The sequence below is a fragment of the Microbacterium gilvum genome, from assembly GCF_039543865.1.
Taxonomy (GTDB): Bacteria; Actinomycetota; Actinomycetes; order Actinomycetales; family Microbacteriaceae; genus Microbacterium; species Microbacterium gilvum.
This window is the reverse complement of the sequence record NZ_BAABKO010000004.1, coordinates 338,995-396,225: the sequence shown is the minus strand read 5'-3', so window position 1 is coordinate 396,225 and position 57,231 is coordinate 338,995. Positions and strand designations below refer to the sequence as shown.

Below are 57,231 nucleotides of genomic sequence, written 5' to 3'. Positions count from 1 at the left end.
AAGAACCTCAGCGAGAAGCAGCTGGCCATCCTCGAGGTCATCCAGCGGTCCATCCAGGTGAACGGCTACCCGCCGAGCATGCGCGAGATCGGAGACGCCGTCGGCCTGAAGTCGCTCTCGAGCGTGACTCACCAGCTCGGTCAGCTGGAGCTCAGCGGCTACCTGCGGCGCGACCCGGGGAAGACCCGCGCCATGGAGGTGCTCATCGACCTTCCCGGCTCCGCCGCGGAGAACCCCGCCGACTCCGCCCCCTCCGTCGGCGACGCCGCTCTCGTACCGCTCGTCGGCCGCATCGCCGCAGGCGTGCCGATCACGGCCGAGCAGCATGTGGAGGAGATCTTCCCGCTGCCCCGCCAGCTCGTCGGCAAGGGCGACCTGTTCATGCTCAAGGTCACGGGCGAGTCGATGATCGACGCGGCCATCTGCGACGGCGACTGGGTCGTCGTGCGATCGCAGGGGACGGCCGACAACGGCGACATCGTCGCGGCCATGGTGGACGGCGAGGCGACCGTGAAGACCTTCCGCCAGCGCGACGGGCACACCTGGCTGCTGCCGCGCAACTCCGCGTTCGAGCCCATCCTCGGCGACGAGGCCGTCGTGCTCGGCAAGGTCGTCGCCATCCTGCGCGCGGTCTGATCCCGCGGTCCCGCATCCCGCCCGCCCGGCGGCCGCGGCGCCGGATAGCGTGGACGGCATGACGCAGACGCTCCCCTACGGCTCCTGGCCCTCGCCCCTCGCCGCGTCGGACATCGCGGTGTCGGCGCCCCGCCTGTCGGGCGCGCGCTTCGCCGACGACGACATCTGGTGGGCGGAGGGCGTGCCCTCCGAGCGCGGACGCACGGCCGTGCGCCGCGCATCGGACGGCGGGATGGTGCTCCCCTCCCCGTGGAGCGCACGGTCGCGCGTGCACGAGTACGGCGGCGGCGCATGGCTGCCCGGTCCGGACGGGACGCTCCTGTTCGTCGAGCAGTCGGATCAGCGCGTGTACTCCCTCGCGGCCGGCGGCCTGCCCGTCGCGCTCACCCCCGCGGACGAGCACGCGGCGTACGGCGACCTCGTGCTCGCCACGGGGCGGCTGTGGGCCGTCCGCGAGCGCCAGGACGGGCGGCGGGTGACGCGCGACATCGTGACGGTGCCGCTCGACGGCTCAGCGGCGCGGAGGCCCGACCGGATCGTCAGCGTCGTCGCCGGGAGCGACTTCCTCGCCTTCCCCTCCCCGCGCGCCGGCCGCCTCGCCTGGATCGCGTGGGACCATCCCGACATGCCGTGGGACGCCGCGGAGCTGCGCATCGGCGACCTCGGCGCCGACGGCCGGATCTCGCAGTGGCGAACGCTCGCGGGAGGGCGCGTCGACGGCACGGAGGTCTCCGCGCTCCAGCCGGAGTGGATCTCCGACGACACGCTCCTGTTCTCCGCCGACCCGCCCATCCGCCCCGGCGGCGCCGCCCGCTGGAACCTGCACCGCGCCCGTCTGGATGCGCGGGGCGACGAGGTCGCCGTCGTCCGCACGGTCGACGCCGACACGGGCGGACCGCTCTGGAACCTCGGGACGCGCTGGTACTCCCCGCTGGCCGACGGACGCATCCTCGCCGTCGAGACGGACGGGCGCGACCGACTCGTCCTCATCGACGGCGGAACGGTGACCGACCTGGACACCGTGCTGGGAGAGATGCACGTCGAGGACGTCCGCGGCACCCGCGCCCTGCTGACGGGCGCGGGTCCGCGCACACCCGGCGGGATCTGGCTGCTCGATCTCGCCCTCGGGACCCTGACGGCGCTGCGGGGCGGAGTGTCCTCCCTCGACCCGGAGTGGCTGCCTGAGGCCAGGGCGGTCGCCTTCGACGGCCCGTCCGGCGAGGTGCACGCCTTCCACTATCCGCCCACGAGCCCCGTCGCCGAGGGCCGGGACGGCGAGCTGCCGCCCTGTCTCGTACTCGTCCACGGCGGGCCGACCGCCCACGTGGCGGGATCGCTCTCCCTTGCCATCACGTACTTCACGAGCCGCGGCATCGCCGTCCTCGACGTGAACTACGGCGGCTCCACGGGCTACGGGCGCGCCTACCGTGAGCGGCTCCGCGGCGAATGGGGCGTCGTCGACGTCGCCGACGTCGCCGCCGCGGCGCGCGGGCTCGCGGCGGAGGGGCTCGCGGACGCCGCGCGGCTCGCCGTCCGCGGCGGGTCGGCGGGGGGCTGGACCGTCCTGTGCGCCCTCGCCGGAACCGACGTGTTCGCGGCCGGCATCAGCCGCTATGGCGTCGCCGACCTGCGCCTGCTCGTGGCGGAGACCCACGATTTCGAGGCCAGGTACATCGACGGCCTCGTCGGCCCGCTGCCGGGCGCCGAGCAGCTCTACGTCGACCGGTCGCCGCTGTCGCACCCCGAGCGGCTGCGCACGCCGCTGCTCATCCTCCAGGGCGCCGACGACCCCGTGGTCCCGCCGTCGCAGTCCGAGGCGCTCCGCGACGCGCTCTCCGAGGGCGGTGTGCCGCACGCGTACCTGCTCTTCCCCGGGGAGTCCCACGGGTTCCGCGGCGCGGACGCGATCGTGCGCGCGTTCGAGGCGGAGGCGGCCTTCCTCGGCGCCGTGCTGGGATTCGACACGCCGGGGGTGCCTCCGCTGCCCCTCTCGGGGATGTCGGAGCCTCCGGCTATCGTCTGACCAGATGGAACTGACCGGCCTCGTCCTCGCCGCGGTCGGCGCCTCCGATCTGGGGCGCCGGCTCGTCGCACCGCGCGCGGCGCGCGCGGTGTCCGTGGCCGCCGTCCTCCTCCTCTGCGCGCTCGCGGGAGCGGCGCTCGGCGCGGATCCGGCCTCATCGGCCGTGCTGGCGGTCGTCCCCGCCGCGTGCGCCATCGGATGGCTCGGCACGGTGCGTCCGGACCGCGCACCGCTCGGCTTCGCGCCCGTCGTGGTGCTCGCCGCCGTCGCGGCCGCCGGTCTCGCCTTCCCTCCGGGCACCGTGCCCGCCTCCATCGGATCCGCGGGCACGCCGGTCGGGCTCGTCGTCCTCGTCGCAGGCGGGGCGCTCTTCCTCCTCGAGTCGGCCAACCTCGTCGTGCGCGCGGCGCTCCGCAGCGAGGACGTCCCCGCCGACGACGAGCCCTCTCCGCCGCGGCGCCTGTTCGCCCGTTCCGACCGCGCTGCCGTGGACGCCCCAGACCCGCGCACGACGCACACCCTGCGCGGCGGGCGCATCATCGGGCCGCTCGAGCGCATCGTGCTGGCGGGGCTCGTGCTCGCGCAGGCCTACCCCGTCGTGGCGGCCCTCATCGCCGCCAAGGGGATCGTCCGCTTCCCGGAGATCTCCCGGGACCGCGATCGGGGCACGCAGGCGGAGTACTTCCTCGTCGGCAGCATGGTCAGCTGGGTGCAGGCCCTCGCCGTCGCGGCGCTGGTATGGCTCGGCGCCCGTTGAGGGGTCAGACCGCGTAGGGCGCGAGGTCCGCGGCGAGCCGCGGCGACACCCGCACGTGCACGCGCGTGCCGCCCTCCTCATGATCCTGCGAGAGGAAGATCCCCGTCTCATGGATGGCCGACAGCAGATCGCCGCGTCCGTACGGCACGAGGGCGCGCACCTCGACGGCGGGAAGCGGCAGCGCCGCCTCCACCACGGCGCGGAGCTCGGCGATCCCCTCCCCCGTGCGGGAGGAGACGAACACCGCGTCCGGCTCGAGACCGCGCAGCACGAGGCGCGCGTCGTCGTCGATGAGATCGGACTTGTTGAAGACCACGATCTCCCGGATGTCGCGGGCCCCGACATCCGCCATGACGTCGCGGACCGTCGCCAGCTGCCCGGCGGGATCGGGATGGTGGCCGTCGACGACGTGCACGATGACATCGGCGTCGGCGACCTCCTCGAGCGTCGATCGGAACGCCTCGACGAGCTGATGCGGGAGGTTGCGGACGAAGCCGACGGTGTCGGCGAGCGTGAAGACGCGGCCATCGGCGGTCTCGGTGCGGCGCACGGTCGCATCGAGCGTCGCGAACAGCGCGTTCTCGACGAGCACGCCCGCGCTCGTCAGCCGGTTGAGCAGCGACGACTTGCCTGCGTTGGTGTAGCCCGCGATGGCGACCGACGGCACCGTGTTGCGCTTGCGCTCTGAGCGCTTGGCGTCGCGCGCGGGGGCGAACTCCCGGATCTGCTTGCGCAGCTGCGCCATCCGCGTGCGGATGCGACGGCGGTCGAGCTCGATCTTCGTCTCTCCGGGTCCGCGCGAGCCCATGCCCGCGCCCCCCGCGCCGACCTGGCCGCCCGCCTGGCGGCTCATCGACTCGCCCCATCCGCGCAGGCGCGGCAGCAGGTACTCGAGCTGCGCGAGCTCGACCTGCGCCTTGCCCTCGCGCGTCTTGGCATGCTGGGCGAAGATGTCGAGGATCACGGCCGTGCGGTCGATGACCTTGACCTTGATGACGTCCTCCAGCGCGCGGCGCTGGCTGGGGGCCAGCTCGGTGTCGGCGATCACGGTGTCGGCGCCCACGGCCGCGACGATGTCCTTGAGCTCGTCGGCCTTGCCGCGCCCGATATACGTCGCGGGGTCGGGGTGCGGCCTGCGCTGCAGCACGCCGTCGAGGACCGTCGAGCCCGCGGTCTCCGCCAGCGCGGACAGCTCGCGGAGCGAGTTCTCGGCGTCGGCGAGCGACCCCTGCGCGTACACGCCAACGAGCACGACGTTCTCGAGGCGCAGCTGGCGGTACTCGACCTCCGTGACGTCCTCGAGCTCCGTCGAGAGCCCCGCGACGCGGCGCAGCGCGTGCCGGGCCTCGAGATCCCACTGCTCGCCGTCGGTCGTCGACCCGTCGGCCGTCGACTCCGCCTGGAGCGCCTGCGCGGCTCCGAAGATGCGGACGCCCGAGCGCGACTCCGCGCGGGAGAGCACGCGATCGACCGGGTCCGTCTGCGGATCGGCCTGCACGTCGGACGGGGTCGTGTCGGTCAAAGGGTGCCTCTCGTCGGGTGCGCCAGCGGTGCGCGGGCGTCCAGCCCTCCAGGATACCCCGTCGGGCGTGTCGCCGGGGCGGCGCGGACCCGCCGTCGAGGCTTCGCCCCGAGCCCGCTCCTCGGGTAATCTCGTTCCCCATGGGGGATCACTACTTCAGTGCGAATCCCTCCGCTCCCGAGCAGCTCCGTCGCATCCGCGTGTCCCTGGCAGGTCGCGACGTCGAGGTCACCACGGCGGGCGGGGTGTTCAGCCCGGGTCATGTCGACGCGGGCACCGCGGTGCTGCTCGCGCACGCCCCGACTCCCCCGCCGGGAGGGGACTTCCTCGACCTCGGATGCGGATGGGGGCCGCTCTCCCTCGCGCTCGCGATGCAGTCTCCACACGCACGGATCTGGGCCGTCGACGTGAACGAGCGGGCGCTCGACCTCGTCCGTCGCAACGCCGAGGAGCTCGGGCTGGACAACGTCGTCGCGGCACGGCCGCACGAGGTGCCCGACGACGTGGCCTTCCGGACGCTCTGGTCGAACCCGCCCATCCGCGTCGGGAAGGCCGTGCTCCACGAGCTCATGGAGACGTGGCTCCCCCGCCTCGCTCCCCGCAGCGACGCCTACCTCGTCGTGCAGCGGAACCTCGGGTCGGACTCGCTGCACCGGTGGCTCGAGAGCACCCTGGAGCCGGACTTCAGCGTGCACCGCCACGCGACGTCGAAGGGCTTCCGCCTCCTGAAGGTGCGACGGCACGGATCGCCTCCGACGGGGCCCGTCCCGACCGCCTAGGACGTTCGGGCGGCAGGGCGGCGCGCGCCGCGGCGACGACGGCTTCGCGGATGGCGACGAGGGCCGGCGAGCGCAGGTTCCACTGCTGCCAGTGGAGCGGCACGCGGAGGCGGGGCTCCCCGAGCAGCATCAGAAGGCCCGTGTCCAGAGCGGGCTTCGCCTGCAGCGGAGGCAGCATCCCCCATCCGAGCCCGAGGCGGACGGCCGCCGCATAGTCCTCCGATGCCGGCACGTAGTGCCGCGGCGGGAGCGCCGGGTCGGCTCCCTGCTCGCGCAGCCACGCGGACTGGATGTCGTCCGCCCGATCGAAGTCGATCGCGGGCGCCTGCTCGAGGGAGCGCGCGGTGACGCCGTCCGGCATCCACCGCGCGACGAAGGCGGGAGTCGCTACGGCGTCGTAGAACGTGTCGCCGAGCGGCGTCACCGTGCAGCCCGCGATCGGCTCGCTCTGCGACGTCACGGCGGCCATGACCGTCCCCGCCTCGAGGAGGGCCGCCGTGCGGTCCTCGTCCTCCCGGTGCAGCTCGAAGGTCACGTCGTGCGTGCGGCTGACGGGCTCGAGCGCCGGCAGGAGCCACGTCGCGAGCGAGTCGGCGTTCACCGCGATGGGAACGCTGAGCCGACCGGGGCCGTCGAGGCCCAGGGCGATCGCCGCGTCGTGCGCGAGCAGACCGTACTGCCGGGCCATCCGGACGACCACGGCGCCCGACTCCGTCGCCCGCGCAGGCTTCGAGCGGACGATGAGCACGCGCCCGAGCTGTCCCTCGAGCGTGCGGAGGCGCTGGCTCACCGCCGACGGCGTGATGCGCAGCGCCCGCGCGGCGCCGTCGAGGCTGCCTGCGTCGACGATGGCGGCGACGGTCTCCGCGAGTTCCGGAGCGATCTTCATTAGCTCAGCTTACGCAGGATGAGAATCAGAAGATCTGCTTTCCGCAATCGAGATGACCGGCGTAGCGTCGCCTGCTGTGATCACCGCTCTCCTCGCCGGCCTCGGACTCTGCCTCTCGCTCATCATCGCCCCCGGCGCGCAGAACGTCTTCCTCCTCAAGATGGGCATCCGGCGCGAGCACGCGATCGCCCTCGCGGTGACGTGCTTCGCGAGCGACATCCTGCTCATCGGCGCAGGCGTGGCGGGGTTCGGCGTGGTCGTCGAGCACCTGCCGTGGCTCTTCCAGGCTGTCAAGTGGGCGGGAGTCGTCTTCCTCGCCGGCTACGCGCTGTCCGCGGGATGGCGCGCCATCCGGCCGGGTGGATCCGCGATCGAGGTCGCGGCGGATGCGCCGGCACCCGCTGCGACGGAGACGCCGAGGGGCGGCGGCACCGCGACGGCCGTGATCGCGCGCCCCGTCACGACGACGCGGACGCTCCTGCCGGCCATCCTGTCCTGCCTCGCGATCACGTGGCTCAATCCGCACACCTACCTCGACACCGTGCTGCTCCTGGGGTCGATCTCCGCGAGCTACGGCGATGCGCGCTGGATGTTCGGACTCGGCGCGGTGCTCGGCAGTGCGCTGTGGTTCGCCTTCCTCACGGCACTCGCGCGCGTCGCGGCGCGCTGGCTGCGCTCGCCCCGCTCGTGGCGGATCCTCGACGGCTCCATCGCCGTCGTCATGCTCGCCCTCGCGGCGAGCCTGGCGCTCGCCTGACGTCAGGCGAGCGCGACAGACCCCGAGAAGACGAGGGCCGCCGGCCCGGAGAGTGCGACGTGCTCGCCCTCCTCGGTGGGGAGCATGCGCACGCCGAGCGTGCCTCCCGGGACCTCGACGCGCCAGACGTCGGGCGCGCCCGCTCCGGCCCAGTCGCGCACGGCGAGAGCGGCCGCCGCGGTGCCCGTGCCGCACGAGAGCGTCTCGCCCACCCCGCGTTCGAAGACGCGCATGCGCAGCCGTCCGATCCCGTCGTGGACGCCCTGGGGGACGACGAACTCGATGTTCGCGCCGTGAGGCGGCACGGGGTCGATGAGGGGCTGCACCGTGAGATCGAGCCCGTCGAGCTCCTCCTCCGACGCGAGGGCGACGACGACGTGGGGGTTTCCCACGTCGATGCCGAGGCCGGGTCGGGCGACGGGAAGCCCCTTCGCCCGGACGAGCGGGTCGCCCGGCTCCGCGCGCCAGCGGCCGAGATCGACCTGGAAGCCGTTCTCGCTGCGGACGATGTCCTTGACCCCGGCTCGCGTGCCGATCGGCAGGGTGGTCCCAGACGGCAGGTCGGCGAGGCCGGTCTCCAGCAGGTAGCGCGCGAACACGCGCGTGCCGTTGCCGCACATCTCGGCGCGGGAGCCGTCGGCGTTGCGGTAGTCCATGAACCACTCGGCTCCGGGCTCCTCGGCGAGAGCCGCCGCGCCCTCCGGGAGGTGGGCCGAGCGGACGACGCGCAGCAGCCCGTCGGCGCCGATGCCGAACCGCCTGTCGCAGAGCGCCGCGACCTGCTCGTCCGCGAGGTCGAGCTCTCCGTCGGGGTCGGCGACGATGACGAAGTCGTTGCCCGTGCCGTGCCCCTTGGTGAACTGGATCTCCGCCATGGCCCCAGTCTACGGGCGCCGTCCCGGGGCCGCTCCGTCGCCCAGAGCCGGCCGGACAGTCAGAGCAGGCCGGACAGTCACAGCAGGCCGGACAGATCGGGAGCCTGCGCGTCCAGCCACGTGACTCCGTCGTAGCGGCGGAACCACGAGACCTGCCGGCGGGCGTACCGGCGCGTCAGCGCCTGCGTCTCGGCCACGGCCTCGTCCCGTGACTTCTCGCCGGAGAGCTGCGCGAGGGCCTGCGCGTATCCGATCGCGCGGCTCGCCGTGACGCCGCGTTCGAGGCCGCGCTCGCGCAGCGCCGCCGTCTCGTCGAGCATTCCGTCGGCCCACATCCGCTCGACGCGCGCGTCGAGGCGCGCGACGAGCGCGGCGCGGTCGAGGGCGAGGCCGATGACCGTCGCCGGGCGCCAGCGCGCTGGCGCCTCGGGCAGGGCAGCCCCGTGGGTCGGCGCTCCCTGCTCCAGCACCTCGAGAGCGCGCACCAGCCGTCGCGCGTTGCGCGGGTCGACGCGCGCCGCCGCCTCGGGGTCCGCGCGGCGCAGCCTGTCGTGGAGGACGCCGGGTCCGAGGGCGTCGAGCTCGGCCTCGAGCCGCGCACGCAACGCGGGATCGCGCGGCGGGAAGCGGAAGTCGAACAGCACGCTCGAGACGTAGAGGCCCGAGCCGCCGACGAGCACGGCGTCGCGTCCGCTCGCGAGAACGGCTTCGATCGCCGCGCGCGCCTCGCTCTGGTAGCGCGCGACCGCGGCCTCCTCCGTCACGTCGAGGACGTCGAGGAGGTGGTGAGGGACGCCGCGGCGCTCGGCGATGCCGAGCTTCGCCGTCCCGATGTCCATGCCGCGGTAGAGCTGCATGGCGTCGGCATTGACGATCTCCGCCCCTCCGACCGCGTCCGCGATCGCGAGCGACAGGTCGCTCTTGCCCGTCCCTGTGGCGCCGACGACGGCCCACAGGCGCGGCGGGCGCTCCGCGGTCACACGCCGACGCGGATGGTCGGAAGACCCAGTCGCACCGCTCCGGGAGCAGAGCCCGGAGCCGGGACCGCACACGACTCCGCCTGCGAGCGGTCCCACGCGTCGCCGGCGCGCGTGCGGCGGATCCGCAGCGGAGCACCGTCGGCGCTGTCGGCCAGGAGGTGGAAGGGCGCGGCGTGCGTCACCTCCACCGTCACGACGTCGCCCGGGCGCGGCCGCGCGGAGCCGGCGGGGAGCTCGAAGTGCACGAGGCGGTTGTCCTCCGCGCGCCCCGTCAGCCGGTGCGTCTCGGCGTCCTTCTTCCCTTCGCCGGTCGAAACGAGCACCTCGAGCGACCTCCCCAGCTGCTTCCGGTTCTCCCCGAGCGAGATGCGCTCCTGGAGGGCGATGAGCCGGTTGTACCGCTCCTGCACGACCTCCTTCGGCACCTGGTCGGGCATGGTGGCCGCCGGCGTCCCCTCCCGGATGGAGTACTGGAACGTGAAGGCGTTCGCGAAGCGCGCCTGCTCGACGACGCGCAGGGTGTCCTCGAAGTCGGCGTCGGTCTCTCCGGGGAAGCCGACGATGATGTCGGTCGAGATGGCCGCGTCGGGCATGCGCTCTCGCACGCGGTCGAGGATGCCGAGGAACCTCGCGCTGCGGTAGGAGCGTCGCATGCGCTTGAGGACGTCGTCGCTGCCCGACTGCAGCGGCATGTGCAGCTGCGGCATGACGGCCGGGGTCTCCGCCATGGCGGCGATGACGTCGTCGGTGAAGGCGGCGGGGTGCGGGCTCGTGAAGCGGATGCGCTCGAGCCCGTCGATCTCGCCTGCCGCGCGGAGCAGCTTGCCGAAGGCCTCGCGGTCGCCGAACTCGACGCCGTAGGTGTTGACGTTCTGCCCCAGCAGGGTGACCTCGATCGCACCGTCCTCGACGAGGAGACGGATCTCGCTGAGGATGTCTCCGGGCCGGCGGTCCTTCTCCTTGCCGCGGAGGCTCGGGACGATGCAGAACGTGCAGGTGTTGTTGCACCCGACGGAGATCGACACCCACCCCGAGTACGTCGAGTCGCGCTTCGTGGGGAGCGTCGAGGGGAAGACCTCGAGCGCTTCGAGGATCTCGAGCTCCGCCTCGCCGTTGTGGCGCGACCGCTCGAGCAGTTCGGGGAGGGAGCCCATGTTGTGCGTGCCGAACACGACGTCGACCCAGGGCGCCTTGTCGAGGACGGCCTGCTGGTCCATCTGCGCGAGGCATCCGCCCACGGCGATCTGCATGCCGTCGTGGACGTCCTTGCGCGACTTCAGGTGCCCGAGGGTGCCGTAGAGCTTGCCCGACGCGTTCTCGCGCACGGCGCACGTGTTGATGACGACGAGGTCTGCGTCCTCCCCCGGTGCCGCCTTGACGTACCCGGCGCTCTCGAGCGACCCCGACAGCCGCTCCGAGTCGTGCACGTTCATCTGGCACCCGAAGGTGCGGACCTCGTACGAGCGGGCGCGGCCGTCGGCGTCGAAGGCGGCGTCGGAGGGCGCGATGAGGGTCGGGGCACTGGATGGCGTAGTCATGACCCCGTCATTCTACGTTCCGGCCGCGCGCTCGCATCGGGCATCCGCTCAGCGGAACCGGACGCCGCCGCCCCCGCGGCGCGCCTCGTCGAGGGCGGTGCGCGCCGCCGTCATCGCAAGCCCGCCGCCGAAGCCTCGGCGGGCCAGCTGACCGACGAGACGGCGCACGGCGGTGTCGTCGTCGAAGCGCACGAGGGAGGATGCCTTGCCGCGCGCGAACTCGAGCGCACGCTCTCTGTCGTCGTCGGGGAGTCCGTCGAGGGCGGCGTCGACCGTCTCGCGCGCGATCCCGCGAGTCGCGAGGGCCTGCGCGATCGCCCGGCGCCCCTGGTTCTTCCTCGAGACGCCGATGTGCACGAGCTGCTCCGCGAGGGCCGCGTCGTCGAGAGCGCCGATCCGGCTGAGGCGTCGGACGATGTCCTCCACCGCATCCTCGGGGACGCCCTCCCTCCGCAGACGGGATCGGGCCTCGCTCTCCGAGAGCGATCGGGAGCGGAGCGCCTTCACGAGGCGCTCCTCGGCCGCCGCGGCGATGTCCGTCGGGATGTCGCCGTCGTCGTCGAGCGGATCCGCCGAATCGTCTCCGCCCTCCGGCAGCTCGACGAACCGCACGCCGTCGCGGACGGTCGTCGTCACGGTCGGCGCCGGGGCGAGGCGGCGCTCGCCGGACCCGAGATCGCGCCAGGTCGTGTGCCAGCCCTCGCCGTCGGGCGCCGGCGACGCCCCGCCGCCACCGGCGCCGTCGTCCGAGACGGAGCGGTCGGCCGCGGAGTCCCCGACGCGCGCGGTGTCCCGGTCGTGCACGGCCGGTGTGCGCCGCGTCGGGTGGACCGCCTGGCTCCCGCCGAACAGCGGGATGACGGGAGCCAGGCCCTCTCCGTGATCGTCGCTCATCGAGCGGCGCCGATCACGCCGATCGGCGGACCGGCTCGACGGCCGGTGCGCCCTCCGCCTGCGCAGCGGGACGCGGGCCGATACCGAGCTTGTCCTTGATCTTGCTCTCGATCTCGAGCGCGACATCCGCATTCTGGATGAGGAAGTTGCGGGCGTTCTCCTTGCCCTGACCGAGCTGATCGCCGTCGTACGTGTACCACGACCCCGACTTCTTCACGATGCCGTGCTCGACGCCGAAGTCGATGAGGCTGCCCTCGCGCGAGATGCCGACGCCGTAGAGGATGTCGAACTCCGCCTGCTTGAACGGCGGCGCCATCTTGTTCTTGACGACCTTGACCCTGGTGCGGTTGCCGACGGCCTCCGCGCCGTCCTTGAGCGTCTCGATGCGCCGGATGTCGAGACGGACGGAGGCATAGAACTTCAGCGCCTTGCCGCCTGCGGTGGTCTCAGGCGAGCCGAAGAACACGCCGATCTTCTCGCGCAGCTGGTTGATGAAGATGGCCGTCGTCTTCGTCTGGTTGAGCCCGCCGGTGATCTTACGGAGCGCCTGCGACATGAGGCGCGCCTGCAGGCCGACATGAGAGTCGCCCATCTCCCCCTCGATCTCGGCGCGGGGCACGAGCGCGGCGACGGAGTCGATGACGACGAGGTCGATCGCCCCGGAGCGGATGAGCATGTCGGCGATCTCGAGCGCCTGCTCGCCGGTGTCGGGCTGCGAGACGAGGAGCTGGTCGATGTCGACGCCCAGCTTCTGCGCGTAGTCGGGGTCGAGCGCGTGCTCCGCATCGATGAACGCCGCGATGCCGCCCGCGCGCTGCGTGTTCGCGATCGCGTGGAGGGTGAGCGTCGTCTTTCCCGAGGACTCCGGCCCGTAGATCTCGACGATACGGCCTCGGGGGATGCCGCCGACGCCGAGCGCGACGTCGAGGGCGATCGAGCCCGTCGGGATCACCTCCACGGGTGCCCGCTCATCGCTGCCCAGTCGCATGACCGAGCCCTTGCCGAACTGCTTGTCGATCTGCGCGAGGGCCGACTCCAGGGCCTTCTCGCGGTCTGCTGCTGCGGGCATGTGCCGCTCCTTCTCCACTCGTGTTCCGCCGCCTGTAGGCTGCCGCGCACCAGGGGGTGCTGCGGCAAGGCGCGTGGCTCATCCGCCGCATCCCACGCTAGGAGGGACCACCGACATCGTCGGAGGCGAATCCATCCCGGGGAGAGACGAGGCCGGAGAACCGCGTTGTGGACGAGACTACGCGCGTATCGAACGGACTTTCGACGACACGCCGTCAGGAGATCCGGGAGGATCGAACGTCAGCGCCGCGGAGCGAGGGTGCCGACGCCGTATCGCCGCTCGGCAGGCACATCCATCTCGGCGCACAGCGACGCCCAGATCTCGCCCGGGGCGATCCCCGCGTCCAGCGCCTCGCGCGCCGTCCTCCCGATTCCGGGGAGCACGAGGTCCGAGACGAGAGATGATGCGCTGCCGCCGAACTCGGCGTCGACGGCGCGCAGGAACTCGCTGCGGCGCATCCGGTTCAGCGGAGCGACAGCTCGGGCTCGACCTCGGCGATGAGCTCGTCGGGGACGACGTCGGGGAAGGCGGAGGGGACCTCGATGCCCTCGAGCACGGCGATCCGATCGCCCACCGTGCGGTAGATCGTGGAGATGGGAACGTCGAGCGCGTCGGCGACCGAGGCGAGGATCTCGCTCGACGCCTCTTTCTGCCCGCGCTCGACCTCGCTGAGGTACCCGAGCGCCACACTCGCCTTGCTCGCGACCTGACGGAGGGTCTGGCCCTTCTGCTGACGGAAGCTGCGCAGAACGTCGCCGATCTCTTGACGAACCAGGATCATGATCTCCCCTCCCCACTCCGAGTCGATTGCCGGGTGCACCAGAGTACAACACCGGTGAGACCAATCTAATCCCGACAGCCTGGGGGTGGACGCGGAAACACCCCTGGAATCACCCGATCGCGGTCAGGCGAGCTCGGCGACGGCGAGATCGAGCGCCGCGAGCACCGCCTGCGCGCGGATCGCCGTGCGATCGCCGTCGAAGACATGGGAGGCGACGGCGACCCGCTCGGGCGTCGAGACGGCCACATGCACCGTTCCCACGGGCTGGCCGTCGGGCGAAGCCGGACCGGCGATGCCCGTCGTCGAGATCCCGACGAGCGCTTCCTCGTCCCCCAGGGCGAGCACTCGGCGGATCCCCGAAGCCATCTGCCGCGCGACGTCGGGATGCACGGCGCCGTGCTCCTCGAGCAGCGCCGCGTCGACCGCGAGCACGGTCCGCTTGACGGCGGTGTCGTACGCCACGACCCCGCCCCGCATCCACTGCGACGACCCGGGGATCTCGACGATCGCGGAGGCCAGCAGACCGCCCGTGAGCGACTCCGCCGTGCCGATCGACCATCGGCGGGCGGCGAGCCGGCGGAGCAGCTCCTGCGCCACGGCGGAGGTGACGGTGCCGCCGGGCGCGCTTTCCTGCTCGGTCACGCCTTCTCGCTCCGTGCACCGCGCACCTGCGCGATCACGTAGTCGACGCCGCTCGCCACCGTCAGGACGAGGACGATCCACATGAGCACGGCCGTGACGGCCTCGAAGACCGGCACTCCCACGAGCAGCCAGACCGGCAGGAGCGCCCAGGAGAGGGCCACGCCCTGGAACGCCGTCTTGATCTTGCCCATCCAGGCGGCGGCCACGACATGCTGCTTCGCCACCGCGAAGCGGTGCACCGTGATCCCCCACTCGCGGACGAGGATGACGACGACCATCCACCACGCCATCTCGCCGAGCACGGCGAGGCCGACGAACGCGGCGCCCGTCAGCAGCTTGTCGGCGATGGGATCCCACAGCTTGCCGAAGTCGCTCACGATGTCGAACCGCCGGGCGAGGTACCCGTCGACCCAGTCGGTCGAGATCGCCACGACGAAGAGCACCGCGGCGGTCCACCTCAGGGGGAGCGACTGATCCCCCAGATGCCCCGCCACGAGCAGGAGGACGAGGAAGAGGATCGCGAGCGGGATGCGCGCGACCGTGATCGCGTTGGGGAGCTGCCGGGGGATGCCCATGGTGCCAGTCTGTCAGCCGGCCGTCAGTAGCGCGGCTCGTCGCGCCCGGTGAGACTCCAGGCGTCTTCGGACTCCGACTCGTCGATCTCCTCGCGACCGGCGAACTGCGCCTCGATGGGGTCGTCGGCGTAGCGGTCGTCCGCCGACGGGTCGTCGATCCGGGGAGCCGGCGCCTCGTCGTCCGCGTCCGGCGCCGTGGGTGCGGAGCCGGCCGGCGGCTCGTCGCCGCGCAGCTTCGCGAGGACCCCGGGCAGCTGCTCGGGCGTCACGAGCACGTCGCGCGCCTTGGAGCCCTCCGAGGGACCGACGATCTCACGCGACTCGAGCAGGTCCATGAGACGCCCCGCCTTGGCGAAGCCCACGCGCAGCTTCCGCTGCAGCATCGAGGTCGACCCGAACTGGCTCGTCACGATGAGCTCCGCCGCGGCGAGGAGGAGTTCGAGGTCGTCGCCGATGTCCTCGTCGACCTCCTTCTTCTTCGGCTCCATCGCGTCGGCCACATCCGACCGGTACTCGGGACGAGCCTGCCCCGTGACGTGCGCGACGACCTTCTCGATCTCGTCCTCGGTGACCCACGCGCCCTGCACGCGCAGCGGCTTCGACGAGCCCATCGGGGAGAACAGCGCGTCGCCCTGCCCGATCAGCTTGTCGGCGCCGCCCTCGTCGAGGATGACGCGGCTGTCGGTGACGCTCGTCACCGCGAAGGCGAGCCGCGACGGCACGTTGGCCTTGATGAGACCCGTCACGACGTTGACGGACGGACGCTGCGTCGCGAGCACGAGGTGGATGCCGGCGGCGCGCGCGAGCTGCGTGATGCGCACGATCGAGTCCTCGACGTCGCGAGGGGCGACCATCATGAGGTCGGCGAGCTCGTCGACCACGACGAGCAGGTACGGGTACGGCTTGAGCACCCGCTCGCTGCCCGCGGGGAGGTCGACCTCGCCGCGCGCGAGCGCGGCATTGAAGTCGTCGACGTGACGGAACCCGAACGACGCCAGGTCGTCGTACCGCATGTCCATCTCCTTCACGACCCACTGCAGCGCTTCCGCCGCCTTCTTCGGGCTCGTGATGATGGGGGTGATGAGGTGCGGAACGCCCGCGTAGTTCGTCAGCTCCACGCGCTTCGGGTCGACGAGCACCATGCGCACCTCGCTGGGCTTCGCGCGCATGAGGATGCTCGTGATCATCGAGTTGATGAAGCTCGACTTCCCCGAACCGGTCGAGCCCGCGACGAGGAGGTGCGGCATCTTGGCGAGGTTCGCCACGACGAACCCTCCGCCGACGTCCTTGCCGACGCCCACCGTGAGCGGATGGGCCGACTTCTGCGCCGCGGCGGAGCGCAGGACGTCGCCGAGCGCGACCGTCTCGCGGTCGGTGTTCGGGATCTCGATGCCGATGGCGCTCTTGCCGGGGATGGGCGCCAGGATGCGCACGTCGTTCGACGCGACGGCGTACGAGATGTTGCTCTGCAGCTGCGTGATGCGCTCGACGCGCACGCCGGGCGCGAGCTCGATCTCGTACTGCGTGACCGTCGGACCGCGCGAGAACCCGGTCACCTTCGCGTCGACCTTGAACTCGGCGAGGACGCGCGTCAGCTGATCGACGATGCGGTCGTTCGCCTCGCTGCGTGCGACCGACGGCGGTCCGGATGACAGAGCGGCGGGCGACGGCAGCACGTACGGGATCGCCGGCGGCTGAGGGCCGCGACCGCCCGGGCCCTCCGTGCCGAAGCCCGTGAAGCCGGGCAGCTCGTCCTCGGCGTCGTCGAGGTCGTCGCCGTCGCCCACGAGGCCGGTGCGCGCCTCGTCCGCGCGGAGGCCGGCGACCACCGCGTCGCTCAGCACCTCGGTGACCGCGTCGTGGGCCGCCGGCTGCTCGGCCGTGACGATCACCTGCTCGTAGCCGCGGTCGCCCTGCTCGGTGAGGAGCTCGGTGAGGTCCTGCGGCTCCGACACGACGTCGGGATCCTCTTCGCGGCCGGACTTGTTGCGCCGCCACCACGGCAGCGACCCTGCGTCCTCGTCGCCCTCGGCGTCGCCGAGCACCTCGGTCGGGGCGGTCTCCCCCTTCGCCGCCTTGCGCTCGGCCTTCTGCTCCGGCGTCAGGCGCTCGGCGTCGAACATCCAGACGTAGAGGTCGCCGAGACGCTGGACGATGCGGTTCGGGGGCGTCTTCGTGATGATGAGCACGCTCAGCACGGCGAGCAGCGACAGGACGATGTACGCGCCGACCTCGGTGATGAGGAACGCCATCGCCTCCGCGATGAGCCAGCCGAAGAGGCCGCCCGCCTCGCTCAGCGCCGGCATCCCCTGGACGGGCTTCGGGCGTCCTCCCGCGACGTGGAGGAAGCCCGCGATCGTGACGACGAGCATCCCGAACCCGATGCCCAGGCGGCCGTTGTCGTTGACCGACGACGGATGGCGGAACAGCCAGCCCGCGAGGATGAGCAGGAGGACGGGGAACACGAACGCCGTGCGCCCGATCAGCCCGCCGAAGGTGAACGCGCTGATGTTCGCCGCGACGTCGTCGCCGATGAGGAACCACTCGACGACGGCCCCGGCCACGGCGAGGAGCACGAGCAGCAGCGGGAAGCCGTCGCGACGCTGGTCCTTCTCGAGGGCCTCCGGTCCGAACGCGCGGAACAGTCCGCCGACGGCTCGCGCCAGGCCGTTCCAGGCGCGCACGGGGAGCGCATCGCGATCGGCCTCGTCGGCGTAGCGCTTCGGGGCGGGGTCCGCCGCCTTCTTGCGCGAGCGCGGAGACACCGCGGCCTCCTCCTTGGAGGTCGCGCGGCTGCTCCGGGATCCCGGAGTCTTGGGCGCAGCGGACGTACGTGGCATTGCTCCACGGTACGTCGCCCCGCCGACATCCGCCGGGAACGACCCGGGGCCGAGGCGGATTCACCGCCCCGGCCCCGGTCACGATCCGGTCTCGAGCCGACTCGTGCGCGTCACGCCTCGATGACGAGGGGGACGATCATCGGGCGGCGGCGGAGCGACTGGTTCACCCAGCGGCCGATCGTCCGGCGCACCGTCTGCGACAGTGCATGGTTGTCGCGCACGCCCTTCTGGGCCGCCTCCTCGAGCGCCGCGACGATCTTCGGCTTGACCTTGTCGAAGACGCGGTCGTCCTCCGCGATGCCGCGCGCATGGATCTCGGGGCCCGTGATGATCTTGCCCGTCTGCGAGTCCACCACGATGATGACCGAGACGAAGCCCTCCTCGCCCAGCGTGCGGCGGTCCTTGAGGTCGGCGTCGGTGATGGCGCCCACGCTCGACCCGTCGACGTACACGAAGCCGAGGTCGAGCTGGCCGGCCACGCGCGCGACGCCGTCCTTGAGATCGACGATCGTCCCGTTCGAGCCGATGATGGTGCGCTCGGCGGGGATGCCGGTGTCCTGCGCGAGCTTGGCGCTCGCCATCAGGTGACGGTATTCGCCGTGGACCGGGAGCACGTTGCGCGGCTTGAGGATGTTGTAGCAGTAGAGCAGCTCGCCCGCCGCGGCGTGACCCGAGACGTGCACCTTGGCGTTGGCCTTGTGCACGACGTTGGCGCCGAGCTTGGTGAGGCCGTCGATGACGCGGTACACAGCGTTCTCGTTGCCGGGGATGAGACTCGAGGCGAGGATGACCGTGTCGCCGGGACCCGGCTCGATCTCGTGGTCGAGGTTGGCCATCCGGCTCAGGACGGCCATCGGCTCGCCCTGCGACCCCGTCGACATGTAGACGATCTTGCTGTCCGGGATGTCGCGCGCCTTCTTGTAGTCGACGAGCACGCCGTCCGGCACGTTGAGGTAGCCGAGGTCGGCGGCGATCGTCATGTTGCGCACCATCGAGCGTCCGAGGAGCGCCACGCGGCGGCCGTTGGCGGCGGCGGCGTCGAGCACCTGCTGCACGCGGTGCACGTGGCTCGAGAAGCTCGCCACGATGACGCGGCCCGTCGTCTTCGAGATCACCTGGTCGAGGACGGGGCCGATCTGCCGCTCCTGCGGCGTGAAGCCGGGGACGTCGGCGTTCGTCGAGTCGGGGAGGAACAGGTCGATGCCCTCCTCGCCCAGACGGGCGAAGGCCCGCAGGTCGGTGAGGCGGCCGTCGAGGGGCAGCTGGTCCATCTTGAAGTCGCCCGTGTGCAGCACGAGGCCGGCCCCCGTCCGCACGGCGACGGCGAGCGCATCGGGGATGGAGTGGTTGACCGCGACGAACTCCATCTCGAACGCGCCGGTCTCCCATATCTCCCCCTCCTGCACGACGTGCGAGACGGGCGTGATGCGGTGCTCCTTGAGCTTCGCCGCGACGAGCGCCAGCGTGAGCGCCGAGCCGAAGAGCGGGATGTCGGGCCGCAGCCTGAGGAGGTACGGCACGGCGCCGATGTGGTCCTCGTGGCCGTGCGTGAGCACGAGGCCCGCGATGTCGTCGAGTCGGCCCTTGAGCGGCTCCATGTCGGGGAGGATGAGGTCGACGCCCGGCTGGTGCTCCTCGGGGAAGAGCACGCCGCAGTCGACGATGAGGATCTCGCCGTCGTACTCGTACGTCGTCATGTTGCGCCCGACCTCGCCGAGTCCGCCCAGGGGCGTGACACGCAGGGTTCCTGGTGCGAGGTCGGCAGGTTCGGAGACCGGTGTGGACATGGTCCGCCTTCCGGGATGCCCCACGGCATCCGGTTCGTCGTATTCGGTGTTGTCGCGACGACCGGTGCCGCCGCGGAAGCGTCAGCGCGTCGTGCCGGCGATCTTCGGCAGCGCTCCGCCCGCTGCCGCGTTGCGGTCGGGGCGGAAGTTGGAGAAGTCGACGCCGTCGACGTCCTTCACGAGGGCGAGCTCGTCCTCGATGATCGCGGCCTCCCATTCCTCCGGCCCCACGAGGGGCAGGCGGACGCGGGGGCTGGAGATGCGGCCGAGGCCGTGCAGCACGTACTTGGCCGCGACGGTGCCGGGCACATGCGTCATGACGGCGCGCACGAGCGGCTCGAGCTTCCTGTGCTGCGCGGTCGCGGCGGCCAGGTCGCCGCGGTTGACGGCGTCCACGATCGTCCGGTACGGACCGGAGACGATGTTGGCCGTCACGCCGATGAGCCCCGTGGCGCCGATCGCGAGCGAGGGCAGCACGTTGGCGTCGTCGCCGGAGAAGTACAGCAGATCGGTCTGGTTGAGCACGCGGCTCACCTCGCTCAGGTCGCCCTTGGCGTCCTTCACGGCCAGGATGTTCGGGTGCTTGGCGAGCCGCAGGATCGTCTCGTACTTGAGCGGGATGCCCGTGCGGCCCGGGATGTCGTACATGATCACCGGCAGGTCGGTCGAGTCGGCGATGAGCCGGAAGTGCGTGAGCACGCCCGCCTGCGTCGGCTTGTTGTAGTACGGCGTGACGATCATGATGCCGTCGGCGCCGGCCTTCTCGCTCTTCTGGTAGAGGTCGATGGCGTGGGCGGTCTCGTTCGACCCGCCGCCCGTGATGATCTTCGCGCGACCTGCGGCGACGTCCTTGCCGACCTCGACGAGGCGGAGCTTCTCGGGGTCTGTGAGCGTCGACGTCTCGCCCGTCGTGCCGGTCACGACGATGCCGTCCGCACCCTGCTGGATGCACGCGTCGATGTGCTTCTCGACGCCGGGCCAGTCGACCTCGCCGTCGGCCGTCATCGGGGTGACGAGCGCGACGAGAACCTGTCCGAACGGGTTGCCCTGGTGCGTCATGGCATCAAGGTTATCGTCTCGCGGCGACGCTCCTCCGCAGGGCGGCCGTCAGAGAGCGCGACGGTACACGAGGAAGCGGTACCTGGTGCCCGTGCGGCTCTCCAGCCATCCGCTCCGGTCGGCGGGCTCGGAGCGCACGACCTCCCACGTCTCGTCCACATCCGGCGCGTACGCGTCGCCCTCGACATCGACGTCGACCTCGGTGACCCAGAGCTCGTCGGCGATGTCCATCGCCTGCGCGTAGATCTCGGCGCCGCCGATGATCCACACCTCGTCGTCGATCCGCTCGGCGGCGCGCACGGCGTCGTCGAGGGAGTGGACGACCTCGGCGCCGTCGGCCTGGAACGCGGCGTCCCGCGTGACGACGATGTTGGGGCGTTCGGGCAGCGGCCGGAAGCGCTCGGGGAACGACAGCCACGTCTTCCGGCCCATCACGACGGGCAGCCCCGTGGTGGCGCGCCGGAAGTAGGCCATGTCCTCGGGGAGCTGCCACAGCATGCCGCCGTCGGCGCCGATGGCCCCCGTCCGCGACTGCGCCCAGATCGAGCGGATGGTCACGGCTCAGACCGCCACGGCGGCGCGGATGGCCGGATGATGGCGGTAGTCCTCCACGACGAAGTCGTCGTACTCGTAGTCGAAGAGGCTCTCGGGCGTGCGGGCGAAGCGGAGCGCGGGGTACGGGTACGGGTCGCGCGCGAGCTGCTCCGCGACCTGCTCGCGGTGGTTGTCGTAGATGTGGCAGTCGCCTCCCGTCCAGACGAAGTCGCCGGGCTCGAGGCCCGTCTGCTGCGCGACCATGAGGGTGAGCAGGGCGTAGGAGGCGATGTTGAACGGCACCCCGAGGAAGAGGTCGGCGCTGCGCTGGTAGAGCTGGCAGCTGAGCCGCCCGTCGGCGACGTAGAACTGGAAGAGGGCGTGGCACGGCGGGAGCGCCATGTCGTCGACCTCCGCCGGGTTCCACGCCGTGACGATGTGGCGGCGGCTGTCGGGGTTGGCCTTCAGCTGCGCGACGACCTTCGCGATCTGGTCGATGCTCTCGCCCGTGGGCGTCGGCCACGAGCGCCACTGCACGCCGTACACGGGGCCGAGCTCGCCGTCGTCGTCGGCCCACTCGTCCCAGATCGAGACGCCGTGCTCCTGCAGCCAGCGCACGTTCGACGATCCGCGCAGGAACCACAGCAGCTCGTACGCGACCGACTTGAAGTGCACGCGCTTCGTCGTGATGAGAGGGAACCCCGCGCTCAGGTCGTACCGGAGCTGACGGCCGAAGACGCTCGTCGTGCCCGTCCCCGTGCGGTCGTCCTTGTGCGTGCCGTTCGCGAGCACGTCGCGCAGGAGATCTTCGTAGGGGGTCGGGATGGCGCCGCTCATGCCCACAAGGCTAGCTCGGATGGCGGGCGCAGGCTCGGGCCGTGGGCGTCGGCCATCCGACGTCCGCTCAGGCCGCCCGCTCGCGGCCGATGAGGCCGGCGCGCTGCAGGAGGAGGTAGATCTGGCAGCCGAGGCAGAACCCGAACGCGGCGTTGAGGAAGGCCGCCACGAAGGCCGCGGCCGCCGCGATTGGCAGCGCCCAGGGCACCCCCGCGAGGTGCAGCACGAGGCCGATGCCCGTGACGAGAAGGCCGACGCCCTGCGCGAAACGGGGAGGGCGCGGGTCCTCGAGCTCCGTCGGAGGTGCGAGACGGGGGCGGACGACGGTGCGGAACAGCGCACCCCACGGCGCCGTCCGCGGTGAGAGGACGCTCCAGAGGAACAGCAGCGCGACGACGAGCACCGCGACGAATCCCGCATCGGCCGCGCGCTCGGCGACGGACGCGCGCGTGAGCGCGGAAAGGTCTCCCGACGTGAACTGCGCGTTCGCGAGCGGCTGATACGCGAACCACCCGAACGACGCGCTCACGGTGCCCGTCGCGTTGCCGATGAAGGCGAGGAACGTCGCGACGAGCAGGAGCGCGCTCGTGATGGCGGCGGCGAAGCGCGGTCCGCGCGGATCGATCCCTGCGGTGGCGTCAGACATGCGTGATCCCTTCCAGGGCGTCGAGCTCGTGCGCGACGGTATGGCGAGCGGGGGCGCCCGCGATGCGGGCGCGGGGCACGCCGTGCGCGTCGAGCACGAGCGTCGTGGGGGTCTGGAGCACCCGGAACCGCTGGGCGATGTCGGGCCGGTGCGTGAGGTCCACGTCGACGTGGACGACGCCCTCCCGCTCCCGGGCGACCTCGGAGAGGAGACGGCGCACGCCCGGGCAGCGCGCGCACAGCTCCGTGCTGAACTGCACGAGCGTCGCGCGTTCGCCGAACGCGTCACCGGGGAGTGCCAGCGCCGACGGCTCGACGGCGCCCGCGTGCACGGCGCGGGCGCGGCCATCCCGTCGGCGCAGCACGATGCCCGCGATCGTCGCGGCGACGACGATCGCGGCGATGACGAGGAGGGCGGCGGTCGGGGACATCGCCTCCACGGTATTCGGGCGCGGAGCCCCGGGGGCCGAGGTGGCGGAATATGACACGTCGGGCGCGTGCGCAAGCCGTTCCCCGGCGCGGGCTGCGCGGATAGGCTGGCCGCGACCATCCGCCCCCGATCCGGAGGACCGACATGACCGTCACGAGCGAAGCCAGCACCGCGTGGAGCGGAACCCTCTTCGAGGGATCGGGGACCGTCTCGTTCTCCTCGGGGATCGGTGCGTTCCCCGTGAACTGGAAGGCCCGCAGCGAGGGCTCGGACAGCACCACGACCCCGGAGGAGCTGATCGCAGCCGCGCATTCGTCGTGCTTCAGCATGGCGCTCTCGAACGCGCTGGCCGAGAACGGCACCCCGCCCGAGCGCATCGACACGACCGCGTCGGTGACCTTCAAGCCCGGCACGGGCATCACGGGCAGCCACCTCAACGTCGACGCGGTCGTTCCCGGGCTCGACGCGGAGCGCTTCCAGGAGATCGCGGAGGGGGCCAAGGCGGGCTGTCCCGTGTCCCAGGCCCTCGCGGGCATCGAGATCTCCCTCGAAGCCACGCTCTCCTGACCGCGATGACCGCCGAGCCGCTCGCCCGGGTCGTCGTCGCGGGGTCGTCCGGGCTCATCGGCCGCGCTCTCGTCGACGCGCTCCGGGCGGACGGCACGGCCGTCACGCGGCTCGTGCGCCGTGCGCCCACCGCACCCGACGAGGTCAGATGGCTCGACGCGCCGAGCCTCGACCCGGCGGTGCTCGACGGCGCGGACGCCGTCGTCAACCTCTGCGGCGCGAGCGTCGGGCGCCTGCCGTGGACGGCGGGCTACCGCCGCGAGCTCGTCGCGTCGCGGTTGACGCCCACGCGCGTGCTCGCGCGCGCGGTGTCGCACCTCGACCGGCCGCCTCTCCTCGTGTCGGCGAGCGCGTCGGGCTACTACGGCTCCGCGCCGGGTCGCCCCCTCGACGAGGGATCCGCGCCGGGTGACGGGTTCCTCGCACGGCTCTGCGTCGACTGGGAGGAGGCGGCGCGCGAGGCCGGCGACCGAGTCGCCCTCCTCCGCACGGCGCCGCTCGTCCATCCCGCCGCCCTCCTCAAGCCGCTCGTCCCCCTCGCGAGGGCCGGCCTCGCTGGTCCACTGGGGTCGGGTCGCCAGATCTGGGCGTGGATCTCGCTCGAGGACGAGGTGCGCGCCATCCGGCACGTGCTCGCCCACCGTCTCACCGGCCCCGTGAACCTCGCCGGCCCCTCCGCCGCCAGCGCATCCGAGCTCGTCGGCGCGCTCGCGCGGCGCCTCGGGCGGCCGTTCCTCGTACCGGCTCCGGCATGGGCGCTGCGCACGCTGCTCGGGCGCGACTTCGCCGAGGCGATGCTGCTCGCCGATGCCGACGTCGCACCGAGCGCCCTGCGGGCGAGCGGGTTCTCGTTCGTGCAGGACACCGTCGAGGCCGCGATCGCCGCGGCGGTGCCCGCGCGCTGAGCCGGGTTCAGGCAGGCGGCCGGCTCAGGCGGCCTCTGCGCGTTCGCGGCGGATGGCCTCGCGCACGGCGGAGCGGGCGCGCTTCGTGTCGCCCGCTGCCGAGTAGGCCAGGCTGAGGCGGTACCACGCGCGCCAGTCGGCCTCGTCCGCCTCGACCTGCGCGCGGTACACGGGGAAGAGCGCGTCGCCGTCGGCGCGCGTCGGGCGACCGCTCGGCGACGTCTCGACGGCCTCGGTCGGCAGGCCCCCTTCGCTCTCGAGCCGGCGCGCGAGACGCTCGGCGCGCCATCCGAACCACAGCTCGCGACCGAGGGCCCAGAGCGCGATGAGCGGGAGGACGATCATGGCGGCGCCCATGACGACGAGCACGGGCTCGCCCTCGTCGAGGCCCGCGACGAGCGCGGCCACGGCGCGCTGGCCGACGACGAGGATGTAGAGGAGGAGGAGCGCGGCCATCACGGCCACGCCCACGCGGAGCCTCACGCGCCCGTCGCCCGCGCCGCCTGGCCGCCGGGTGTCGAGCCGTCGTCGACAGGCGCCGCCGCGGAGGTGCGGGGCACGCCGATGCCGATGTCGATGAAGCTCTCGAGACCCACGACGACGCCCGTCGCAGCGAGCGCGGCCGGCACCGCGATGCGGATGCCCGGCGCGTACGCCGCCGCCGGCTCGACCGTGTCGTGCACGACCGTGAGCGACTCTCCAGGGCCCGAGAGGACGACCTCCTGGCGCGCGACGACGCCGGGGCGCCGGAGCGAGTGGACGGGAACGCTCGCGACCTGCTGCCCTCGCGCCCGCTGGTCCGCGAAAGGCGCCTCGACGGGCGTGCGGCGGGAGGCGGCGATGAGCTCGGCGGTGCGGACGGCCGTTCCGCTCGGCGAGTCGATCTTCGTGTCGCGGTGCGCCTCGACGATCTCCGCGAACGGGAAGAAGGGCGCCGCCGCCGCGGCGAGCGCGGTGCCGAGCACGGAGCCGAGCGAGAAGTTCGGGATGAAGACCGCGGCCGTCCCCGCCTCAGCGACGACGGGGCGGATGAGCGCGATGCGCTCCGCCGACCATCCGCTCGTGCCGACGAGGACGTTGAGCCCGCGCGCGGCGGCCGCCCGCACGACGTCGATGCTCGCCGCCGGAGTCGAGGCGTCGATGACGAGGTCGGCGCCGTCGAGCTCGGACAGGTCGCTGCGCGAGCCGAGCACGGCCGCGACCTCGAAGCCGTCCATTCCGTCGACGACCTCGCGGATGATGCCTCCGAGCTTGCCTGTGCCGCCGACGAGGGCCACGCGTGTCGTCATGATCCCATCCTAGGCCGGGCCGGGAATCGGACCGGAGGGGCGCATGCCATCCCCTGCGGCGGACACGCCGGCACCCGCCCCAGCCATCCGAATGCCGGGACCGGGACGAGGACGGCCCCGACGGGACGGCCCCAGCAGACCCGCCGCTGGACCCGCGATTCGGGCCGGCGGTTCGGATGCCGCTCCCTGCGCTCAATACGCCTCCACCGGCCCCAGCCATCCGAATGCAGGCACAGGGACGGGACGGGACGGGGACGAGCAGGGGACGCGAGGGCATCCTCCCGTCCACAGGCACGCGACACGCGGCGTCGGCTCCCCGATCCGCCCACGCCCTCCCCCGCCGGGCGAGCCGCCGGCGACGCTGACGGGATGCAGCCCTCCGAGATCGCCGCCCGCGTCGCCGACAGCGGCGGCGTCGTCCGAACCCGGCAGCTCCGGTCGGTCGGCGCCACTCGCCGAGATCTGCGACGCGCACGCGATGCCGAGGCCGTCCGCTCCATCCGGCCCGGTGTGTTCGCGACACCCGACGTCGATGCGCAGGTCCTGACGGCCGCAGAGCACGGCGGGATGCTGTGCTGCGCCTCCGTCCTCGAGAAGCTCGGCGTATGGACACTCGACTCCTCCGTCGTGCACGTCGCGCTCGGCGCGCACGGGCGGCAGCGTGCGCACCCCGCATGCGCATGCGTCGCGCATTGGGATGACGGTCCCTCCGGATACGGACTGGTCGACATCGTGCGCGCGCTCGTGCAGCTCGCACGCTGCCAGGGCGACGAAGCGTTCTTCGCGGCGTTCGAATCCGCCTGGGCGCTGCGGCTCCTCACGCGCCGACAGCGCGCATCGGTGCGCGCGCAGCTGGACGCCCGCCAACGGCGACTGGTCGACCTCGCGCGAGGCGATGCGGGCAGCGGCCTCGAATCGATCCTGCGCCTCAGACTCCTCCGCCTCGGGATCGCCGTGCGAAGCCAGGTCGTGATCGACGGCGTCGGGCGCGTCGACTTCGTCCTCGGCAGCGGCATCATCCTCGAAGTGGATGGCCGCGGAAACCACGACGGTGCGGTCATGCGGCACAAGGATCTCGTGCGCGACGCGAATGCCGCCGCCCGCGGCTACATCACGCTGCGCTTCGACTACGCCCTCGTGCTCTACGACTGGCCGCTCGTGGAGGCCGCCATCCTCGGTGCGCGAGCATCCCTCCGTCGCGCCCGCGGATAGCGGCCGGTCGCGTCCGGCACGAGCGGCGAGAGCACCCGGGGCCGGGAATCGGACCGGCGGGGCGGATGTCATCCCCTGCGCCCGACACGCCGGCACCAGCCCCAGCCATCCGAATGCCGGGACAGGGGCGCACCGCGCGGGACGGCCGCCGCGGCTCAGACCGGAGGGGTCTCCGGGAGGCCGGTGCGGAGCTCGAACGGCAGGTGCGCGAGATCGTTGTGCGAAATGAGGTTCCAGGGCCGGCCCTGCTTCTGCGCGATGATCGTGAGCCCGCAGTTCGCCTGGTTGAGGGTCATCCACCGCCAGTCGGGGGCGCCGAGCACCTCGCGCACGAACCACGCGATGACGAAGTTGTGCGTGATGATGAGCTCGTGCACGTCGCCGTTCTTGCGGACGAGGAACTCCGTCATGGCGTCGGCCATCTGCGCGCGGCCCGCCTCGATCTCCTCCTCCGTGATGGCGCCGAAGAACGGCTCGAACACGGCCGGCGTCTCGTCGGTCATCCCCGTCGGCACGCAGTCGAACAGGAGAGCGTGCGGCTGGGGGTCCACGGCGGGCATCCGGCCGGCGACGATGCGCGCCGTCTCGGCCGCACGTGCGAGGGGCGAGTGCCACACGGCATCGAAGGGCACGCCGGAGAGCCGGTCGGCGAGCAGCGACGCCTGACGCTCGCCGCGCGGCGAGAGCGGACCATCCTCGAGCCCGTGCTCGGCATGCTGGTGCTCGCCGTGGCGGACGAGGTAGATGTAGTGCGTCATCCGACCCCCTCTTCGACCGCACCCGTGGCCCGCGTGGCGCGGGCGTCTTCCACCCTATGTCACCCCTCCGGGCTGCCCGCCGCCCGTTACGCCGAACGCGGAATCCGGCTCAGTCGACGGCCCGCGCGAGGTCGGCTCGGTGCGCGCGCCCGAGCCGCACGCCGACGCCCCGCACGAGCTCGTCGACGTGCGACGCCGTGAACGCGTTCACGATCGGCGCGACGACGCCGTGCTGCGCCAGCAGCCACGCGACGGCGACGGCGGCGTGCGGAAGCTCCAGCTCCCCCGCGACGACGTCGAGCGCCTTGAGCGCCCTCGCCCCGCGCCGGTTCATGAGCTTCGACAGCTGCTCGGCGCGCACGGAGTGCCCGATGCCGAGCCGGCTACGGTGCATCCCCGACAGGAATCCGTGCTCGAGGGCGTGCGACGGCGTCACGGCGAGTCCCTGCGCGCCCGCGACGAACCGCATGTCCCCCTCGTACTCGCCGCGGCGCATGAGGTTGTAGGGGACGTCGACCGCCTCGATGCGCGGGTATCCGGCCGAGCTCAGGATGCGCGCCTCGACGAGCTGCTCGGGGGTGAGCCCGTAGGCTCCGATCGCGCGGACCTTGCCCTTCTCGACGAGCCACTCGGCCGTCGCGAGCGCGTCTTCGAGCGAGGCGAGCGGGAAGCTCGACGCATCCAGGTAGAGCAGATCGATGCGATCGCTCGCGAGACGCTCCAGCGACGCCTCGACGGCCCGGACGAGGTTGACCGATCCGAGCCCGGGGTTGTCGGGATGGGCACCGACGCGCACGGCGAACACGATGTCGTCGCGGACGCCGCGAGACGCCGCCCACTGGCCGAGGATGAACTCGCTCCGGCCGGCGCCGAACCGGTCGGAGGTGTGGAGCGCGTTGCCGCCGAGCTCCGCGTAGCGGTCGAGCACGGCGAACGCGGCGGCCCGGTCGATGTTCCACCCGAACTCGGCACCGCCGAGCATGAGCGGGAAGACCGCGAGCTCGGAGCCCCCGACCGCGGTGCGCACTCCGGCCCCGACCCCCGGCCCCTGCGTCGGCAGCGGCGCGGACGGGTGGGCCGCGACCGTCTGGATCGCCTGGGTGGCGACGTCGAGGTGGGCGCGCGCGTCGACGGGGCCGTGCGCCCCGACCCGCTCATGCGGCGACCCAGGTTCCATGTCGCTCCTCGTGGGGTGCGACGGACCCGCCCATCCCCTCCCCCCATTGAACCGGATGGCCGCGTCCGACCCGGTCGGCACGCCATAACGCTTTCATCACACCGGATGCGCGGAGGGCCGGTCGCGCATGCGCGACCGGCCCTCCGTGCGGACGGGATCAGACCTCGGCGGGAGCCTCCGCGGGCGCCTCGGCGGAGTCCGACTCCTCGTCGACGATCTCGAGCGACAGCTTGCCGCGGTCGTCGACCTTCGAGATGCGCACGAGGATCTTCTGACCCACGCTGACGACGTCCTCGATCGCCTCGACGCGCTTGCCGCCGTTGAGCTTGCGCAGCTCGGTGACGTGCAGCAGCCCGTCCTTGCCGGGCAGCAGCGAGACGAAAACGCCGAACTTCGCGATGTTGACGGCCGTTCCGAGGAACGTGTCGCCGATCTCGGGGTTCGTCGGGTTCGCGATCGCGTTCACCTGGGCGCGGGCGGCCTCGGCCGACGGGCCGTCGGTCGCGCCGATGTAGACGGTGCCGTCCTCCTCGATGGAGATCTGCGCGCCGGTCTCATCCTGGATCGCGTTGATCGTCTTGCCCTTGGGGCCGATGAGCTCGCCGATCTTGTCGACCGGGATCTGCACGCTGATGACGCGCGGGGCCGTGGGGGCCATCTCGTCGGGGCCGTCGATGGCGGCGTTCAGCACCTCGAGGATGCGCAGACGCGCGTCCTTCGCCTGCGTGAGCGCGCCCGCGAGCACCTCCGAGGGGATGCCGTCGAGCTTCGTGTCCAGCTGGATGGCCGTGACGAACTCGCTCGTTCCGGCGACCTTGAAGTCCATGTCGCCGAGGGCGTCCTCGGCGCCGAGGATGTCGGTCAGAGCGGCGTAGCGCGTCTGGCCGTCGACCTCGTCGGACACCAGGCCCATCGCGATGCCCGCGACGGCGGCGCGAAGCGGAACGCCCGCGTTGAGGAGCGACAGGGTCGAGGCGCACACCGAGCCCATCGACGTCGAGCCGTTGGAGCCGAGGGCCTCGGACACCTGGCGGATCGCGTAGGGGAACTCCTCGCGGCTCGGGAGCACGGGCGCGAGCGCGCGCTCGGCCAGGAAGCCGTGCCCGATCTCGCGGCGCTTCGGGCTGCCCACGCGGCCGGTCTCGCCGGTCGAGTAGGGCGGGAAGTTGTAGTGGTGCATGTAGCGCTTGCTCGTCGTGGGAGACAGCGAGTCGATCTGCTGCTCCATCTTGAGCATGTTGAGCGTCGTGACGCCCATGATCTGCGTCTCGCCGCGCTGGAAGATCGCCGAGCCGTGGACGCGCGGGATGACCTGCACCTCGGCGTCGAGCGGACGGATGTCGGCGAGGCCGCGGCCGTCCATGCGGACGCCCTCCGTGAGGATGCGGCCGCGCACGATCTTCTTCGTGACGGACTTGTACGCCGCGCCGAACTCGAGCGGTGCCGCGACGGGGAGCTCGCCCGCCTCGACCTTCTCGACGAGGGCGGCCTTGACGCGGGCCTTGACCTCGTCGTCGGCCGACTGGCGCTCCTGCTTGTCGGCGATCAGGTAGACCTTCTCGAGGTCGGCCTGGGCCTGGGCGGCGACGAAGTCGTACGTCTCCTGGCTGTACGCCGGGAAGACGGGGAACTCCAGCGGGGCCTTCGACGACTTCGCGGCCATCTCGGCCTGCGCCGCGACGAGCTGCTTGATGAAGGGCTTGGAGGCCTCGAGGCCCTGCGCGACGATCTCCTCACTCGGCTTCGTGGCGCCCGACTTGATGAGGTTCCAGCTCGCCTCGGTCGCCTCGGCCTCGACCATCATGATGGCGACGTCCTCGGAGCCGTCGGCGTCCGTGACCACTCGACCGGCGACGACGAGGTCGAACACGGCCGATTCGAGCAGCTCGGCGTTGGGGAACGCGACCCACTGGTCGGCGTTGCCGGCCTGGCCCGGGATGAGCGCGAGGCGCACGCCGGCGATGGGGCCGGAGAACGGCAGACCGGAGATCTGCGTCGACGCCGACGCCGCGTTGATCGCGAGAGCGTCGTAGAACTCGCCCGGCGCGATCGAGAGCACCGTCACGACGATCTGGATCTCGTTGCGGAGGCCGTCGACGAACGACGGACGCAGCGGACGGTCGATGAGGCGGCACACGAGGATGGCCTCTGTGGAGGGGCGGCCTTCGCGGCGGAAGAACGAGCCGGGGATCTTGCCGGCGGCGTACGAGCGCTCCTCGACGTCGACCGTCAGGGGGAAGAAGTCGAAGCCCTCGCGGGGGTTCTTCGACGCGCTGGTGGCCGAGAGGAGCATCGTCTCCTCGTCGAGGTACGCGGCGACGGCGCCCTGCGCCTGCTGCGCGAGACGGCCGGTCTCGAAGCGGATGGTGCGGGTGCCGAAGCGTCCGTTGTCGAGAACGGCCTCGGCTGCGGTGATTTCAGGACCTTCCAAGAGGTCTCTCCTTCTTTGTTTACCCTCGCCCCTCCGTGTGACGGGCGAGTCATGCAGGACGCGAGAAGGCGTCCAGGGCGCGGCGCGACACCGCGGGTCCGCAGAATGCTGACCGTGCCACCCTACCAGGAGCCGCGATCGCGCCCTCCGTCGACGTCTGCGTGAACGAGCGCGGCCATCCGGTGAACATCGCGCGAACCGCTCGCGAAACCGCCGCCGGCAGCCATGCGGCGGCGTCACCCTGGAGACGTGAGAGTCGCCGTCTTCGCGGAGAGCTTCCTCCCCCACATGAACGGGGTGACGAACTCCGTCCTCCAGGTGCAGCGCCGTCTCGAGGCGCAGGGTCACGAGACCCTCGTCGTCGCCCCGCGGGCGGCCGGGCAGCGGCCGGGCCGGGTGGCCGACGGGACCGCGTTCCTCGCGTCCGTCCCGCTCCCCTCCTACCCCGATGTGCGCGTCGCGCTGGCGCCGGCCCGGCGCATCCGGCGGATCCTCGAGGAGTTCCGTCCCGACGTCGTGCATCTCGCGTCTCCCTTCGTGCTCGGATGGCAGGCGCTGGCCGCAGCCGACGCACTGCGGATCCCGACGGTCGCCGTCTACCAGACCGACGTCGTCGCATACACGGAGCGCTACGGCGTCCCCGGCGCCGCGACCGCCGCCGCCGCGCACGTCGCCCGCCTCCACCGGCGCGCCACGCTCACGCTCGCGCCGTCCTCGGCCGCCGAGCAGCAGCTCGGCGCGCTCGGCGTCGACCGGCTCGCGCGCTGGGGGCGCGGCGTCGACGCCGCACGGTTCTCGCCCTCGCGGCGCTCGGAGGAGTGGCGTCGATCGATCGCGCCCGGCGAGCGGATCGTGGGCTACATGGGTCGTCTCGCACCGGAGAAGCAGGTGGAGGATCTGCGCGTGCTGTGCGGGATCCCCGGCACGCGCCTCGTCGTCGTGGGCGACGGGCCGGAACGCGCGCGCCTCGAGCGCGCGCTGCCCGGAGCGGTCTTCACGGGATTCCTCGGCGGCGACGACCTCGCCGCGGCCCTCGCCAGCTTCGACGTGTTCGTCCATCCTGGCGAGAGCGAGACGTTCTGCCAGACCGTGCAGGAGGCCCTCGCGAGCGGCGTGCCGGTCGTCGCGACGGGGCGGGGCGGCCCCGTCGACCTCGTGCGCAGCAGCGTCGACGGATGGCTCTACCGTCCGGGAGACCTCGACGACCTGAGGGCGCGCGTCGACGATCTCCTGGGCGACGACGCCAAGCGCCGCTCCTTCGCAGAGGCCGCGCACGCGAGCGTGCAGCACCGCACGTGGGACGCCGTCACGGGGCAGCTCGTCGGGCACTACCGCGAGGCAGGCCGCCTGCGCGGCTACGACGACGCGCTGCTCGTCCGCGGCGCGACGCGCCCGCTCGCACCCCGACCCCCGGCGCAGCGGCGCCGGTGGAGCACGTTCGTCGCGCTGGGCGACTCCCTGACGGAGGGCCTGTGCGACTCCTCGCGCATGAGGGAGGGGCTCTACCGCGGCTGGGCCGACCGCCTGGCGTCGCTCCTCGCGCAGAACGCCGAGACGCCCTTCCGCTACGCCAACCTCGCCGTGCGCAGCCGCCGTGTGCGCGACCTCGTGACGACGCAGACGCCGCAGGCGATCGCCCTGCGCCCCGACCTCGTCTCGATCCTCATGGGCGCCAACGACCTCGTCGGTCACGGCGCCGATCCCGTCGCACTCGCCCGAGAGCTCGAGCGCGTCGTGCGCGACATCCGCGCGACGGGCGCGGACGTGCTCCTCGTCACGCCGTTCCTCCCCCGCCGGCGGGCTGTGATGCTGTTCGCCCGCCGGTTCGCGGCGTTCGCGCACGAGATCCGCCGCATCGCCGCCGAGACGGGATCGCTCCTGCTCGATGTGGAGGCGCTCCCCGAGCTCGGCGACCTCTCGATGTACGCCGAGGACAAGGTGCACCTGCGCTCACGCGGACACCGTCTGCTCGCCTACCGTGCCGCCGAGGTCGTCGGCATCCCCCACGCCGCCGCCCTGAGCGGGCTGGACGACGCGCTGCACGCCGACGACGACGAGCCGGGCCCCGGCTGGGTGCGCAAGCACGCGCTGCCCTGGATCTGGCGGAGGCTGCGAGGACGGACCGCGGGCGACGGGCTCGGTCCCAAGCACGACGCGCTCGTGACGGTGCCGGGGCGGGGCCTGGGCGACGGGAGCCCGCTGCCTGCGCCGCCCTTGGGCGGCTGAGCGGACGTGCTGGACGACGCGCTCGGCGCGCTCGACCACGTCGTCGGAGCGCTCGCGGGCGACCCCTGGGCCCTCGCGATCCTGTTCGGCCTCGTCTTCGCCGATGCCTTCCTCGTCGTCGTGCCGGGCGAGATCGCGGTCACGGTGCTCGGCGCGGTCGCCCTGGGTCACGAGGGGCCTCCCCTGTGGGCCGTCATCGGCGTCGCGGCGGCCGGCGCGTTCGCCGGCGACGCCGCATGCTATGCGGTCGGACGGCGCTTCCACCCCCGCCAGTGGCCGCTCATGCGCCGCCCGCGCTTCCGGCGCACGCTCGCGTGGGCGGAGCGGAGACTCGAGGGGCATGTCGCGGTCGCCGTCTTCACGGTGCGCTTCATCCCGTTCGCCCGTCTCGTCGTGAACCTCGCTGCGGGCGCTGCCCGCATCCCGGCATCGCGCTACCTGCCGGTCTCGGCGGGCGCTGCGCTCGCCTGGGCGGCGTACCAGGCTCTCGTCGGCGCAGCGGTCGGCGCGGTCGTGCCGGGTGGGCCGGTGCCCGCTGTGCTCGTGTCGATCGTCGTGGCGCTCGCGCTCGGCTGGCTGGCCGACGCCGCCGTCTCCCGCTGGGCGCCGAGCGGAGCGGCTGGGCGATGAGACGCAGGAGGCCCCGGTCTTCCCGGACCGGGGCCTCCTGCGGGACGATCCTCCCGCGGTCTCAGCGGCCGATGCCGCCCAGCAGCGTCTCGAACGAGCCGCCCTCGCCGAGGTAGCTCTCCGGCGAGAACGGATCGGCCTTCTCGCTCTCGCCGCGACCAGCCACGGCGTCGGCGAGCTCACGGGCTCCGCGGTCGATGCGCTTCTGCAGCGGCGCGACGCGGTCCGCCCCCTGGCCCCAGTCGTCGGAGGCCGCGAAGACGCCCGTCGGCACGGGCTCGGCGTGCAGGTAGGTGAACAGCGGGCGGATGGCGTAGTCGATGGCGAGCGAGTGCCGCGGCGTGCCCGCCGTGGCGCCGAGGAGCACGGGCGTCCCCTCGATCGCGTCGCGGTCGAGCACGTCGACGAACGACTTGAACAGCCCGGAGTACGACGTCGAGAAGATCGGCGTGACCGCGATGATCGCGTCGGCCGCCGCCACGGACGCCATGACCTCGGCGAGCGGCTTCGGGGCGAACCCCGTGAGCATGTTGTTCATGATGTCGTGCGCGTAGTCGCGGAGCTCGAAGACCGAGACCTCCGTCTCGACACCGCGTGCGTCGAGATCGTCGAGCACGGCTCGCGTCAGACGATCCGCGAGGAGTCGGGTCGATGAGGGATCCGAGATCCCCGCGGAGAGGACGACGAGGCGTCGGGCGGCCACGGGTCAGCGCCCCGTCGCCGCGGCGCCGAACGCCGCACCGGGCTTCGCGGCCTCGACCGCGTCGGTGTCCTGGTAGGGCGACCCGCCCGTGACGTTGTCGCCGCGGTTGGCGTTCGGGCGCGGCTGACGGGGCTCGGCGTCGCCGTACTTCGCCTTCACGCGCGCGGCGTGGGTCGGCGCATCCGGAACCGACGACGGACGGTTCTGCGCGAGCTCCCTGCGCAGGACCGGCACGACGTCCTGGCCGAGGAAGTCGATCTGCTCGAGCACGGTCTTGAGCGGAAGTCCCGCGTGGTCGGCGAGGAAGAGCTGGCGCTGGTAGTCGCCGAAGGTGTTGCGCATCGCGGCGTAGCGATCGATCACCTGCTGCGGCGAGCCGACCGTCAGCGGCGTCATCTCGGTGAAGTCCTCCATGGCGGGGCCGTTTCCGTACACGGGGGCGGCGTCGAAGTAGGGGCGGAACTGCCGCACGGCGTCCTGCGAGCTCTTCGCGATGAACACCTGGCCGCCGAGGCCCACGATCGCCTGCTCCGGCGTGCCGTGGCCGTAGTGCGCGTACCGCTGGCGGTAGAGGTTGATGAGCCGCTGGTAGTGCTCCTTGGGCCAGAAGATGTTGTTCGCGAAGAAGCCGTCGCCGTAGTAGGCGGCCTGCTCGGCGATCTCGGGCGTGCGGATGGAGCCGTGCCAGACGAACGGCTTGACGTCGTCGAGCGGCCGCGGCGTCGAGGTGAAGCCCTGCAGCGGGGTGCGGAACGCCCCCTCCCAGTCGACGACGTCCTCCGTCCACAGGCGGTGCAGCAGGTTGTAGTTCTCGATCGCGAGCTGCAGTCCCTGGCGGATGTCCTTGCCGAACCAGGGGTAGACGGGGCCCGTGTTGCCGCGCCCCATCATGAGGTCCATCCGACCGCCCGACACGTGCTGCAGCATCGCATAGTCCTCCGCGATGCGCACGGGGTCGTTGGTCGTGATGAGCGTCGTCGACGTCGAGACGACGAGACGCTCGGTCTGCGCGGCGATCGCGGCGAGGGTCGTCGTGGGCGACGACGAGAAGAAGGGCGGGTTGTGGTGCTCGCCGAGCGCGAACACGTCCAGCCCCGCCTCCTCGGCGTGCTTCGCGATCGTGATGACGTCGCGGATGCGCTCGGCCTCGCTCGGGGTGCGGCCCGTCGTGGGGTCGCGCGTGACGTCGCTGACGGACATGAGACCGAACTGCATCCCTGCCCACGGGGTCTGGTCGCTCATGGTTTCCTCCCAATCCGACGTCGGTCGCCCGCCCGTCATTTCCATGCGTTTGAATATACCCTGTGCAACGGCGTCGGCGCGAATCTATTCCGCACCGCGTCGATCATCCTCCCGAGCGGCCGGGTGCCGATAGCGTGGGATCGATGACGAGCGAGGCACGGCCGCCGGCGACGGCGTCGACGGAGACGGTCAGGGCGAAGCGGCGCGTGCCGTTCTGGGACAACGCGCGATTCGCCTGCATCGTGCTCGTCGTCCTGGGGCACGCCATCCAGCGCCTCATCTACGACTCCGACATCGCGTACGCCATGTACCTCGCGTTCTACGCGTTCCACATGCCCGCCTTCGCCATCATCTCCGGCTACTTCTCGAAGTCCGATCCGCCGTCGCGGCGGCAGATGGTGCGGCTGATGACGGATGTCCTCCTGCCGTACCTCGTCTTCGAGGGCCTCTGGTGGCTGACGAAGCTCCTCGTCGAGGGCCGCGCCGACCCCAACCTCACCGAGCCGTCCTGGACGCTGTGGTTCCTCCTCGCACTCGGGATCTTCCGCCTCGTCCTGCCGTACCTCGCGCTCCTGCGCTGGCCGCTGCTGTGGTCCGTGCTCATCTCCGTCGGCGTCGGCTACCTGCCGAACGTCGACAGCACGTTCTCGCTCTCGCGCACGCTCGGATTCCTGCCGTTCTTCGTGCTCGGATGGTGGCTGCGCGAGCACGACGTCGTCGAGCGCTTCGGCCTGCTGCGGCATCGCCCATGGTGGCTGTACGCGGCGGCCGTCGCGCTGTTCGCCGTCGACGGCTGGCTCGCCTGGAGCGGCATCGCCGTGTGGCGCGACATCGAATTGCGGTACTGGTTCTTCTACGACGACGCCTACACCGACCTGCTCTCCCACCCGGTGTGGTGGGGCGGCGCGATGCGCCTGCTCACGCTCGTGATCGGGCTCATCCTCTCCGCGGCGTTCTTCGTGCTCGTGCCGCGACGCCGGACGCCGCTCTCCCGGCTCGGGCAGTACACGATGTACGTCTACCTGCTGCACTCCTTCGTGCTGTACCCGTTCCGCGAGTCGGGCGTGCTGCGCGATCTCGAGCCGACCTGGCTGTGGCTGCCGACGGTGTGCGTGCTGTCGGTCGCCGTGACGGTCCTGCTCGCCACGCGCCCCGTGCGCTGGCTGACGGGACCGCTCGTCGAACCCCGCGCGCGCTGGCTCTTCCGCGACCCCTCGCTCCTGCCCGGCCGGAGGAACGACCCCACCGGCTCGCGGCGCCCCAAGGCGCCGTCCCGCTGAGCGCTCGGCCTCCCGCCGACGGCGAAGGCCCGCCCCACACCGTGGGACGGGCCTTCGAGAAGACGATTGAACGCCGGTGCGCTCTGCCTTATCGGCGGAGACCGAGACGCTCGATCAGCGAGCGGTAGCGCTCGATGTCGATGTCCTGGAGGTAGCCGAGCAGACGACGACGCTGACCGACGAGCAGGAACAGGCCACGACGCGAGTGGTGGTCGTGCTTGTGCTCCTTGAGGTGCTCGGTGAGGTCCTTGATGCGCTGCGTCAGCAGTGCGACCTGCACCTCGGGGGATCCGGTGTCACCGGGGTGCGTCGCGTACTCTTCGATGATCGCCTTCTTGACGTCTGCTTCCAGTGCCATAGATTCGATCCCCTCTCTGCTCATTGCGCGGTGCCCTGCGCCTTCTACGCGAGCTCTCTTCATCCGCGGCCGATCGAACGGCAACTACGCGAGTCTACCCCATCCGGCACCCGTCGGCGAGCCGATAGCCTCTCCCGGATGACCTCCCGCGTGCTCCTCGATCTGCGGCCCCTCACGCAGAGCCCGGCCTTCGCCCGCCTCTGGGTCGGGTCGACGCTCGGCGGCCTGGGCGGACAGCTCACCCTCACAGCGGTCATGCTGCACATGTACCACCTGACGGGGTCGACGTTCGCGGTGTCGATGATCGCCGTGGCGGGGCTCCTCCCGCTCATCGCCGCCGGGCTCTACGGCGGCATGCTCGCCGACTGGTTCGACCGACGTGCCGTCGCACTGGTGTCGGCGTCCGCGACGTGGCTCTCGACGGCGCTGCTGGCCGTCCTCGCCTGGACCGGCGCCGTCGACGCCGCATGGCTGTACGCGCTCTCGATCGTCAACGCCGCCGCCAACTCCATCGTGTCGGCGACGAAGATGGCCATCACCCCGCGCCTCGTCGGCGCCGCGCTCATCCCGGCGGCCGCCGCCCTGAACGGCATCACGGTGGGCCTGATGGTGATGGTGGGCCCCGCGCTCGGCGGGCTCCTCGTCGCGCTGTTCGGCTATCCCGTGACCTACACGCTCGACGTCATCCTCATGCTGTCGCTCTTCCTCGGCCTGTGGACGCTCCCCCGCCTGCGCCCGGAGGGGGCGGCCGTGCGGCCCGGGCTCTCGGCTCTCGCCGACGGATGGCGGTTCCTGCGGCGCGCCCCGAACATCCGCCTGCAGTTCGTGCTCGACATCGTCGCGATGACGTTCGGCAATCCGCTCGCGCTGTTCCCCGCGATCGGCGCGGTCGTCCTCGGCGGCGGCGAGATCACGACGGGCCTGCTCGTCGCGGCGAACGCGGTCGGCGCGTTCGCCTCGAGCCTGTTCTCCGGCCGGATCTCGTCCTATCGGCGGCACGGACGGGGCATCGAGCTCGCCATCCGCGCCTTCGGCATCGCCACGACCGCGTTCGGCCTCGTCCTCGTCGCCGCAGCGTTCCTGCCCGACGACGGCGCAGGGCCGCGCGTCGGGCTCATCGCGCTCGCGATGCTGTGCCTCGCGGCGACAGGAGCCGCGGACAACATCAGCTCGATCTACCGGCAGACGATGCTGCAGCAGGCGGTCCCCGACGCCATCCGCGGGCGGCTGCAAGGCGTGTTCATCGTCGTCGTGACGGGCGGCCCGCGACTGGGCGCCCTGTACGCGGGAGGTCTCGCGACGCTCGCCGCGGCCGCACCAGGCGGCGGGACGTGGCTCCCTCCCCTGCTCGGGGGGATGCTCGTGATCGCGATCACGACGGCGCTCGTGCGGCGGGCGCCCCGGTTCCGCGCGTACGACGCCGCCGCACCCGTCCTGTGAGACGCCGCGAGCCGGCCCCCTCGGGGACCGGCTCGCGGATCGCGCCGGGATCAGGCGGCGAGGGCGCCCTGCAGGTCGAGCGTGATCTTCACGTCCTTGCCGACGAGGACGCCGCCGGTCTCGAGCGCGGCGTTCCACGTGAGGCCGAACTCCTCGCGGTTGATGGTCGTCGTCGCCGTCGCGCCCGCCTTGTAGTTGCCCCACGGGTCGGTGCCGAAGCCGCCGAACTCGAGCTCGAACGTGACGGGCTTCGTGACGTCCTTGATCGTGAGGTCGCCGTCGACGAGGAAGTCGCCGCCCTCGTGGCGGACGCCCGTGGACTGGAACGAGATCTTGGGGAACGCCTCGACGTCGAAGAAGTCGCCGGAGCGGAGGTGCTGGTCGCGCCCCTCGTCCTTGGTGTCGAGCGAGGCGGCGTCGGCCGTCGCGGAGACCGTGGCCTCGAGCACGTTCTCGGGGAGGACGATGGTCGCCTCCTTGACGGCGAAGGCGCCGCGCACCTTCGAGATCATCATGTGCCGCACCTCGAAGCCGACCTCGCTGTGCGACGGGTCGAGGTTGTAGGTGCCGGGGCGGTAGCCGGGGATGTCGATGGTCATGAGTGCTCCTCGCGTGTCTGGGCCGCAGCGCGCGGCGTCACAGGAGAACAATACCCATTCAGGTGAATATATTCCAGTCGGGGGGATGAACGTCCGGGAAACACGGGAAGCGCCGCCCGGCGATGCCGGACGGCGCTTCTCGTACGGTCGTCAGGCGACGGCGATGAGGTCGATGATGAAGATGAGCGACTTGCCGCTCAGGAAGTGACCGGCCCCCGCGGGGCCGTAGGCGAGGTGCGGCGGGATGACGAGCTCGCGTCGTCCGCCGACCTTCATCCCCGGGATGCCGTCCTGCCAGCCCTGGATGAGGCCCCGCAGCGGGAACTGGATGCTCTCGCCGCGGTTCCACGACGAGTCGAACTCGTCGCCGGTGTCGTACTCCACGCCGGCGTAGTGGACGGTCACGGTGTCGCCGGGCTTGGCCTCGGCGCCGTCGCCCACGATGATGTCGCGGATGACGAGCTCGGAGGGAGCCGGCCCCTCCGGGGCGTCGAACTCGGGCTTGGTGCGTTCTGTCATGCCCTCCATCTTGCCCCGTCTCGCCGCCGCGCGCACGGCGACGGGTCGGACGCGGCCTCGGGGGGGGAGCCGCCTCCGACCCGTCGCGGATCGGGTGCGCCGGATCAGCGGGTGCGTGCCGCCGCGCGGGCGCGTGCGACGAGCATCCATCCTGCGAGGAGGAGACCGCCGCCGACGGCGAGGCCGAGGGGACCGAGCTCCCCGCCCGTGGGGGCGAGGGGCCGGGGCTTCGGCGTCGGAGTCGTCGGCTTGGGGGTCGGGGCCGGGTCGCGCTCGTCGTCCGCGGTCACCGTGACCTCGTTCGTCGGGGCCGGCCCCTGGTTGCGGGTCTGGAAGACCGCGACGTTGTCGAACGACGCCTCGACCCTCTCCCCGGGACGCAGCACCGGCCCATCCGGCACCACGGCGTCGAACACGATCGTGACGCTCTCACCGGGTTCGATCGCGGCGATCTCCACCCGATGCGTCGCCGTGCCCTCGTCCAGCGTCGCCACGCACGCCGCCGAGCACGACGCCTTCCCCGCGGGGACGAGGCCGTCCTGCAGCTCGTCCACGACCACGACGTCCCGACTGGGCGCATCGCCCGCGGCCTCCAGGCGGATCTGATACCGGACGGTGTCGCCGAACTCGACGATGCCGTCCGACTCCACCCAGCCGTCGTCCGATTCCTCCCACACCGACTTCTCCGCCGACAGCGACCCCGCCACGAGCGGCGTCGGCTCGCAGTCCACGTTGTTCCCGGCCAGCGCGCCCGCGGCCAGCGCGGCGGCCGCACCCGGCTCGGGGCACGTCGGCTCCTCAGGGGCCGGGTCGTCCTCCGTGGTGACGACGGCGAGGTTGACGTACTCCCCCGCCAGCGCATCCGCCTCGAACATCACCGTCAGGACGAGCTGCGTGCTCTCCCCCGCTCCCAGGAGCGCGGGGTCGACGTCGCACGTCACGACCTGCCCGTCGGCCGCGCAGCCCTCGGGGCCCGACACGTACACCATCCCGTCCGGCAGCACGTCGGTCACGGTCACGGGATCGTCCGCGTCGACATCCCGCGAGCCGATGTTCGCCACCGTGATCGTGTACGGGAACGACTGCCCGGCCTCCGCCGACGCGCCGCCGTCGTCCTTCGTGAGCGCGAGGTCGACCGGGTGATCGGCGTTCACGATGGTGCAGACGACGTCGACGATGCCCGCGAGCGTCACCACCTCGCCGTCGAGGGCGCCCCCGACGCACGACCAGGTGCCGGCCGCGTATCCCTGCGGTCCGTCCTCGGAGAGCGCATACGAGCCGGCCGGCACCTCCGCCCCCGTCACGGCCCCTTCGCCCGTCGTCCCGGAGATCGCGACGGGGCCGTCTGCCGAGAGCACGAAGTCGGAGACCTCCGCCTCGCCGCCCTCGTCGTTGTCGACGACCTTCACGAGCGTCAGCGTCGGGAACTGCAGCGGCGTCGGCTCGCAGTCGACGTTGTTCGACGCGCTCGGGCACCCCGGCTCCTCGGGGGCCGGGTCGTCCTGCGTCGTGACCCACGCGATGTTCTCGTAGTCGCCCGCCGGAGCGTCCACCTGGAACGCCACCGTGAGCACGATCTCCACCGCGTCCCCCGCTCCGAGGAGCGCGGGATCGACGTCGCACGTCACGACCCGCCCCTCGGCAGAGCACTGGTCGGGGCCCGAGACGAAGACCATCCCGTCCGGCAGCTCGTCCACGACGGTCACGGGCTCGTCGAGGTCGACGGCTCGATCGCCGACGTTCTCGATCGCGAGCGTGTAGTCGAAGCTGCCGCCGTTCGCCGCTGTGGCCCCGCCGTCGTCCTTCGTGAGGGCGAGGTCGACGGGCTGGTCGTCGTTCACGATCGTGCAGACGGCCTCGTCGCCGACGCCGAGCAGGAGCGCGGTCCCGTCGAGGGTGCCGCCGTCGCAGGCCCACGCCCCCGCCGCATAGCCGGCGCGCTGCTGCTCGGACAGGTCGTATGCGCCCGCTGTCACGGGTGCATCCGTGATCGCCTCGTCACCCGAGACTCCCGAGATCGTGTCGGGGCCGGATGCCGTGAGCGGGAAGTCGGCCGCACCGAGGTCGCCGCCGTCGTCGTTCACGACCTGCTTCACGAGCGTCAGCAGGGGCGCGATGTCGTCGTTCACGATCGTGCAGATCGCGTCCTCGCCGACCTCGAGCACGAGCATCCCGTCGTCGAGCGCGCCTCCCTGGCAGCTCCACGCCCCCGCCGCGTACCCGCTGGGGCCGGTCTCCGACAGCGTGTACGACCCGGCGAGCACCGCGGCGGCGGTCACCGACTCGTCGCCCGTCGGGCCGGCGATGTCGGCCGGACCGTCTGCGGCGAGCGTCCACGCAGTCGGCAGCGCCGTGCCGCCGTCGTCGTTCACGACCTCCTTGATCAGCGTGAGGTGCGGGGCGATGTCGTCGTTCACGATCGTGCAGGTCACATCACCGCCGTTCGGCACCGTCACGACGCCGTCGGCCGTGACCGCGCCGCCGTCGCACACCCAGACGCCCGGCGCGTAGCCGGAGGGGCCGTCCTCGCTGAGGGCGTAGTCCCCGGCGGGCACTGTCGCGTCGGTGATCGCGGGGTCGCCCGTCGCGCCGCTGATGAGGACGGGGCCGTCCGCCGTGAGGGTCCACGCCGAGGCGTCGAGCGTGCCGCCGTCATCGGTCACCACGTCCTTCACGAGGGTGAGCTCGCCCGGCAGATCGTCGTTCACGATCGTGCAGACCGCGACGTCGCCCACGGCGAGCAGCAGGTCGGCGCCGTCGAGCGAGCCGCCGTCGCAGCTCCATGTGCCGGCGGCGTACCCGGCCGGGCCCGCCTCCGACAGCGCGTACCCGCCCGCCGTCACCACGGCGCCGGTCACGGCGGGATCGTCGGTGACTCCGGACACGGGGGTCGGCCCGTCGGCCGTGAGGACCCAGTCCGTGTCGACGGCGTCTCCGCCGTCGTCGTTCACGACCTGCTTGACGAGGGTGAGCAGCGGGGCGATGTCGTCGTTCGTCAGCTCGCAGTACGCGCTCCCGCCGTTCGCGAGGGCGATCTGCATGCCGTCGACCGCGACAGCCGTCTCGCGGCTCTCGTCCGTCCAGCAGGAGACGGCGACCAGCGCGTACCCCGTGGGCGACTGCTCGCCGAGCGCGTACGCGCCCGCCGACACCTCCGCATCGGTCACCGCCGCATCGCCCTCCGCGCCCGAGACCGGCGTCGGACCATCCGCCGTCAGCGTGAAATCGGTGTCCACCGCCGTGCCGCCGTCGTCGTTCACGACATCCTTCACGAGCGTCAGCACCGCCGGCACGTCGTCGTTGACGATCGTGCATACGGCGTCCTCGCCGACGCCGAGCACGAGCTCGTCGCCCTCCAGCGCTCCGCCGTCGCAGCTCCAGACGCCGGCGGCGTACCCCGACGGCCCCGACTCCGACAGGACGTAGGTGCCGGCCAGCACGTCCACGACCGTCACCTCCTCGCTGCCCGTGGAACCCGACACCGGCGTCGGACCGTCGGCCTCGAGCGTCCAGTCGATCGCCGACGCCGCGCCGCCGTCGTCGTTCACGACCGTCTTCACGAGCGTGAGGGTGGGCGCGACATCGTCGTTCACGATCGTGCACACGGCGCTCTCGCCGATGTCGATCGTCAGCTGGTCGCCCTCCTGCGTGCCGCCGGCGCAGCTCCACGCGCCCGCCGCATAGCCGGGCTGCTCGACCTCCGAGAGCGTGTACGCCCCCGGGGCCACCGCGACGTCCGTCACCTCGGCCGCGCCCGAGACGCCCGTGACGGTCTGCGGCCCCTCGGCCGTGAGCGGGAAGTCGTCGACCGTCCGGGTGCCGCCGTCGTCGTTCACGACGACCTTGAGGAGGGTGAGCCGGGGGGCGATGTCGTCGTTCACGATCGTGCACACGGCGCTCTCGCCGATGCCGAGGGTGAGCGTGGCGCCGTCGAGCGCTCCGCCGTCGCAGCTCCAGTCGCCCGCCGCGTAGCCGTCGGGACCGCTCTCCGAGAGGTCGTAGGCGCCGGCGAACACGGCGGCGTCGGTGACCGCGGGGTCTCCCGTGGCGCCGGAGATCTCGATCCCGCCGGACGCCGTCAGGGTCCAGTCGGTCGCGACGGACGTGCCGCCGTCGTCGTTCACCACCTGCTTGACGAGGGTGAGCCGGGGCGCCACGTCGTCGTTGACGATCGTGCACGTGACATCGCCGCCGTTCGGCACCGTCACGACGCCCTCGGCGGTCACGCTGCCGCCCTCGCAGACCCAGGCGCCCGGCTGGTAGCCGCCGGGGCCGTCCTCCGTTAGCGTGTACGCGCCGGCGGGCACGGTCGCATCGGTGATCTCGGGATCGCCCGTGACGCCGCTCACCGTGACCGGGCCGTCTGCCGTGAGGGTCCACGCGGCCGGATCGACCTCGCCCCCGTCGTCGTTCGTCACGCTCTTGATGAGGGTGAGCTCGCCGGGCTCGTCGTCGTTGACGATCGTGCACTCGGCCGTGTCGCCGACGGCCAGCTCGAGCACGTCGCCCGAGAGCACGCCGCCGGCGCAGCTCCAGTCGCCCGCCGCGTAGCCCTCCTGCGTCTGCTCCGACAGCGTGTACGAGCCGGCCGTGACCGCGACATCGGTGACCGCGTCGTCGCCGGATGCGCCCGTCACGAGATCGGGCCCGTCGGCCGTGAGCGGGAAGTCGTCCGTGCCGAGCGTTCCGCCGTCGTCGTTCACGACCTGCTTGACGAGGGTGAGGCGCGGGGGGATGTCGTCGTTCGTCAGCTCGCAGTAGGCGGTGCCCGCTCCGCTGAGCGTGATCTGCCCACCCTGGACGGGGACCGCGGTGGTGCGGTCGGCGTCCGTCCAGCAGGAGAGGCCGGTGAGGTCGTAACCGTCGACGGCATCCTCGCCGATCGTGTAGACGCCGGCGTCGACGACCGCGGCGGTGATCGCCGCATCGCCTTCCGTGCCGGAGATCGACGTGGGTCCGTCCGCGCGGAGCGTGAAGTCGGTGTCGACGGCCGTGCCGCCGTCGTCGTTCACGACGGCCTTCACGAGCGTCAGCTGCGCCGGAACGTCGTCGTTCGTCAGCTCGCAGAAGGCGCTCGCGCCGAGGGCGAGCTCGATCTGCGCATCGTCGACGGCGACCTCCGTCTGCCGCGAGTCGTCCGTCCAGCACGAGATGCCGGTGAGCTGGTAGCCCGGGAGCGCCTCCTCCCCCAGCGTGTAGACGCCGGTCGAGACGGGTGCGTCGGTGATCGCCGGGTCGCCTTCTGCGCCCGACACCGGCGTGGGTCCGGTCGCGGAGAGGGTGAAGTCGGTGTCGACGGCCGTGCCGCCGTCGTCGTTCACGACGTCCTTGACGAGCGTGAGGTGCGCGGGCCGGTCGTCGTTGACGATCGTGCAGACGATGGCTCCCCCGTTCGGCACCACGACCTCGTCGCCGTCGACGGATGCGCCGGAGCAGCTCCACGCACCGGGCTCGTACCCGGCCGGCCCGCCCGACTCCGACAGCGTGTAGACCCCGGCGGAGACCTCCTCGACGGCCGTGCCGCCGGCACCGGAGATAGGCGTCGGACCGTCGGCCGACAGCACCCACGCCGCCGGATCGGCCGTGCCGCCGTCGCCGTTGTCGACCTCCTTCACGAGCTGCAGCGTCCCGGGGAGGTCGTCGTTCGCGAGCTCGCAGAACGCGCTCGCCCCATTGGCCAGGGCGATGGAGCCGTCCGTCACCGGGACGATCGTCGTTCGCGTGGAGTCCGTCCAGCACGACACTCCCGTCAGCGCGTAGCCGTCGAGCGGGACCTCGCCGATGGCGTAGGAGCCGGCCGAGACCTCGACGTCGGTCACCTCTGGCGCGCCCTCGGTGCCCGACAGCGGCGTCGGACCGTCTGCTGTCAGGGTGAAGTCGACGTCCTCCGCCGTGCCGCCGTCGTCGTTCACGACGGCCTTCACGAGCGTGAGGTGCGCGGGAGCGTCGTCGTTCACGATCGAGCAGACCACGCCGGAGCCGGCCGCGACCGTCACGACGTCGCCCTGCAGCGTGCCGCCGACGCAGCTCCATGAGCCGGCGTCGTAGCCCGGCTGGCCGACCTCGGCGATCGTGTACGCCCCCGGCGCCACCAGCGCCGAGAGCGTGCTGCCCTCGTCGGAGTCGGTGTCGACGCCGTCGATCGCCGCCGTCTGGCCCGACGTCGCCGTGAGCGGGAAGTCCTCCGACGTCGCCGAGCCGCCGTCGTCGTTGACGACCACCTTGTCGAGGGTGAGCGAGGTCACCTGGTTGGTGATGACGCACACGGGCGTCATCAGCCCCAGCGTCGTCGCCGAGAGCACGAAGTCGTCTCCCGTGTACGCGCCGTCCTGCCAGACCGTCGTCTGCACCTGCGGGCTCCCCGCGACGAAGGGGTCCTGGTAGGTGCAGACGACCGAGAGCCCCGTCACGCCGGGCGGCAGGGCGTCGACGATCTCCGCCACGCGGTAGTCGGGCTGCGCGATGACGCCGGTCCAGGTCTGCGAGGAGTCCGGTGCGATCTGCGCGGTGATCGCGGAGACGCTGCCGTCGGTGTCGGCGACGGGCCCCGTCGCCCCCGCTGCGCCGTGGACGGGCATGGCGTCTGCCTGGTCGACGACGTAGTCGAAGAGCAGGTCGGCCGGCGCGGTGCCGTTCACGACCTTCTCCACCGTGAGGCCGCCGCACGTGCCGATCGTGAGCGGATCGCCTGCGACCATGAAGTCCTGGAGCTGGCCCTGCGTGCCGGCGTTGCCGGTCTTGGTGACGATGTCGCCCGACGTGAAGGTGACGCATCCCGTCGCCGGCAGTATTCCCGATGCCGTGAGGTCGATCGCGAACTCGCCGAAGGTGTCGCCGATCGAGCCGGCGATGTCGGGGTTGGGGCCGAGGAGCGCCTGGAACGCGAAGGAGCCCGTCTGGACCCATGAGACCCCGTTCCACGCCATCCCGATGACGTTGGTCGAGCCGTTCGGGTTGACGTTGAACTGGATGAGGATGTCGCCGGCGCGCCCGGCGGCGCCGCCCGCGAAGGAGTAGTTGATCGACAGGTCGCCCGTGCCTTCCGGCGCCCGCGTCCAGTACTGGTAGAGCATGACGTGCTGCTGGCCGTCGACATCGACGATCTCGTATGCGCCGCCCGCCGAACAGAGGTCGCTCTTCTTGTTGGGGAACGGGCCGGGGCTCATCTGCCACGGGTCGTCGTTGAGGTTCTGGCTGTTCGTGCCGCTCACAGTCGGGTCCGTCAGGCTCGACCCGTCGCCCTCGCACGCCTCGACGAGCGAGTAGCTGTCGAGGATGCCGGTCGTCGGATCGCCGTCCGGCGTGAGGCCGGGCCCGTAGAAGGCGTTCCAGTCGGAGGGGCCGGCCTTGTTCCCGTCGATCGCGAAGGCGGTCGTGATGCCGCCGACCGTGGCCGCCTGTGCGGGCACGGCGACGAGCACGCCGAACGACGCGAGCACGAGGGCCGTGCCCGCCGCGAGCATGGCGCGCGCGCGTCGCCGCCATCCGTGCGACGAGCGACGCCCGCTGGTCTTCGCCATGATCGACATGAGTTCGCTCCTGCCCGGGCGCACGCCCACCTCCTGCCCGCAGGGGTGCGCCGGTCGGGTCCGGCTGAGCGGGCAGGCGGCCGGCAAGCCGACCGCTGAGGTCAACTTCCTGTCTCACCGTCTCTGCCCGGGCCCGAGCACGGGTACTTCACCCGCGACGTCACCCCGTCCCGTTCGGAGCGGCTCCCGCGGGATCACGCGGTTTCACCCCCGCCGTCACCCGAGCGGGAGCTCATATATCGGATGTCCGGGTGCAACCGGTCGAATCGGGAGCAGAATAACGCTCGTGAAGGTCGGCACGAACGCTTCCGTACCCGGGGAAGCGCACCGAGCGTCCGACGCGTCCGCACGCGTCTATCGGGCGCTCGGCGCCCGGTCCTGGGACGAGGCCCTGCGCATCGTCGAGCAGAACTGGAGCCAGCTGCTCGCCTCCGGCGCGCCCGCACTGCGCGCCGTCGTCGCGACGGTGCCGCGGGATCGGCTCGCGGCGGATCCGCGCTGGGCGCGCGCCCATGCGTACATCGGCGCGCTGCCGGCCGCCGCCCCGTCCACCGCTCCCGTCCACCCCGATGCGCTCGCGGAGGTCGTCCGTCTGACCACGGCCGCCGAACGCGAGCGGCGGACGGGGTCGTCGGCGGGGGCGCTCGCACTCACCCGACGGGCGAGGTCGGCGTACGACGCCGTCCCATCCGAGCGACGCGGCGGACTGCGGGGCGATCTGCCCCGGATGCTCCTCGCGTGGGGTCTCGCGGAGTTCCGCGCTGGCGACCTCGCCACCGCGCAGGAGGACCTCACACGGGCGTACTCGTCGGCGCGCGCCATGGGCGATCCCCAGGCCGGCTCCATCGCGGCCGCCGAGCTCGCGTGGCTGCACGCCGCGGAGGGCCGCCCGAGCGCACGCAGCGAATGGGCGGCGATCGCGCGCTCGCTCGCGCCTCGGGGAGTGCCCGGCGGTGCCGTCCCGGCCGCTCTCCTCCTCGCCGAGACCCTGGCGGCGCTCGACGCACTCGACCTCGCGGGCGCCCGCGTTCGCCTCGAAGCGGCCGCACGGGCGTTCGGAGACCACGCGTTCGACATCGAGATGGTCTCGGCGCTCGTCGACGCCAAGGATCCCGCCGCCGATCCGCGCGCCCGGTACGCCCTGCTCGAATCGGTCGCGGCCTCGTCCGACGACGTCGCCCTCCTCGCCCTCGCCGACGCGGCGCGCGCCTGCGCGCTGCTCCACACCGGCAGCAGCGAGCAGGCCAGACGGCTCCTCACGACGCTGCCCGTCCCCGCGCAGCCCGCCACGCGCGCGCTCCGCGCCGTGGCGCACCTCGTGCAGGGCGACCTCGACCACGCCCTGCGCGACGCCCAGGCCGTCCTCCACGACCTCGGCCGTCCCCGTGTCGTCGTGGAGGCGTGCACGGTGGCCGCGGCCGTGCACCTCCGTCGGCGCGACGACGAGACCGCGCCGATGTTCCGCCGGGCCGTCGCCCTCGCCGACGCGCACGGCCTGCCCTGCGCCCTCACGCAGATCCCGCAGGGCGACTTCGACGCCCTCGCGATCTTCGCTCCGGACGGCAGCCCGTCGATGGCGGTCATCGCCTCGACGCCGGTCCGCCGGCCGCCCGCTCCCCGGGTCGCCGGGGTGCGCGCCACCGAGCACGAGATCGCCGCCGTCCGGCTCCTCGCGGCCGGGCGGAGCGTCGCCCAGGCGGCCGCCGAGCTGGGAGTGAGCACGAACACCGTGAAGACGCTCACGCGGCGGATCTACGTCAAGCTCGGCGTCTCCGACCGCCGGCAGATGGTGGCGGCCGCCTCCGAGCACGGCCTCCTGTGACGACGACGCCATGGAGCACCGGGGGAAGGACACGGCGGGCGCCGTCTTCGACGCGCTCGCGGACGGGAGATGGGGCGGCGCCCTCGACCTCGTCGAGGCCGCCATGCCGGAGCTCCTCGATCGCGACCCCGCCCTGGTCCGGACGGTCGCGGATGCCGTGCCGGTCGTCGAGCTGCGGCGACGGCCGTGGTGGTTCGGCCTGCGCCAGTACGTGGTGCACCTGCTGACGGAGCCCGCGAAGCCGCCCGTCTTCCCGGATGTCGACCCGCGCGTCCCGGACCACCTCGGCGCCGTCGACCGGATCGTGATCCTCACCGGGCGCGCCGCCGCCCTGCGCACGCGCGGCCGTTTCGCCGATGCCGCGTCGCTGGCCGACGACGCGCACGACGCGCTGCATCGCCTCGACGGCGGCGAGCGCGCACGGCTCCGCCCCGTCGTGGCGATGCTCCTCACGCAGTGGGGCACGACCTTCGCCGCCGCGGCGCTCGTCGACCACGCCGTCGTCGTCCTCGAGGAGGCGCACAGCGCCGCCGAGGCGACCGGCAGCGCGCGGGCGGCCAGGGAGTCGGCCGGCGAGCTGGCGTGGATCCACGCCGTCACCGGTTCGGGGAAGGAGGCCGATCGATGGATCGAGCGCGCGGGATCGCTGCGGGCGCGGCATCCGGGGGTGCAGTTCATCCGTGGCGGCCTCGCCCTCGCACGCGCCTACCGGGCGGGCGATCGGCTCGACATCCCCGAGGCGCTCCGCCTCCTCGACCACGAGGGCGACCCCTTCGAGGAGCTCTCCTTGCTCGCGGCGTCGCTCGGCGCCGTGCTGGGCGCGCGGTCGGCGGCGGCCGATCCCCTCGCCATGCACAGCAGGATCGAGGTCGCCGTGGCGAGCACCCCCGGCCCCCGCGCGCTCTCGGGGCTCAACGCGGCGGCGCTCGCGGTCGCACGCAGCACCCTGCACGCCTTCCAGGGCCTGTACGAGGCCGCGCTCCTCGACCTCGAGCGCTGCCCGCCCCTGCCGCGGCCCGCAGGCGGCATGATCCGCTCCCGCGCCGGTGTGGCGCGGCTCGGGCTCGGCGACCCGCACGGCGCGCTCGCCGAGGTCGCCAAAGAGGCGGCGAACCCCGCGCCGAGGGTGCGGACGGAGGCGCTCATCGTGCGCGCCGCCGCGCTCCTCCGGATCGGCAACGAGCCATCCGCCGTCACCGCGTTCCGCGAGGCGCTCGCGGTGTCGTCCGAGAACCGCCTCGGCGGCGCCCTGGCGCTCGTGCCGGCGGCGGATCTCGGCGCGCTGGCCGCGGCGTGCGGCACTCCCGCCCCGATCGATCTCGCGTCGCTGCAGCGCCTCGCGACCCCGGCGGCCGCCTACGGATACGAGCGGCTGAGCCCTCAGCAGCTCGCCGTCCTGCGAGCCATCGCCGAGCGCGAGCACATCGCCGATGCGGCGGTGCTCCTGGGTCTCAGCCCCAACACCCTCAAGACGCACCTGCGCGCGGCGTACCGGCGGCTCGGAGCCGTCGACCGCTCGGGAGCTCTCGACGAGGCGCACCGCCGCGCCCTGCTCTGACCGCGCCCTGCTCTGACCGCGCCGGACAAGACTCAGCGCCCGGGCCGCGGCGATGCCTGCGAGACGTCCGGGCGCTGAGTGGATCTGACAGCAAGGATGCTCCCCCGTGAGCGGCCTGTCAAGGGCTACATCGACAGGAGCGCCTGCCGCGTGACGACGGCGCGCTGCAGCAGCGCGTGCTCGTCGGCCGCCGCCCGCGGGTCGCGGCCCGACAGCGCGCGCTGCCGCGTCGCGGCGAGCGCCGTCGCGTCCCGGATGAACGCCTTCATGAGCGGCGAGCGGTCCCCGCGCAGCGTGCGGGCCCAGGCCATCCCCGCGCGTCGCCCCGTCGGCGTCGCGAGCATGTCGACCTCCTGCGGCGTGAACCAGCCCGCTGCCGCGTACTCGCCCAGCCGTTCGCGCGTGAGCCGCTCCTCCTCGCGTCGCAGACGCACGAGCATGACGGTGAACACGATGAAGAGCGGCACCTGCAGCACGACGTAGAGGTGGAGGAACCCCTCGAGGTCGGTGAACGTCGCCGACCCGTTCCACAGGCCGTGGAGCGCCATGGCGCCGAGGAGCCCGATGAGCCACGAGGCGAGGATGCTCCCCGCTCGCGCCCCGCGGCGCACGGCGAGGCCCAGCGCGAATCCGGTCACTGCCGTGAACATGGCGTGCGCGAACGGCGACAGCAGTCCGCGCAGGACGAACGTCCAGGTGAGGGAGGCGGCCCCTCCGTCGATGACCGACACGGCGAAGTACTGGATGTTCTCCGTGAAGGCGAACCCCGCCCCCACGAGGGCGCCGTAGACGACGCCGTCGACAGGGCCGTCGAAGGCGCGTCGCCCCATGACGAGGACGAGCAGGAGACCCGCGCCCTTCGCGAGCTCCTCCACGATGGGCGCCTGCACGACCGTGCCGACGATGTCGAGCACGGGCGAGCGCGGCAGCACGAGCTGCACGCCGAGGTCGAACAGGAGCGCGAAGCCCACCGCGGCGATGGCTCCCCACGCAAGCGCGAAGACGATGAGGCTGCGGGGCTCCGGCTCCCACCGGTCGACCCACAGCATGGCCGAGACGACGACGGCGAACGGGACGAGGGCGACGACGAGGCCGACGACCGAGGCGGCGGCGCCGAGCGCGCTCGTGAAGTACGCCACCAGGCCGATGAGGAGGAGGGCGAGGACACCCCACACCCAGATCCACGTGCCGCGACCCTTGCGCGTCGGCACGGGCACGCGCGGCAGATGCGCCTCGGCGTGACCGCCGACGGGGATGGCGGCGGCGGGCGCGCGCTGCGGCTGCGCGAACGACGTGGCGAACGGCGGGGAGGAGGGCGGGGTCAACCCTGTGCCGTATGTCATGCTCCACAGCCTAGAGGGGGAGCTTTCGTGCATATCGGTCGTGATCGCCTCGCCGCTCGGCCGGATAGCCTGGACATCATGCGTTTCGCCCACGTGACCTTCCCCGGGGGCGTCGCCCCCACCCTCGCGCTCGTCGACGACGACGGCGCCCTCGACGTCGCCTCCGTGCTCGCCGAAGGACCCCGCACGGTCGAGCAGCTCATCGCGGGGGGCGACGCCGCCCTCGCCGCCGTCCGCGAGGCCGCCGCGGCGCCGGGCTCCGAGCGCACGCCGATCGCCGACATCGTGTTCGCGCCGGCGCTCCTCACGCCGCCGTCCATGCTGGCGATCGGCCTGAACTACGCGGCGCACTCCGGCGAGCTGAATCTCAAGACCGACGACACCCCCACGGTGTTCACGTTCTGGCCGAACTCGCTGCAGGCGCACGAGGGCACGACGACGTGGTCGCGACGGCTCAGCGAGGCCGTCGACTACGAGGCCGAGCTCGGCGTCGTGATCGGCCGCCCCGCCAAGGACGTGACGGAGGAGGAGGCCCTCGACTACGTCTTCGGCTACACCGTCGTCAACGACATCTCGGCGCGCAACATCCAGTACTCCGAGGCGCAGTGGTGCCGCTGCAAGTCGCTCGACGGCTTCACGCCCGTCGGCCCGTACATCGTCACGGCCGACGAGATCGCCGATCCGCAGGATCTCCACATCTGGACGCGCGTGGACGGCCACATGATGCAGGACGCGACGACGGGCCAGATGGTGCGCTCGGTCGCGAAGCTCATCGCGCACCTGTCTCAGGGCATCACGCTGCTGCCGGGAACGCTCATCTCCACGGGCAGCCCCGGCGGCTCGGGCTTCTCGCGCACGCCCCAGGTGCTGCTGCGCGACCGCTCGACCGTGACCGTCGGGATCGACGGCATCGGCGAGCTCACGACGCACTGCCGTATGACCGACTGACCGCGCCCGGATCAGGCGGTGGGGATGTCCTCGGCCGCCACGATGGGCATCACCGTCGTGATGGGCTCGAGACCCGACAGCCGCTGGGGGCTCAGCTGCTTGTCGACCTCGGCACGGTCCATGAGACCCGCCTCCACGACGAGGTCAGCCACGTTGCGGTTCGTGAGGAGGGCCGTCTTCGCGAGCGCGGCCGCCGCGGCGTAGCCGATGAACGGCGTGAGCGCCGTGATGACGCCCACGCTCGATCCCACCATCGCGCCCAGTCGCTCGCGGTTGGCGGTGATGCCGTCGACGCAGTTGACGCGCAGGGTGCGCATCGCCTGGCGCATCCAGATGATCGACTGGAAGATCGAGTGCGCGATGACGGGCTCGAAGGCGTTCAGCTGCAGCTGCCCCGCCTCGACGGCCATCGTCACGGTCACGTCAGACCCCGCCACCGCGAACGCCACCTGGTTCACGACCTCGGGGATGACGGGGTTCACCTTGCCCGGCATGATGCTCGACCCCGCCTGGCGGGCGGGGAGGTTGATCTCGCCGAGCCCCGCCTGCGGCCCCGACGACAGCAGCCGCAGGTCGTTGCAGATCTTCGACAGCTTCACGGCGTTGCGCTTGAGCGACGCCGAGAACGACATGAACGAGCCCGTGTCGCTCGTGGACTCCACGAGGTCGCTCGCCGTCTCGAGGTCGAGCCCCGTGATCTCGCGCAGGTGGCGCTCCACCGCGCGCCCGTACCCCGGGTGCGTCGTGATGCCCGTGCCGATCGCCGTCGCGCCCATGTTGATCTCGTGGAGGAGGAACGCGTTCTCGTTCAGGCGGCGGTAGTCGGCCTCCAGCGTCGTGGCGAACCCGTGGAACTCCTGGCCGAGCGTCATGGGCACCGCGTCCTGCAGCTGAGTTCGGCCGACCTTCAGCACGTCGTGGAACTCGACCGCCTTCGCGAGGAAGGAGCGGCGGAGGAGGTCGAGCTCCTCCAGGAGCGACCGCAGCGACAGCGAGAGGCCGATCTTGATGGACGTCGGGTAGACGTCGTTCGTCGACTGGCTGCGGTTCGTGTGGTCGATGGGCGACAGGTACGCGTAGTCGCCGCGCTCGCGGCCGGCGAGGCCGAGCGCGATGTTCGTGATGACCTCGTTCGCATTCATGTTCGTCGAGGTGCCGGCGCCACCCTGGATCACGCCGACGACGAACTGCTCGTGGAACCCGCCGTCGATGACGAGCTGCGCCGCGCGGTCGATGAGATCGGCGCGCTCGGCGTCGAGGACGCCGATCTCCCGGTTCGCCCGCGCCGCTGCCTGCTTCACCATCGCGAGTGCGACGACGAGCTCGGGGTAGACCGAGATCGGGCGCTTCGTGATGTCGAAGTTCTCCAGCGCCCGCGCCGTGTGGATGCCCCAGTACGCCTCGGCGGGGATGTCCATCGACCCCAGGGAGTCGGTCTCGGTGCGGATGGGCGTCGCGGCGTCGTCGGCCATGGGTGCTCCTCGTGGGTGCTCACGTCGGTGTGTGTACGGGATGCGGCCGATCCTACCCGCCGGCGCTGCCGCCTCCGCCTGACATCGCGTACATGCTCGAACCTGCGGCTGTACGCCCCGTACAGCGCCTCCCCGACCGGCCGGGACCCGACTAGCGTGGAGGGGTGACCACCGAGAGCACCGCCGTCCCCTCGCCCGCCGTCTCGCCCGCTCCCCCCGTCGCCGCTGCGCGCCCCATCGTCCGCTCGCACCACGGCGACGACGTGGAGGACCGCTACGAGTGGCTGCGCGCGAAGGACGACGCCGAGGTCGTCGCGCATCTCGAGGCGGAGAACGCCTACACCGACGCTCGTCTCGCGCACCTGGAGCCGCTCCGCGAGACGCTCTTCCAGGAGATCAAGGGGCGCGTGCGCGAGACCGACCTCACGGTGCCCGTCCGGCAGGGCGGATGGTGGTACTACGGCCGGTCGATCGAGGGCAGGCAGTACGGGCTGCAGTGCCGCGCGCCCCTCGCCGACGCGGACGACTGGACGCCCCCGCGTCTCGAGGCCGACGTCCCGGTGCCCGGCGAGCAGGTCCTGCTCGACGGCAACGTCGAGGCCGACGGCCACGAGTACTTCTCGCTCGGGGCCTTCTCCGTCACGACAGACGGGTCGCGCATGCTGTGGGGCGTGGACACCGCCGGCGACGAGCGCTACACGGTGCGGATCCGCGACATCGCGACGGGCGAGGAGCTGCCCGACGTGCTCGAGGGGGTCGGCGGCGGCGCCCGCTTCACGCCGGACGGGGCATACGTCGTGTACTCCACTGTCGATGACGCCTGGCGCCCTGACGGGGTCTGGCTGCACCGCGTCGGCGAACCCGGCCGCGACGGCGACGTCGAGATCGCCCACGAGGACGACGAGTCGTTCTGGATCGGCGCGGGCTTCACGCGCAGCCGCCGCTACCTCGCGATCGAGTCGGCGTCGAACACCACGAGCGAGATCGACCTCATCGCGGTCGCCGATCTGCCGCTCCTCATCGAGGACCCCGACGCGGTGGACTCCCTCACCGTGTGGGACCGCTCGGCAGGGGTGGAGTACTCCGTCGACCACGCCGTGATCGACGGACGCGACTGGATCTACGTCCTGCACAACCAGGGCGCCCTCGACTTCGAGCTCGTCCGGCTGCCCGCCGACGACGAGGACGCGGAGCCGGAGACGATCATCCCCCACACCCCCGGCACGCGACTCGAGAGCGTCGACTGCCTGCGCGACTTCGCGATCGTCGAGTACCGCTCCGACGGCATCCCGCGCGTCGGCATCCTCGACTACACGACGCACGAGGTGCGCGAGGTCGCCTTCGACGAGCCGCTGTACGACGCCGGCTCCGGCGGGAACCCCGAGTGGGCCCAGCCCGTCGTGCGCCTCAGCTACGGCTCGTTCACGACTCCCGGCGCCGTCTACGACTACGTCGTCGACACGGGCGAGCTGCGCGAGCTCAAGCGCGTCGAGGTGCGCGGCGGCTACGACGCCGCAGATTACGCGCAGGAGCGCCTGTGGGTGCCCGCCGCCGACGGCACGGCCATCCCGGTCTCGCTCGTGTGGAGGCGCTCGTTCGGCGAGCCGGGCGCGGAGCCGCGCCCCCTGCACCTGTACGGATACGGCTCCTACGAGCACTCCATCGACCCCGGGTTCTCGTACGCGCGGCTGTCCGAGCTCGATCGCGGCGTCGTGTTCGCCGTGGCGCACGTGCGCGGCGGAGGCGAGCTGGGCCGCGCGTGGTACGAGCACGGCAAGCTCTCGCGCAAGCGCAACTCGTTCACGGACTTCGTCGACGTCGCCCGCCACCTCGTCGCGCACGGCTTCACCACGCCGGAGCGGATGGTCGCCGAGGGCGGCTCCGCGGGCGGCCTCCTCATGGGGGCCGTCGCGAACCTCGCCCCCGAGCTCTTCGCGGGCATCCTCGCGGACGTGCCCTTCGTCGACGCGCTCACGACGATCCTCGACCCCTCGCTCCCCCTCACCGTCATCGAGTGGGAGGAGTGGGGCGATCCCCTCCACGACGCCGAGGTGTACGCGTACATGAAGTCGTACACGCCGTACGAGAACGTGCGCGACGACGTCGCGTACCCCCGCGTCCTCGCGATGACGTCGCTCAACGACACGCGCGTGTTCTACGTCGAGCCCGCGAAGTGGGTGGCGCGGCTGCGAGAGGTCGGCGCCGACGCGCTGCTGCGGTGCGAGATGGTCGCCGGTCACGGCGGCGTGAGCGGCCGCTACAACGCGTGGAGGGAGCGGGCGTTCCAGCTCGCGTGGATGCTCGACGTCATGGGCGTCGACGCCTGAGCGTCACGCCGGCTTGCGCGAGAAGCGCTCCAGCCGCTCGTGCGGCG

The 57,231-nt window shown here is 72.2% G+C and carries 48 protein-coding genes (2 of these 48 cut by a window edge); 16 read left to right on the top strand and 32 right to left on the bottom strand.

Annotated features, from left to right (window positions below; genetic code table 11):
* The 3 genes in view from lexA to ABD998_RS13000 are tightly spaced (at most 58 nt apart) and all read left to right on the top strand, a layout consistent with a single transcriptional unit that may run on beyond the window.
* On the top strand, window positions 1-636 hold the 3' portion of the coding sequence (gene lexA, locus ABD998_RS13010) for a transcriptional repressor LexA (protein ID WP_345439814.1). Its footprint begins 48 nt before the window's first position; 636 of the gene's 684 nt are visible here — the last part of the coding sequence; the start codon falls outside the window, past its left edge; it ends in the stop codon at window positions 634-636.
* 58 nt (window positions 637-694) lie between these two features.
* On the top strand, window positions 695-2,659 hold the full coding sequence (locus ABD998_RS13005; protein WP_345439812.1) for a S9 family peptidase: 1,965 nt from the start codon (window positions 695-697) through the stop codon (window positions 2,657-2,659).
* Between the two features lie 4 nt (window positions 2,660-2,663).
* Window positions 2,664-3,416 carry a hypothetical protein gene (locus ABD998_RS13000; protein WP_345439810.1) on the top strand — a complete coding sequence of 251 codons (753 nt, stop codon included), beginning with the start codon at window positions 2,664-2,666 and terminating at the stop codon, window positions 3,414-3,416.
* Between the two features lie 4 nt (window positions 3,417-3,420).
* Here the strand turns inward: ABD998_RS13000 and hflX are convergent, their stop codons facing one another.
* Window positions 3,421-4,938: a GTPase HflX gene (gene hflX / locus ABD998_RS12995; RefSeq protein WP_345439808.1), complete on the bottom strand. Its 1,518-nt coding sequence runs from the start codon at window positions 4,936-4,938 to the stop codon at window positions 3,421-3,423.
* Window positions 4,939-5,078: 140 nt separating this feature from the next.
* On the opposite strand from hflX, the gene ABD998_RS12990 reads away from it, so the two are divergent.
* Window positions 5,079-5,717 carry a class I SAM-dependent methyltransferase gene (locus ABD998_RS12990; protein WP_345439806.1) on the top strand — a complete coding sequence of 213 codons (639 nt, stop codon included), beginning with the start codon at window positions 5,079-5,081 and terminating at the stop codon, window positions 5,715-5,717.
* Here the strand turns inward: ABD998_RS12990 and ABD998_RS12985 are convergent.
* Window positions 5,623-6,606 (bottom strand): LysR family transcriptional regulator ArgP, encoded by a 984-nt coding sequence (locus ABD998_RS12985; RefSeq protein WP_345439804.1) that lies wholly within the window; start codon window positions 6,604-6,606, stop codon window positions 5,623-5,625. The two genes, ABD998_RS12990 and ABD998_RS12985, sit on opposite strands and share 95 nt — an antisense overlap.
* Window positions 6,607-6,682: 76 nt before the next feature.
* Here ABD998_RS12985 and ABD998_RS12980 point away from each other — a divergent pair, with 76 nt between their 5' ends.
* The gene (locus ABD998_RS12980) at window positions 6,683-7,363 is read left to right on the top strand and encodes a LysE/ArgO family amino acid transporter (RefSeq protein ID WP_345439802.1); all 681 of its coding nucleotides are present in this window, start codon (window positions 6,683-6,685) and stop codon (window positions 7,361-7,363) included.
* Window positions 7,364-7,365: 2 nt separating this feature from the next.
* Here the strand turns inward: ABD998_RS12980 and dapF are convergent, their stop codons facing one another.
* The 16 genes from dapF to ABD998_RS12900 form a co-directional block, all read right to left on the bottom strand.
* Entirely contained in the window at window positions 7,366-8,238 is an 873-nt protein-coding gene (gene dapF / locus ABD998_RS12975) for a diaminopimelate epimerase (RefSeq protein ID WP_345439800.1), read from the bottom strand.
* Window positions 8,239-8,315: 77 nt separating this feature from the next.
* Complete coding sequence (gene miaA, locus ABD998_RS12970; RefSeq protein WP_345439798.1) at window positions 8,316-9,218, bottom strand: tRNA (adenosine(37)-N6)-dimethylallyltransferase MiaA; 903 nt, start codon at window positions 9,216-9,218, stop codon at window positions 8,316-8,318.
* On the bottom strand, window positions 9,215-10,756 hold the full coding sequence (gene miaB, locus ABD998_RS12965; protein ID WP_345439796.1) for a tRNA (N6-isopentenyl adenosine(37)-C2)-methylthiotransferase MiaB: 1,542 nt from the start codon (window positions 10,754-10,756) through the stop codon (window positions 9,215-9,217). The genes miaA and miaB overlap by 4 nt, the downstream gene beginning before the upstream one ends.
* A gap of 48 nt (window positions 10,757-10,804) precedes the next feature.
* The gene (locus ABD998_RS12960) at window positions 10,805-11,650 is read right to left on the bottom strand and encodes a regulatory protein RecX (RefSeq protein ID WP_345439794.1); all 846 of its coding nucleotides are present in this window, start codon (window positions 11,648-11,650) and stop codon (window positions 10,805-10,807) included.
* A 13-nt stretch (window positions 11,651-11,663) separates the two neighbouring features.
* On the bottom strand, window positions 11,664-12,719 hold the full coding sequence (gene recA, locus ABD998_RS12955; RefSeq protein WP_345439792.1) for a recombinase RecA: 1,056 nt from the start codon (window positions 12,717-12,719) through the stop codon (window positions 11,664-11,666).
* 239 nt (window positions 12,720-12,958) lie between these two features.
* Window positions 12,959-13,177, bottom strand: a complete 219-nt coding sequence (locus ABD998_RS12950) for a DUF3046 domain-containing protein (protein WP_345439790.1) — start codon at window positions 13,175-13,177, stop codon at window positions 12,959-12,961.
* A gap of 5 nt (window positions 13,178-13,182) precedes the next feature.
* Complete coding sequence (locus tag ABD998_RS12945; RefSeq protein WP_345439788.1) at window positions 13,183-13,500, bottom strand: helix-turn-helix domain-containing protein; 318 nt, start codon at window positions 13,498-13,500, stop codon at window positions 13,183-13,185.
* Between the two features lie 123 nt (window positions 13,501-13,623).
* Complete coding sequence (locus tag ABD998_RS12940; RefSeq protein WP_345439786.1) at window positions 13,624-14,142, bottom strand: CinA family protein; 519 nt, start codon at window positions 14,140-14,142, stop codon at window positions 13,624-13,626.
* On the bottom strand, window positions 14,139-14,717 hold the full coding sequence (gene pgsA, locus ABD998_RS12935) for a CDP-diacylglycerol--glycerol-3-phosphate 3-phosphatidyltransferase (RefSeq protein WP_345439784.1): 579 nt from the start codon (window positions 14,715-14,717) through the stop codon (window positions 14,139-14,141). The genes ABD998_RS12940 and pgsA overlap by 4 nt, the downstream gene beginning before the upstream one ends.
* A gap of 23 nt (window positions 14,718-14,740) precedes the next feature.
* Entirely contained in the window at window positions 14,741-17,557 is a 2,817-nt protein-coding gene (locus ABD998_RS12930) for an FtsK/SpoIIIE family DNA translocase (RefSeq protein WP_345439782.1), read from the bottom strand.
* A gap of 110 nt (window positions 17,558-17,667) precedes the next feature.
* Window positions 17,668-19,344, bottom strand: a complete 1,677-nt coding sequence (locus tag ABD998_RS12925) for a ribonuclease J (RefSeq protein WP_345439780.1) — start codon at window positions 19,342-19,344, stop codon at window positions 17,668-17,670.
* An 81-nt stretch (window positions 19,345-19,425) separates the two neighbouring features.
* Entirely contained in the window at window positions 19,426-20,403 is a 978-nt protein-coding gene (gene dapA, locus ABD998_RS12920) for a 4-hydroxy-tetrahydrodipicolinate synthase (RefSeq protein ID WP_345439778.1), read from the bottom strand.
* A 48-nt stretch (window positions 20,404-20,451) separates the two neighbouring features.
* Entirely contained in the window at window positions 20,452-20,961 is a 510-nt protein-coding gene (locus ABD998_RS12915; protein ID WP_345439776.1) for a dihydrofolate reductase, read from the bottom strand.
* 3 nt (window positions 20,962-20,964) lie between these two features.
* A complete protein-coding gene (locus ABD998_RS12910; protein WP_345439774.1) occupies window positions 20,965-21,774 on the bottom strand; it encodes a thymidylate synthase in 810 nt (269 codons plus the stop codon).
* A 67-nt stretch (window positions 21,775-21,841) separates the two neighbouring features.
* Entirely contained in the window at window positions 21,842-22,420 is a 579-nt protein-coding gene (locus ABD998_RS12905; protein WP_345439772.1) for a DUF4395 domain-containing protein, read from the bottom strand.
* Window positions 22,413-22,850: a thioredoxin family protein gene (locus ABD998_RS12900; protein WP_345439770.1), complete on the bottom strand. Its 438-nt coding sequence runs from the start codon at window positions 22,848-22,850 to the stop codon at window positions 22,413-22,415. Before ABD998_RS12900 ends, ABD998_RS12905 begins: the two co-directional genes overlap by 8 nt.
* Window positions 22,851-22,993: 143 nt before the next feature.
* Here ABD998_RS12900 and ABD998_RS12895 point away from each other — a divergent pair, with 143 nt between their 5' ends.
* On the top strand, window positions 22,994-23,416 hold the full coding sequence (locus ABD998_RS12895) for an OsmC family protein (RefSeq protein WP_345439768.1): 423 nt from the start codon (window positions 22,994-22,996) through the stop codon (window positions 23,414-23,416).
* Between the two features lie 5 nt (window positions 23,417-23,421).
* Complete coding sequence (locus tag ABD998_RS12890; protein WP_345439766.1) at window positions 23,422-24,321, top strand: TIGR01777 family oxidoreductase; 900 nt, start codon at window positions 23,422-23,424, stop codon at window positions 24,319-24,321.
* 24 nt (window positions 24,322-24,345) lie between these two features.
* Here the strand turns inward: ABD998_RS12890 and ABD998_RS12885 are convergent, their stop codons facing one another.
* On the bottom strand, window positions 24,346-24,792 hold the full coding sequence (locus ABD998_RS12885; protein ID WP_425562979.1) for a hypothetical protein: 447 nt from the start codon (window positions 24,790-24,792) through the stop codon (window positions 24,346-24,348).
* An 8-nt stretch (window positions 24,793-24,800) separates the two neighbouring features.
* On the bottom strand, window positions 24,801-25,610 hold the full coding sequence (locus tag ABD998_RS12880) for a 4-hydroxy-tetrahydrodipicolinate reductase (RefSeq protein WP_345439762.1): 810 nt from the start codon (window positions 25,608-25,610) through the stop codon (window positions 24,801-24,803).
* A gap of 369 nt (window positions 25,611-25,979) precedes the next feature.
* Between ABD998_RS12880 and ABD998_RS12875 the strand changes: the two genes are divergently transcribed.
* Window positions 25,980-26,822: a DUF559 domain-containing protein gene (locus ABD998_RS12875; RefSeq protein WP_345439760.1), complete on the top strand. Its 843-nt coding sequence runs from the start codon at window positions 25,980-25,982 to the stop codon at window positions 26,820-26,822.
* Window positions 26,823-26,977: 155 nt separating this feature from the next.
* On the opposite strand, the gene ABD998_RS12870 is transcribed toward ABD998_RS12875, so the two are convergent.
* The 3 genes from ABD998_RS12870 to ABD998_RS12860 form a co-directional block, all read right to left on the bottom strand.
* A complete protein-coding gene (locus ABD998_RS12870) occupies window positions 26,978-27,580 on the bottom strand; it encodes a histidine phosphatase family protein (RefSeq protein ID WP_345439758.1) in 603 nt (200 codons plus the stop codon).
* A gap of 109 nt (window positions 27,581-27,689) precedes the next feature.
* On the bottom strand, window positions 27,690-28,757 hold the full coding sequence (locus ABD998_RS12865) for an aldo/keto reductase (RefSeq protein WP_345439756.1): 1,068 nt from the start codon (window positions 28,755-28,757) through the stop codon (window positions 27,690-27,692).
* Window positions 28,758-28,914: 157 nt separating this feature from the next.
* Complete coding sequence (locus ABD998_RS12860; protein WP_345439754.1) at window positions 28,915-31,188, bottom strand: polyribonucleotide nucleotidyltransferase; 2,274 nt, start codon at window positions 31,186-31,188, stop codon at window positions 28,915-28,917.
* 249 nt (window positions 31,189-31,437) lie between these two features.
* Between ABD998_RS12860 and ABD998_RS12855 the strand changes: the two genes are divergently transcribed.
* Both ABD998_RS12855 and ABD998_RS12850 read left to right on the top strand, forming a co-directional pair.
* The gene (locus ABD998_RS12855; RefSeq protein ID WP_345439752.1) at window positions 31,438-33,414 is read left to right on the top strand and encodes a GDSL-type esterase/lipase family protein; all 1,977 of its coding nucleotides are present in this window, start codon (window positions 31,438-31,440) and stop codon (window positions 33,412-33,414) included.
* Window positions 33,415-33,420: 6 nt separating this feature from the next.
* Entirely contained in the window at window positions 33,421-34,044 is a 624-nt protein-coding gene (locus tag ABD998_RS12850) for a DedA family protein (RefSeq protein WP_345439750.1), read from the top strand.
* A gap of 61 nt (window positions 34,045-34,105) precedes the next feature.
* Here ABD998_RS12850 and ABD998_RS12845 read toward each other — a convergent pair whose 3' ends face one another.
* On the bottom strand, window positions 34,106-34,747 hold the full coding sequence (locus ABD998_RS12845) for a CE1759 family FMN reductase (protein ID WP_345439748.1): 642 nt from the start codon (window positions 34,745-34,747) through the stop codon (window positions 34,106-34,108).
* 3 nt (window positions 34,748-34,750) lie between these two features.
* Complete coding sequence (locus tag ABD998_RS12840; protein WP_345439746.1) at window positions 34,751-35,989, bottom strand: LLM class flavin-dependent oxidoreductase; 1,239 nt, start codon at window positions 35,987-35,989, stop codon at window positions 34,751-34,753.
* Window positions 35,990-36,132: 143 nt separating this feature from the next.
* On the opposite strand from ABD998_RS12840, the gene ABD998_RS12835 reads away from it, so the two are divergent.
* Complete coding sequence (locus tag ABD998_RS12835; protein ID WP_345439744.1) at window positions 36,133-37,269, top strand: acyltransferase family protein; 1,137 nt, start codon at window positions 36,133-36,135, stop codon at window positions 37,267-37,269.
* An 88-nt stretch (window positions 37,270-37,357) separates the two neighbouring features.
* Here the strand turns inward: ABD998_RS12835 and rpsO are convergent, their stop codons facing one another.
* A complete protein-coding gene (gene rpsO / locus ABD998_RS12830; RefSeq protein ID WP_139890564.1) occupies window positions 37,358-37,627 on the bottom strand; it encodes a 30S ribosomal protein S15 in 270 nt (89 codons plus the stop codon).
* Between the two features lie 138 nt (window positions 37,628-37,765).
* Here rpsO and ABD998_RS12825 point away from each other — a divergent pair, with 138 nt between their 5' ends.
* Complete coding sequence (locus ABD998_RS12825) at window positions 37,766-39,067, top strand: MFS transporter (protein WP_345439740.1); 1,302 nt, start codon at window positions 37,766-37,768, stop codon at window positions 39,065-39,067.
* Window positions 39,068-39,117: 50 nt separating this feature from the next.
* On the opposite strand, the gene ABD998_RS12820 is transcribed toward ABD998_RS12825, so the two are convergent.
* The 3 genes from ABD998_RS12820 to ABD998_RS12810 all read right to left on the bottom strand — a co-directional run bounded on the left by ABD998_RS12820 (window position 39,118) and on the right by ABD998_RS12810 (window position 47,705).
* Window positions 39,118-39,666: a YceI family protein gene (locus ABD998_RS12820; protein ID WP_345439738.1), complete on the bottom strand. Its 549-nt coding sequence runs from the start codon at window positions 39,664-39,666 to the stop codon at window positions 39,118-39,120.
* 150 nt (window positions 39,667-39,816) lie between these two features.
* Window positions 39,817-40,185 (bottom strand): FKBP-type peptidyl-prolyl cis-trans isomerase, encoded by a 369-nt coding sequence (locus ABD998_RS12815; protein ID WP_345439736.1) that lies wholly within the window; start codon window positions 40,183-40,185, stop codon window positions 39,817-39,819.
* A 104-nt stretch (window positions 40,186-40,289) separates the two neighbouring features.
* On the bottom strand, window positions 40,290-47,705 hold the full coding sequence (locus ABD998_RS12810) for a hypothetical protein (RefSeq protein ID WP_345439734.1): 7,416 nt from the start codon (window positions 47,703-47,705) through the stop codon (window positions 40,290-40,292).
* Window positions 47,706-48,000: 295 nt separating this feature from the next.
* Between ABD998_RS12810 and ABD998_RS12805 the strand changes: the two genes are divergently transcribed.
* Together ABD998_RS12805 and ABD998_RS12800 are read left to right on the top strand one after the other, a co-directional pair.
* Window positions 48,001-49,536: a helix-turn-helix transcriptional regulator gene (locus tag ABD998_RS12805; protein ID WP_345439732.1), complete on the top strand. Its 1,536-nt coding sequence runs from the start codon at window positions 48,001-48,003 to the stop codon at window positions 49,534-49,536.
* A gap of 10 nt (window positions 49,537-49,546) precedes the next feature.
* Entirely contained in the window at window positions 49,547-51,094 is a 1,548-nt protein-coding gene (locus ABD998_RS12800; protein ID WP_345439730.1) for a helix-turn-helix domain-containing protein, read from the top strand.
* 125 nt (window positions 51,095-51,219) lie between these two features.
* Here the strand turns inward: ABD998_RS12800 and ABD998_RS12795 are convergent, their stop codons facing one another.
* Window positions 51,220-52,437 (bottom strand): PrsW family intramembrane metalloprotease, encoded by a 1,218-nt coding sequence (locus ABD998_RS12795; RefSeq protein WP_345439728.1) that lies wholly within the window; start codon window positions 52,435-52,437, stop codon window positions 51,220-51,222.
* A gap of 78 nt (window positions 52,438-52,515) precedes the next feature.
* Between ABD998_RS12795 and ABD998_RS12790 the strand changes: the two genes are divergently transcribed.
* Window positions 52,516-53,385 carry a fumarylacetoacetate hydrolase family protein gene (locus ABD998_RS12790; RefSeq protein ID WP_345439726.1) on the top strand — a complete coding sequence of 290 codons (870 nt, stop codon included), beginning with the start codon at window positions 52,516-52,518 and terminating at the stop codon, window positions 53,383-53,385.
* Window positions 53,386-53,396: 11 nt separating this feature from the next.
* Here ABD998_RS12790 and ABD998_RS12785 read toward each other — a convergent pair whose 3' ends face one another.
* Entirely contained in the window at window positions 53,397-54,857 is a 1,461-nt protein-coding gene (locus ABD998_RS12785; protein ID WP_345439724.1) for an aspartate ammonia-lyase, read from the bottom strand.
* Between the two features lie 164 nt (window positions 54,858-55,021).
* On the opposite strand from ABD998_RS12785, the gene ABD998_RS12780 reads away from it, so the two are divergent.
* On the top strand, window positions 55,022-57,184 hold the full coding sequence (locus tag ABD998_RS12780; protein WP_345439722.1) for a S9 family peptidase: 2,163 nt from the start codon (window positions 55,022-55,024) through the stop codon (window positions 57,182-57,184).
* 3 nt (window positions 57,185-57,187) lie between these two features.
* Here ABD998_RS12780 and ABD998_RS12775 read toward each other — a convergent pair whose 3' ends face one another.
* Window positions 57,188-57,231 carry the end of a phosphodiesterase gene (locus ABD998_RS12775; RefSeq protein ID WP_345439720.1) on the bottom strand. Its footprint extends 847 nt past the window's final position, so only the last 44 of its 891 coding nucleotides appear in the window; its start codon lies off the right edge, out of view — the gene reads right to left on this strand; it ends in the stop codon at window positions 57,188-57,190.

What these genes read in the sequence shown, in the direction of transcription:
- ABD998_RS13005 (WP_345439812.1), top strand. Translation starts at nt 695, where the DNA reads ATGACGCAGACGCTCCCCTACGGCTCCTGGCCCTCGCCCCTCGCCGCG.
- ABD998_RS13000 (WP_345439810.1), top strand. Translation starts at nt 2,664, where the DNA reads ATGGAACTGACCGGCCTCGTCCTCGCCGCGGTCGGCGCCTCCGATCTG.
- ABD998_RS12990 (WP_345439806.1), top strand. Translation starts at nt 5,079, where the DNA reads ATGGGGGATCACTACTTCAGTGCGAATCCCTCCGCTCCCGAGCAGCTC.
- ABD998_RS12985 (WP_345439804.1), bottom strand. Translation starts at nt 6,606, where the DNA reads ATGAAGATCGCTCCGGAACTCGCGGAGACCGTCGCCGCCATCGTCGAC.
- dapF (WP_345439800.1), bottom strand. Translation starts at nt 8,238, where the DNA reads ATGGCGGAGATCCAGTTCACCAAGGGGCACGGCACGGGCAACGACTTC.
- miaB (WP_345439796.1), bottom strand. Translation starts at nt 10,756, where the DNA reads ATGACTACGCCATCCAGTGCCCCGACCCTCATCGCGCCCTCCGACGCC.
- ABD998_RS12960 (WP_345439794.1), bottom strand. Translation starts at nt 11,650, where the DNA reads ATGAGCGACGATCACGGAGAGGGCCTGGCTCCCGTCATCCCGCTGTTC.
- recA (WP_345439792.1), bottom strand. Translation starts at nt 12,719, where the DNA reads ATGCCCGCAGCAGCAGACCGCGAGAAGGCCCTGGAGTCGGCCCTCGCG.
- ABD998_RS12950 (WP_345439790.1), bottom strand. Translation starts at nt 13,177, where the DNA reads ATGCGCCGCAGCGAGTTCCTGCGCGCCGTCGACGCCGAGTTCGGCGGC.
- ABD998_RS12945 (WP_345439788.1), bottom strand. Translation starts at nt 13,500, where the DNA reads ATGATCCTGGTTCGTCAAGAGATCGGCGACGTTCTGCGCAGCTTCCGT.
- pgsA (WP_345439784.1), bottom strand. Translation starts at nt 14,717, where the DNA reads ATGGGCATCCCCCGGCAGCTCCCCAACGCGATCACGGTCGCGCGCATC.
- ABD998_RS12930 (WP_345439782.1), bottom strand. Translation starts at nt 17,557, where the DNA reads ATGCCACGTACGTCCGCTGCGCCCAAGACTCCGGGATCCCGGAGCAGC.
- ABD998_RS12925 (WP_345439780.1), bottom strand. Translation starts at nt 19,344, where the DNA reads ATGTCCACACCGGTCTCCGAACCTGCCGACCTCGCACCAGGAACCCTG.
- dapA (WP_345439778.1), bottom strand. Translation starts at nt 20,403, where the DNA reads ATGACGCACCAGGGCAACCCGTTCGGACAGGTTCTCGTCGCGCTCGTC.
- ABD998_RS12910 (WP_345439774.1), bottom strand. Translation starts at nt 21,774, where the DNA reads ATGAGCGGCGCCATCCCGACCCCCTACGAAGATCTCCTGCGCGACGTG.
- ABD998_RS12905 (WP_345439772.1), bottom strand. Translation starts at nt 22,420, where the DNA reads ATGTCTGACGCCACCGCAGGGATCGATCCGCGCGGACCGCGCTTCGCC.
- ABD998_RS12900 (WP_345439770.1), bottom strand. Translation starts at nt 22,850, where the DNA reads ATGTCCCCGACCGCCGCCCTCCTCGTCATCGCCGCGATCGTCGTCGCC.
- ABD998_RS12895 (WP_345439768.1), top strand. Translation starts at nt 22,994, where the DNA reads ATGACCGTCACGAGCGAAGCCAGCACCGCGTGGAGCGGAACCCTCTTC.
- ABD998_RS12890 (WP_345439766.1), top strand. Translation starts at nt 23,422, where the DNA reads ATGACCGCCGAGCCGCTCGCCCGGGTCGTCGTCGCGGGGTCGTCCGGG.
- ABD998_RS12880 (WP_345439762.1), bottom strand. Translation starts at nt 25,610, where the DNA reads ATGACGACACGCGTGGCCCTCGTCGGCGGCACAGGCAAGCTCGGAGGC.
- ABD998_RS12875 (WP_345439760.1), top strand. Translation starts at nt 25,980, where the DNA reads ATGCAGCCCTCCGAGATCGCCGCCCGCGTCGCCGACAGCGGCGGCGTC.
- ABD998_RS12870 (WP_345439758.1), bottom strand. Translation starts at nt 27,580, where the DNA reads ATGACGCACTACATCTACCTCGTCCGCCACGGCGAGCACCAGCATGCC.
- ABD998_RS12865 (WP_345439756.1), bottom strand. Translation starts at nt 28,757, where the DNA reads ATGGAACCTGGGTCGCCGCATGAGCGGGTCGGGGCGCACGGCCCCGTC.
- ABD998_RS12840 (WP_345439746.1), bottom strand. Translation starts at nt 35,989, where the DNA reads ATGAGCGACCAGACCCCGTGGGCAGGGATGCAGTTCGGTCTCATGTCC.
- ABD998_RS12835 (WP_345439744.1), top strand. Translation starts at nt 36,133, where the DNA reads ATGACGAGCGAGGCACGGCCGCCGGCGACGGCGTCGACGGAGACGGTC.
- rpsO (WP_139890564.1), bottom strand. Translation starts at nt 37,627, where the DNA reads ATGGCACTGGAAGCAGACGTCAAGAAGGCGATCATCGAAGAGTACGCG.
- ABD998_RS12825 (WP_345439740.1), top strand. Translation starts at nt 37,766, where the DNA reads ATGACCTCCCGCGTGCTCCTCGATCTGCGGCCCCTCACGCAGAGCCCG.
- ABD998_RS12820 (WP_345439738.1), bottom strand. Translation starts at nt 39,666, where the DNA reads ATGACCATCGACATCCCCGGCTACCGCCCCGGCACCTACAACCTCGAC.
- ABD998_RS12815 (WP_345439736.1), bottom strand. Translation starts at nt 40,185, where the DNA reads ATGACAGAACGCACCAAGCCCGAGTTCGACGCCCCGGAGGGGCCGGCT.
- ABD998_RS12810 (WP_345439734.1), bottom strand. Translation starts at nt 47,705, where the DNA reads ATGGCGAAGACCAGCGGGCGTCGCTCGTCGCACGGATGGCGGCGACGC.
- ABD998_RS12800 (WP_345439730.1), top strand. Translation starts at nt 49,547, where the DNA reads ATGGAGCACCGGGGGAAGGACACGGCGGGCGCCGTCTTCGACGCGCTC.
- ABD998_RS12795 (WP_345439728.1), bottom strand. Translation starts at nt 52,437, where the DNA reads ATGACATACGGCACAGGGTTGACCCCGCCCTCCTCCCCGCCGTTCGCC.
- ABD998_RS12790 (WP_345439726.1), top strand. Translation starts at nt 52,516, where the DNA reads ATGCGTTTCGCCCACGTGACCTTCCCCGGGGGCGTCGCCCCCACCCTC.
- ABD998_RS12785 (WP_345439724.1), bottom strand. Translation starts at nt 54,857, where the DNA reads ATGGCCGACGACGCCGCGACGCCCATCCGCACCGAGACCGACTCCCTG.